This is a genomic window from Nocardia sp. NPDC127606 (genome assembly GCF_042671725.1).
Taxonomy (GTDB): domain Bacteria; phylum Actinomycetota; class Actinomycetes; order Mycobacteriales; family Mycobacteriaceae; genus Nocardia.
Genome location: NZ_JBHXWQ010000001.1, coordinates 324021 through 380683, shown reverse-complemented (window position 1 = coordinate 380683; position 56663 = coordinate 324021). Strand labels below are relative to the sequence as shown.

The 56663-nt window shown below is 67.2% G+C and carries 49 protein-coding genes (2 of these 49 cut by a window edge); 22 read left to right on the top strand and 27 right to left on the bottom strand.

The features are described from left to right. Nucleotides 1–1423, top strand: partial view of a type I-U CRISPR-associated protein Csb2 gene (gene csb2, locus ACFVJ5_RS01825; RefSeq protein ID WP_379218031.1) — the 3' portion only. The gene continues 11 nt to the left of window position 1, outside the view; only the last 1423 of its 1434 coding nucleotides appear in the window; its start codon lies off the left edge, out of view; its stop codon occupies nt 1421–1423. A 2521-nt stretch (nt 1424–3944) separates the two neighbouring features. On the opposite strand, the gene ACFVJ5_RS01820 is transcribed toward csb2, so the two are convergent. Continuing rightward, nucleotides 3945–5369 carry an NlpC/P60 family protein gene (locus ACFVJ5_RS01820; protein ID WP_379218030.1) on the bottom strand — a complete coding sequence of 475 codons (1425 nt, stop codon included), beginning with the start codon at nt 5367–5369 and terminating at the stop codon, nt 3945–3947. A gap of 265 nt (nt 5370–5634) precedes the next feature. Then, on the bottom strand, nt 5635–6186 hold the full coding sequence (locus tag ACFVJ5_RS01815) for a DUF6676 family protein (RefSeq protein ID WP_379218029.1): 552 nt from the start codon (nt 6184–6186) through the stop codon (nt 5635–5637). A 283-nt stretch (nt 6187–6469) separates the two neighbouring features. On the opposite strand from ACFVJ5_RS01815, the gene acnA reads away from it, so the two are divergent. Together acnA and ACFVJ5_RS01805 are read left to right on the top strand one after the other, a co-directional pair. Then, nucleotides 6470–9283 carry an aconitate hydratase AcnA gene (acnA, locus tag ACFVJ5_RS01810; RefSeq protein WP_379218028.1) on the top strand — a complete coding sequence of 938 codons (2814 nt, stop codon included), beginning with the start codon at nt 6470–6472 and terminating at the stop codon, nt 9281–9283. Between the two features lie 132 nt (nt 9284–9415). After that, nucleotides 9416–9985, top strand: coding sequence for a helix-turn-helix domain-containing protein (locus ACFVJ5_RS01805; protein ID WP_358072240.1), 570 nt, complete (start codon nt 9416–9418; stop codon nt 9983–9985). Nucleotides 9986–10067: 82 nt separating this feature from the next. Here ACFVJ5_RS01805 and ACFVJ5_RS01800 read toward each other — a convergent pair whose 3' ends face one another. After that, a complete protein-coding gene (locus ACFVJ5_RS01800; protein ID WP_379218027.1) occupies nt 10068–10568 on the bottom strand; it encodes a MarR family winged helix-turn-helix transcriptional regulator in 501 nt (166 codons plus the stop codon). A gap of 65 nt (nt 10569–10633) precedes the next feature. Between ACFVJ5_RS01800 and ACFVJ5_RS01795 the strand changes: the two genes are divergently transcribed. Further along, nucleotides 10634–11128 carry a cupin domain-containing protein gene (locus ACFVJ5_RS01795; protein WP_379218026.1) on the top strand — a complete coding sequence of 165 codons (495 nt, stop codon included), beginning with the start codon at nt 10634–10636 and terminating at the stop codon, nt 11126–11128. A gap of 74 nt (nt 11129–11202) precedes the next feature. On the opposite strand, the gene ACFVJ5_RS01790 is transcribed toward ACFVJ5_RS01795, so the two are convergent. From ACFVJ5_RS01790 to dpgA, 6 genes are read right to left on the bottom strand one after another with little or no spacing between them, the layout of a single operon-like run. Further along, nucleotides 11203–15039, bottom strand: a complete 3837-nt coding sequence (locus ACFVJ5_RS01790) for a type I polyketide synthase (protein ID WP_379218025.1) — start codon at nt 15037–15039, stop codon at nt 11203–11205. A gap of 47 nt (nt 15040–15086) precedes the next feature. Beyond that, nucleotides 15087–16133, bottom strand: coding sequence for a ketoacyl-ACP synthase III family protein (locus ACFVJ5_RS01785; RefSeq protein ID WP_379218024.1), 1047 nt, complete (start codon nt 16131–16133; stop codon nt 15087–15089). A 32-nt stretch (nt 16134–16165) separates the two neighbouring features. Then, complete coding sequence (gene dpgD / locus ACFVJ5_RS01780; RefSeq protein WP_379218023.1) at nt 16166–16978, bottom strand: enoyl-CoA-hydratase DpgD; 813 nt, start codon at nt 16976–16978, stop codon at nt 16166–16168. Further along, the gene (gene dpgC / locus ACFVJ5_RS01775) at nt 16975–18291 is read right to left on the bottom strand and encodes a (3,5-dihydroxyphenyl)acetyl-CoA 1,2-dioxygenase DpgC (protein ID WP_379218022.1); all 1317 of its coding nucleotides are present in this window, start codon (nt 18289–18291) and stop codon (nt 16975–16977) included. Before dpgC ends, dpgD begins: the two co-directional genes overlap by 4 nt. After that, nucleotides 18288–18959: an enoyl-CoA-hydratase DpgB gene (gene dpgB, locus ACFVJ5_RS01770; protein ID WP_379219745.1), complete on the bottom strand. Its 672-nt coding sequence runs from the start codon at nt 18957–18959 to the stop codon at nt 18288–18290. The genes dpgC and dpgB overlap by 4 nt, the downstream gene beginning before the upstream one ends. 48 nt (nt 18960–19007) lie before the next feature. Beyond that, on the bottom strand, nt 19008–20153 hold the full coding sequence (dpgA, locus tag ACFVJ5_RS01765) for a 3,5-dihydroxyphenylacetyl-CoA synthase DpgA (RefSeq protein WP_379218021.1): 1146 nt from the start codon (nt 20151–20153) through the stop codon (nt 19008–19010). 420 nt (nt 20154–20573) lie between these two features. Between dpgA and ACFVJ5_RS01760 the strand changes: the two genes are divergently transcribed. Genes ACFVJ5_RS01760 through ACFVJ5_RS01750 form a run of 3 tightly spaced genes read left to right on the top strand, consistent with a single transcriptional unit; the run spans nt 20574 to nt 23436 of the window. Continuing rightward, complete coding sequence (locus tag ACFVJ5_RS01760) at nt 20574–21665, top strand: hypothetical protein (RefSeq protein WP_379218020.1); 1092 nt, start codon at nt 20574–20576, stop codon at nt 21663–21665. Then, nucleotides 21662–22834 carry a sensor histidine kinase gene (locus ACFVJ5_RS01755; RefSeq protein ID WP_379218019.1) on the top strand — a complete coding sequence of 391 codons (1173 nt, stop codon included), beginning with the start codon at nt 21662–21664 and terminating at the stop codon, nt 22832–22834. Before ACFVJ5_RS01760 ends, ACFVJ5_RS01755 begins: the two co-directional genes overlap by 4 nt. Then, nucleotides 22831–23436, top strand: coding sequence for a response regulator (locus ACFVJ5_RS01750; protein WP_378656392.1), 606 nt, complete (start codon nt 22831–22833; stop codon nt 23434–23436). Before ACFVJ5_RS01755 ends, ACFVJ5_RS01750 begins: the two co-directional genes overlap by 4 nt. 81 nt (nt 23437–23517) lie before the next feature. Here ACFVJ5_RS01750 and ACFVJ5_RS01745 read toward each other — a convergent pair whose 3' ends face one another. Both ACFVJ5_RS01745 and ACFVJ5_RS01740 read right to left on the bottom strand, forming a co-directional pair. Continuing rightward, nucleotides 23518–24336: an alpha/beta hydrolase gene (locus ACFVJ5_RS01745; RefSeq protein WP_378656098.1), complete on the bottom strand. Its 819-nt coding sequence runs from the start codon at nt 24334–24336 to the stop codon at nt 23518–23520. A 145-nt stretch (nt 24337–24481) separates the two neighbouring features. After that, entirely contained in the window at nt 24482–26368 is a 1887-nt protein-coding gene (locus ACFVJ5_RS01740) for a thiamine pyrophosphate-binding protein (protein WP_379218018.1), read from the bottom strand. 465 nt (nt 26369–26833) lie between these two features. On the opposite strand from ACFVJ5_RS01740, the gene ACFVJ5_RS01735 reads away from it, so the two are divergent. The 3 genes from ACFVJ5_RS01735 to ACFVJ5_RS01725 all read left to right on the top strand — a co-directional run bounded on the left by ACFVJ5_RS01735 (nt 26834) and on the right by ACFVJ5_RS01725 (nt 28936). Then, on the top strand, nt 26834–27253 hold the full coding sequence (locus ACFVJ5_RS01735; protein WP_379218017.1) for an acyl-CoA thioesterase: 420 nt from the start codon (nt 26834–26836) through the stop codon (nt 27251–27253). A gap of 289 nt (nt 27254–27542) precedes the next feature. After that, nucleotides 27543–27962 carry a hypothetical protein gene (locus tag ACFVJ5_RS01730; RefSeq protein WP_378995314.1) on the top strand — a complete coding sequence of 140 codons (420 nt, stop codon included), beginning with the start codon at nt 27543–27545 and terminating at the stop codon, nt 27960–27962. Between the two features lie 14 nt (nt 27963–27976). Further along, nucleotides 27977–28936 carry an MvdC/MvdD family ATP grasp protein gene (locus ACFVJ5_RS01725; RefSeq protein WP_379218016.1) on the top strand — a complete coding sequence of 320 codons (960 nt, stop codon included), beginning with the start codon at nt 27977–27979 and terminating at the stop codon, nt 28934–28936. A 23-nt stretch (nt 28937–28959) separates the two neighbouring features. On the opposite strand, the gene ACFVJ5_RS01720 is transcribed toward ACFVJ5_RS01725, so the two are convergent. Both ACFVJ5_RS01720 and ACFVJ5_RS01715 read right to left on the bottom strand, forming a co-directional pair. Continuing rightward, nucleotides 28960–29232 carry a helix-turn-helix domain-containing protein gene (locus tag ACFVJ5_RS01720; protein WP_266290315.1) on the bottom strand — a complete coding sequence of 91 codons (273 nt, stop codon included), beginning with the start codon at nt 29230–29232 and terminating at the stop codon, nt 28960–28962. A 126-nt stretch (nt 29233–29358) separates the two neighbouring features. Then, the gene (locus ACFVJ5_RS01715) at nt 29359–30990 is read right to left on the bottom strand and encodes an ABC-F family ATP-binding cassette domain-containing protein (protein WP_266290317.1); all 1632 of its coding nucleotides are present in this window, start codon (nt 30988–30990) and stop codon (nt 29359–29361) included. A 123-nt stretch (nt 30991–31113) separates the two neighbouring features. Between ACFVJ5_RS01715 and ACFVJ5_RS01710 the strand changes: the two genes are divergently transcribed. Beyond that, entirely contained in the window at nt 31114–31878 is a 765-nt protein-coding gene (locus tag ACFVJ5_RS01710) for an SDR family oxidoreductase (RefSeq protein WP_379218015.1), read from the top strand. Between the two features lie 110 nt (nt 31879–31988). On the opposite strand, the gene ACFVJ5_RS01705 is transcribed toward ACFVJ5_RS01710, so the two are convergent. Then, the gene (locus ACFVJ5_RS01705; protein ID WP_379218014.1) at nt 31989–34331 is read right to left on the bottom strand and encodes an MMPL family transporter; all 2343 of its coding nucleotides are present in this window, start codon (nt 34329–34331) and stop codon (nt 31989–31991) included. Nucleotides 34332–34538: 207 nt separating this feature from the next. Next, a complete protein-coding gene (locus ACFVJ5_RS01700; protein WP_379218013.1) occupies nt 34539–35606 on the bottom strand; it encodes a lycopene cyclase family protein in 1068 nt (355 codons plus the stop codon). A 109-nt stretch (nt 35607–35715) separates the two neighbouring features. On the opposite strand from ACFVJ5_RS01700, the gene ACFVJ5_RS01695 reads away from it, so the two are divergent. Genes ACFVJ5_RS01695 through ACFVJ5_RS01685 form a run of 3 tightly spaced genes read left to right on the top strand, consistent with a single transcriptional unit; the run spans nt 35716 to nt 38344 of the window. After that, nucleotides 35716–36618 (top strand): Ku protein, encoded by a 903-nt coding sequence (locus ACFVJ5_RS01695; RefSeq protein ID WP_379218012.1) that lies wholly within the window; start codon nt 35716–35718, stop codon nt 36616–36618. Between the two features lie 15 nt (nt 36619–36633). Then, nucleotides 36634–37170 (top strand): GNAT family N-acetyltransferase, encoded by a 537-nt coding sequence (locus ACFVJ5_RS01690; RefSeq protein ID WP_379218011.1) that lies wholly within the window; start codon nt 36634–36636, stop codon nt 37168–37170. 55 nt (nt 37171–37225) lie between these two features. Continuing rightward, nucleotides 37226–38344, top strand: coding sequence for an FAD-dependent oxidoreductase (locus tag ACFVJ5_RS01685; RefSeq protein ID WP_379218010.1), 1119 nt, complete (start codon nt 37226–37228; stop codon nt 38342–38344). Between the two features lie 146 nt (nt 38345–38490). Here the strand turns inward: ACFVJ5_RS01685 and ACFVJ5_RS01680 are convergent, their stop codons facing one another. Beyond that, entirely contained in the window at nt 38491–39357 is an 867-nt protein-coding gene (locus tag ACFVJ5_RS01680; protein WP_379218009.1) for a MetQ/NlpA family ABC transporter substrate-binding protein, read from the bottom strand. 131 nt (nt 39358–39488) lie between these two features. Between ACFVJ5_RS01680 and ACFVJ5_RS01675 the strand changes: the two genes are divergently transcribed. From ACFVJ5_RS01675 to ACFVJ5_RS01655, 5 genes are all read left to right on the top strand, one after another. Next, on the top strand, nt 39489–40361 hold the full coding sequence (locus tag ACFVJ5_RS01675; protein ID WP_379218008.1) for a MetQ/NlpA family ABC transporter substrate-binding protein: 873 nt from the start codon (nt 39489–39491) through the stop codon (nt 40359–40361). Continuing rightward, nucleotides 40358–41371 (top strand): methionine ABC transporter ATP-binding protein, encoded by a 1014-nt coding sequence (locus ACFVJ5_RS01670; protein WP_378656072.1) that lies wholly within the window; start codon nt 40358–40360, stop codon nt 41369–41371. The genes ACFVJ5_RS01675 and ACFVJ5_RS01670 overlap by 4 nt, the downstream gene beginning before the upstream one ends. Next, nucleotides 41371–42033 (top strand): methionine ABC transporter permease, encoded by a 663-nt coding sequence (locus ACFVJ5_RS01665; protein WP_378627122.1) that lies wholly within the window; start codon nt 41371–41373, stop codon nt 42031–42033. The genes ACFVJ5_RS01670 and ACFVJ5_RS01665 overlap by 1 nt, the downstream gene beginning before the upstream one ends. Nucleotides 42034–42286: 253 nt before the next feature. Next, a complete protein-coding gene (locus tag ACFVJ5_RS01660; protein WP_379218007.1) occupies nt 42287–42613 on the top strand; it encodes a transposase in 327 nt (108 codons plus the stop codon). Further along, nucleotides 42610–43464 (top strand): IS3 family transposase, encoded by an 855-nt coding sequence (locus ACFVJ5_RS01655; RefSeq protein ID WP_379218006.1) that lies wholly within the window; start codon nt 42610–42612, stop codon nt 43462–43464. Before ACFVJ5_RS01660 ends, ACFVJ5_RS01655 begins: the two co-directional genes overlap by 4 nt. Nucleotides 43465–43536: 72 nt before the next feature. Here ACFVJ5_RS01655 and ACFVJ5_RS01650 read toward each other — a convergent pair whose 3' ends face one another. Then, nucleotides 43537–44037, bottom strand: a complete 501-nt coding sequence (locus tag ACFVJ5_RS01650; RefSeq protein ID WP_379218005.1) for a DUF4189 domain-containing protein — start codon at nt 44035–44037, stop codon at nt 43537–43539. Nucleotides 44038–44571: 534 nt separating this feature from the next. Beyond that, complete coding sequence (locus ACFVJ5_RS01645; protein ID WP_379218004.1) at nt 44572–45855, bottom strand: PucR family transcriptional regulator; 1284 nt, start codon at nt 45853–45855, stop codon at nt 44572–44574. A 159-nt stretch (nt 45856–46014) separates the two neighbouring features. Between ACFVJ5_RS01645 and ACFVJ5_RS01640 the strand changes: the two genes are divergently transcribed. After that, entirely contained in the window at nt 46015–46638 is a 624-nt protein-coding gene (locus ACFVJ5_RS01640) for a TetR/AcrR family transcriptional regulator (protein ID WP_379218003.1), read from the top strand. Nucleotides 46639–46699: 61 nt separating this feature from the next. On the opposite strand, the gene ACFVJ5_RS01635 is transcribed toward ACFVJ5_RS01640, so the two are convergent. From ACFVJ5_RS01635 to ACFVJ5_RS01595, 9 genes are all read right to left on the bottom strand, one after another. Continuing rightward, the gene (locus tag ACFVJ5_RS01635; RefSeq protein ID WP_379218002.1) at nt 46700–47128 is read right to left on the bottom strand and encodes a DUF4189 domain-containing protein; all 429 of its coding nucleotides are present in this window, start codon (nt 47126–47128) and stop codon (nt 46700–46702) included. Between the two features lie 214 nt (nt 47129–47342). Beyond that, complete coding sequence (locus ACFVJ5_RS01630; protein ID WP_379219744.1) at nt 47343–47828, bottom strand: DUF4189 domain-containing protein; 486 nt, start codon at nt 47826–47828, stop codon at nt 47343–47345. A gap of 119 nt (nt 47829–47947) precedes the next feature. Further along, the gene (locus ACFVJ5_RS01625) at nt 47948–48355 is read right to left on the bottom strand and encodes a metal-sulfur cluster assembly factor (protein ID WP_378627114.1); all 408 of its coding nucleotides are present in this window, start codon (nt 48353–48355) and stop codon (nt 47948–47950) included. Beyond that, the gene (sufU, locus tag ACFVJ5_RS01620; RefSeq protein WP_379218000.1) at nt 48352–48834 is read right to left on the bottom strand and encodes a Fe-S cluster assembly sulfur transfer protein SufU; all 483 of its coding nucleotides are present in this window, start codon (nt 48832–48834) and stop codon (nt 48352–48354) included. The genes ACFVJ5_RS01625 and sufU overlap by 4 nt, the downstream gene beginning before the upstream one ends. Nucleotides 48835–48837: 3 nt before the next feature. After that, entirely contained in the window at nt 48838–50091 is a 1254-nt protein-coding gene (locus ACFVJ5_RS01615; protein WP_379217998.1) for a cysteine desulfurase, read from the bottom strand. A 1-nt stretch (nt 50092) separates the two neighbouring features. After that, nucleotides 50093–50860: a Fe-S cluster assembly ATPase SufC gene (gene sufC / locus ACFVJ5_RS01610; protein WP_378627111.1), complete on the bottom strand. Its 768-nt coding sequence runs from the start codon at nt 50858–50860 to the stop codon at nt 50093–50095. A 32-nt stretch (nt 50861–50892) separates the two neighbouring features. Next, nucleotides 50893–52071 (bottom strand): Fe-S cluster assembly protein SufD, encoded by a 1179-nt coding sequence (gene sufD / locus ACFVJ5_RS01605; protein WP_379217996.1) that lies wholly within the window; start codon nt 52069–52071, stop codon nt 50893–50895. Continuing rightward, complete coding sequence (sufB, locus tag ACFVJ5_RS01600; RefSeq protein WP_062983114.1) at nt 52071–53507, bottom strand: Fe-S cluster assembly protein SufB; 1437 nt, start codon at nt 53505–53507, stop codon at nt 52071–52073. The genes sufD and sufB overlap by 1 nt, the downstream gene beginning before the upstream one ends. After that, nucleotides 53504–54298, bottom strand: coding sequence for a metalloregulator ArsR/SmtB family transcription factor (locus ACFVJ5_RS01595; RefSeq protein WP_266290357.1), 795 nt, complete (start codon nt 54296–54298; stop codon nt 53504–53506). Before ACFVJ5_RS01595 ends, sufB begins: the two co-directional genes overlap by 4 nt. A 329-nt stretch (nt 54299–54627) precedes the next feature. Here ACFVJ5_RS01595 and ACFVJ5_RS01590 point away from each other — a divergent pair, with 329 nt between their 5' ends. Further along, entirely contained in the window at nt 54628–55575 is a 948-nt protein-coding gene (locus ACFVJ5_RS01590; protein ID WP_379219743.1) for a rhomboid family intramembrane serine protease, read from the top strand. A gap of 79 nt (nt 55576–55654) precedes the next feature. Then, nucleotides 55655–56663: the 5' portion of a polyprenol phosphomannose-dependent alpha 1,6 mannosyltransferase MptB gene (gene mptB, locus ACFVJ5_RS01585; protein ID WP_379217993.1), read on the top strand. The gene runs 710 nt beyond the window's last position; 1009 of the gene's 1719 nt are visible here — the first part of the coding sequence; it begins with the start codon at nt 55655–55657; the stop codon falls past the right edge of the window.

Sequence of the window (56663 nt, the reverse complement as noted above, 5' to 3'; positions counted from 1 at the left end):
TCTCGCGCTCTCGTTCCCGTTCGGACGGTTCCATGCGACGCCGTGGACGAGTCAGGTCAACCAAGCAATGGTGGAGATTCCGCCGTCCCCATGGCGGTTGCTGCGAACGCTGTATTCGGTGTGGCAGACGCGGTGCCCTGACCTGCCGTCGGCCGATATTCACGGCTTGCTCTCGGCCTTAGCTGAACTGCCCGAGCGCGTGTACTTTCCAGAGCACACGATGTCTCATACCCGCCACTACTATCCCGACACCACCACAGGTACCGACCGCATGTTCGATGCTTTCGCTGTGTTCCAGCGTGATGGAGAAATCGCGTTCCAGTGGAAAGATGAACTTCCAGCCGCCCAAAAAGCCGCGCTCGAAAAGCTCGCCCTAGAGATCCCCTACTTCGGGCGCGCCGACAGCGTTTGCACCGCCCGCGTCGCCTCAACCTTTGAGGGAGCGGGACATCAGGAGTGGGAGCCCCTGGGAATTGACAAGTCCCTCACCAGTTTTCGCTCCGTGACCTCCGTACTGGCCCCTGACCAGCCCCTACAGATTCAGGAACTGCTGCGAACGCCAGCTGAGGTGCGGAGTACTGGCCTTGCGATTCCGCTCGGTTCTCGCCTGGCTCCATTCGGTACGTTGACCGACAGTCACGTGTCAAGGCCGACCGCCCGGCCTCCGCAGGCGGACAAGCTCATTACTGCAGTTCGGTTCGACATCCTGCAGCCCGCGCTTCCGCCGGAAACCGACACAGTCAAACTGACCGATCTGCTACGACGGGCCGCGATCCGCCAGTGCACCAACCTCACTGCAGGGCAACCACCCCAAGATTCGATGATCGCGGGTAAAGACGCGACTGGTGGCCAACTCGAGAACAGAGGGCACGCGCACTATCTGCCGATCATTGAGGATCGGCGAATTGTAGGCCTCATAGCTTGGGCGGCTGGCGGATTTCAACCGCATGAAGTGCAGGCATTAAAAGGGCTACGACAACTCTCCAGCGGCAACCCTGCTACGTCTGGGCGGAGCCTCAAGGTGGTGCTCCGGGCAGCGGCGGTCGGGTCACTAAAGGATGCCTATCCACAGTACGAGCGCTGCACAAAGACCTGGGAATCGGTAACTCCTTACACCCCTTCGCATTACCGAAACAGGGGAACTGAGGAGGAGTACCTACACCGGGAAATTCGTCGTGAGTTGAATGTTGCCGGGATCACCCAGCCAGTCGATATTCAGCTCATCAGCCGACCGTGGACCGACTGGGTCCGGCACCGCCCGTCAGTGCAGCGGAACAACCGCAGCGGCCAAGGCCGAGCCGACAAGCCGTCGACCTTCGTTCGCCTCAGGTTCCCTGAAAATATCTCACCGCCCTCAGGTGGCCCGATAACACTGGGACACCTGAGCCACTTCGGCCTAGGCCTCTTCAAACCAGCCGACTGAGTCCCTCCCAGCATCTGCTCTTTGACAACTCCACAATGGCCAGGACTCGACTGCGGTGGTGGCCGGACCTTCCACCCTCACACCTGACTTCCGGCCTTCGCGCCGGACTCCATTGCGGCGTCCACAGGATCTCGGTGTCGATGAACGGGATCGGTCTGGTTGACTTCCGGCCTTCGCGCCGAACCCCATTGCGGCACCGATTGCTCGGGCATGATCGACGGCCGCGCGCTCTGACTTCCGGCCTCCGCGCCGGACACCATTGCGGCGAGCACCAGGGCCTAGATCATCGGTCCGGTCGGGCCCCGATTTCCGACCTCCGCGCCGGACTCCATTGGCGCAAGAAGAACGGGTTCGGCACTGCGGGCACGCTGAAACCGGCTTTCAGTCTGCGGGCCGGACTCCATTTCAGCACGACATCCCCAGATTGTGGGGCATCGATTACGGTCAGCTCTGTCCCCGCCCCAAGGCCGGACCCCATTGCACCGAGAACTAGGTCCTGTACTTCCGGCCTTCGCGCCGACCCATTGCGGCCAGTCCCTGGCTGACTTCGAGTCGCTCGGCTTTACGCTGACTTCCGGCCTCCGCGCGGACTCCATTGCTGCGGGCGGCCCCGATCGGACCACCCAACGACAACGCCGATGACTTCCGGCCTCCGCGCCGGACCCCGTTGCGGCACCCATCGCGACTGCCGAGCAGGCGATCCCGACCTACACCTGACTTCCGGCCTCCGCGCCGGACTCCATTGCGGCTTCCAGCGCGATTTCGTCATCAAGCAGCGAGCGTCGGGCTGACTTGTGGCCTCCGCGCCGGAATCCATTGCGGTACGTCGACCGCGCGGCCGCTGGGATGATCGAGACTGGACTTCCGGTCTCCGCCGGGCGGGACTCCATTGCAGGACGACATTCCCGGATTCTGGAGCTTCGATCACATTCAGCTACCTTCCGGCTCCAAGGCCGGACTCCCTTGCGGCGTGCCCGGTGACGCCTCCCCGCACGGCAGCAAACGGCCTGACTTCCGGCCTCCGCGCCGGACCCCATTGCGGCCACTCGGGGCAGTCCGCAGGGGCCTGCTCCCTGGCTTCCGACCTCCGTACCGGACACCATTGCGGCAGCGCGTACTCAGCGTCGTCGGCTCGGCCGGCCTTCACCTAACTCCCTGCCTCCGCGCCGGGCACCATTGCGGTGGGCCGATCACGGTCGAACATGACGCTGTAGAGGCCGCTGACATCCGGCCGCCGCACCGAACTTCATTGCCGCACGATGTCGCCGCGCTCTGGGCTTCGATCACAGTCAACTGCATTCCGCCCCTTAGGCAGGACTCCATTGCGGCCAGCTCGACCCGACGGTCATCCTGACCAACGACGGCTACTGACTTCCGTCGTCCGCGCCGGACTCCATTGCGGCTGCTGCCCCGTGCAAGAGGCTGACGGGCCCAGGCACCGCTGACGTCCGCCTCCAACCCGGAGTCCATTGCGGCAAGGAACACGTCGTTGCCAATCCGACCAAGGCCTTCAGCTGGCTTCCGACTTCCGCCCAAACTCCATTGCGGCATCAACCACGCTGACAAGTCCGGCGACAACGCCGCACCTGGCTTCCGGCCTCCGCGCCGGAACCCATTGCGGCTGGGCCTCACCCGAGTGCCCGAAGTGGTCGGCCGCGCGCAGCTGACGTCCGGCCTTTGCGCCGGACTCCATTGCGGCCGCGTGGTTCCGATCTCGCGCGCTAGGTGCGATTCCTCCTGACTTCCGGCATCCGCGCCGGACTCCATTGCAGCAGGCCGGTCCCGGCGGCGATTGCCGTCACCGAACTGCACCCTGACTTCCGGCCTCCTCGCCGGACTCCATTGCGGCCTCAACTGAATGCTGGTCTCTTCGCCCTTGAGCCCTGACTTCCGGCCTTCGCACCGGACCCCGTTGCGGCCCGGGCGATGGCAGCTATTGCGTTTCGCCGTGGATCTGACTTCTGGCCTCCGCGCCGGACCCATTACGGCAACGAGGAAGGCGCCGCGAACGCGGTCGCCGAAGCCTGACTTCCGGCTGCCGCACCGGACTTGATTGCGGCTCTGCGCGATCCGACCAGGTCGTTGCTCCGACATCGGCCGATGTCCGACCCTCGAGCCGGAGCATGCTGCGGTCTCCAGGTGCCGCCCTTTCGACCACTGCTGCATACCTGCCATCCTTCCTGTCATTGGGCTGGACTCCATTGCGGCACGTCGTTCGCCATGTTCGACAGCAGTCGGTTGAGCTTCTGACTTCCGACCTCCGCGCCGGACCCAATTGCGGCGGTGCTGGCCACCGCTTGGGCAGCACGATGACCGCGCCTGACTTCCGGCCTCCGCGCCGGACTCCATTGCGGCATGCCTTGCCGCCTTCGGGGAGCAGGTACACAGCGGCTGCCTTCCGGCCTCCTGGCCGGACTCCATTGCATCTAGACCCTGAAATCTCGCATCGCGAGCGATTCCCACTGGCCGCGATTCGCGGCATCCCGGCTGAAGCAAGCACGCCCAAGCAGAAGCAGATCCTTCAACTAGTGACAATGCGGACCGCGTACGGCATGATGCCGTCTTCGCGGACCGGGGAAATCCGAACGACGTCGCCGGACTGCGGGGCCTCGATCATCTTGCCGTTGCCCAAATACATCGCCACGTGTGCGCTGCCGCCGGGGCCCCAGAACAACATGTCGCCGCGTTCGCGGTCGTCGACGTCGACTCGGGTGCCCGCGTTGTATTGGTAGCCGCTGTAGTGAGGCAGAGAGACACCAATGCCCGCGAACGAATACAGCATCAAACCCGAGCAATCGAAGCCGACCTTGTTGTAGTCGCCGTGGGCGTCGCCGGTGCCGCCGTCGCGGATGCCGAGGGTTGGGCCGTCCTCGTCGCCGCCGCCCCAGGCGTAGGTGACGCCGAGTTGCGACATCGCGCGGTCGACCACGGTTTCGATCGCGGCCGAACCGGTGACCTGGGGCTGGGAGGGGCGCGGTTTGGTTCGGCGGGGGGAGGCGGGGGTGGATTCGAGGTCGGTGTGTGGGCGCTGGCCTTCGTTGAGCTGGGCGGCGCGGTCGCGGGCGGCCTTGTCGGCGGCGGCGCGGGAGGCGGCGGCGTTGGCGGCGGCCAGCAGGGCCATGACCTCGGCTTCGCGCTGGTCGTCCCAGGCCAGGAAGATCTCGCGCTGGCTCTGCAGCCCGGCGACGGTCGAGCGGGCGACGTCGAGGGCGGACTGGGCCGCGCTGCGGTCGCGACGCAGGTTGTCGCGAGCCACGGCCTGGGTGTCGAATTCGGATTTCGCGATGTTCACCGCGGCTTGGGCGGCGTCGCGCTTCTGCTCAGCCCCGGCGGCGGCGTTGTCGGCGTCGGTCTTGGCCTGCCGCGCGGCGGAGTTCTGGTTGGCCTGGGCGACCTGGGCGCGGCGCAAACCGTCCAGGACCTGTCGCTGGTTCTTCGACACCATGCCGAGCACCTGCGCGCGATCCATCGCGGCGTCGGGGGTGGAGGAGGCGAGGTAGGTGACGACCGAGCTGTTGGCGGGGCGCACGTACGCCTGGGTGGCGACCTGATCGAAATCCTGGCGTGCCACACCGACTTTCACCCCCGCGTCGGCCAGCTGGGTCTGGCTGTCGGTGACCGCGGCCGCGGCCGCGTCGGCGGCGTCGCGCGCGGTCTGCAGGTCGACGAGTGCCTGGTTGACCGCTTCCCGTTTGCCCGCGAGCTGGTCGTCGAGTTCGCGTAACTGCTGATCGGCCGCGGCGACGCGATTGATCAGTACGCCGATCTCACTGACCCGCGCGTCGACCTGGGCGCCCGCCCCGGCGATCTCACCGTCGGACGGATTGGGTGGAGGGGGTGGCACAGCAGCGACCGGTCCCGCGGCGAGCAGCACTGCCACCACCGCCAGCAAACCGATCGCTATTCGTAATAGACCTGGTTCGTCCTGCCTGCCCGCACTGCGCACGGCACCTCCGAGTATCTCGACTCGACATACGCCACCGGCGCATCAGTCGAAACACCGACCACAAGAGTCGACCAATGCCCCCTGTACCACTGCATTCACGATCGCGTTCATCGCAACCGTACGACACATAGTTCTCAAAGGAAACATCCGTCACAGCGGGGCGCGGCATCAATTCATCGATTGCTCGGAATTTGCCTGACGAAGGACAGCTTTCTACCGAAGAAAACAGACCGTTGGTCTGGAAATGTGACTGTAGTGAAACCAGTTAGTTGGCGGATCCCGCATCGACGTGCGGTGACGTGGGGGCGGCCGGCGCGTCCACATCGGGACCGCGGCGGACCTTCACCAGGTACAGCCCGGCGATCACGAGCGCCGTGAGGGTCAGCAACACCATGGTGATGACGCCCCAGGAAACCCCCTCCGGCTGCTCGAGCCGGTCGACGAAGGCCTGCACGGCCTCTTCGGGATGGTTGCCCTTGTACTTGGCCGCATCCTCGGCCCACTCGAGCCGAACCCGGCTGATGGTGTCGCTGTAGGTACCCAGCCAGTCGTCGCTGAACACGGCGACAGTGCCGTGGGTGTTCTCGCCGACCTCGGTCGCCAGGTCACGTAGGCTCGAGTCGTGGCCGGGATTACCGGGAACGACGACGACGCTGAGCGGGATCCCCTCGGATCGCGCCTGCGCGACGATCGCCGCCAGTTTCTCCTGATCCTGACCTTTGGGGGCCGCGACGTGATTGTCGGCGAGGTCGGACGCGACGCTGCTCAGCACGGTGTTCGGCGGCAGTTCGGCCGCCATCGGCGCAAAAGTGGTCATCTTCCATCCGGTCTGTCGAGCCACGATCGCCGGTGTCGCGACGGGCGTCCAACACTGCCAAGGTGAGCGTCACTGCGTCTTCCCCGACTTCGCTCGTCAGGCACAGTACGCGACTCGGCGTCGGGCTACGCCTGCACGGCACCACCGACGGCCCCCGCGTATTTCATAGGACAAGCGTACTGTTAGGATCGTACGGCGAGGAAACAGGCATCTCACGGTGCCGGATACCCCCTCCGAAGACGCGAGTCGCCGGCACAGCCCCGCCGGCGGCACACCCTCACACATGAGTGGAGCTGACGTGACGAAGATTGATACCTTCGGCGCCAAGGGCACGCTCGAGGTCGGAAGCAACTCCTACGAGATCTTCCGTCTCTCGGCTGTTCCCGGCACCGAGAAGCTGCCCTACGCCCTGAAGGTGCTGGCAGAAAACCTGCTGCGCACCGAGGACGGCGCGAACATCACCGCCGATCACATCCGCGAGATCGCGAACTGGGACCCCTCGGCACAGCCGAGCGTCGAGATCCAGTTCACCCCCGCGCGCGTGATCATGCAGGACTTCACCGGCGTGCCCTGCATCGTCGACCTGGCCACCATGCGTGAGGCCGTCACCGTCCTCGGTGGCGATCCGAGCAAGGTCAACCCGCTCTCGCCCGCCGACATGGTCATCGACCACTCGGTGATCCTGGACGTCTTCGGCCGCGCCGACGCGCTGGAGCGCAACGTCGACCTCGAATACGAGCGCAACGGCGAGCGTTACCAGTTCCTGCGCTGGGGCCAGGGCGCCTTCGACGACTTCAAGGTCGTCCCCCCGGGCATGGGCATCGTCCACCAGGTCAACATCGAGTACCTGGCCCCCACGGTCATGGTCCGCAACGGCCAGGCCTACCCCGACACCTGTGTCGGCACCGACTCGCACACCACCATGGTCAACGGCCTCGGCGTGCTGGGCTGGGGCGTCGGCGGCATCGAGGCCGAGGCCGCGATGCTCGGCCAGCCCGTCTCCATGCTGATCCCGCGCGTGGTCGGCTTCAAGCTGACCGGTGAGATCAAGCCGGGCGTCACCGCCACCGACGTGGTGCTCACCGTCACCGAGCAGCTGCGTAAGCACGGCGTCGTCGGCAAGTTCGTCGAGTTCTACGGCAAGGGCGTCTCCGAAGTCCCCCTCGCGAACCGCGCCACCCTGGGCAACATGAGCCCCGAGTTCGGTTCCACCGCCGCGATCTTCCCGATCGACGAAGAGACCATCAACTACCTGCGCCTGACCGGCCGCAGCGACGAGCAGCTCGCGCTCGTCGAGGCGTACGCCAAGGAACAGGGCATGTGGCACGACGCCGACCGCGAGCCGGTGTACTCGGAGTACCTCGAGCTCGATCTGGGCAGCGTCGTGCCCTCGATCGCGGGCCCGAAGCGTCCCCAGGACCGCATCCTGCTCAGCGACTCCAAGAACGCGTTCCGCTCCGACATCGTCAACTACGTCGGCGAAGGTGAGCTCACCGCGCTGGACGAGGGCGTCGACGAGTCGTTCCCGGCCTCGGACTCGACCGCGGTGTCCGCTGCCGCCGCCGACGACACCTACACCCCCGCGCACTCCGCGGCCAACGGTGCCAAGGGCCGTCCGTCCAAGCCGATCGAGGTCGTCGGCGAGGACGGCAACAAGTTCGTCCTCGATCACGGCGCGGTTGTCGTCGCGGGTATCACCTCCTGCACCAACACCTCCAACCCGTCGGTCATGCTGGGCGCCGCCCTGCTCGCCCGCAACGCGGTGGAAAAGGGTCTCGCGACCAAGCCGTGGGTGAAGACCAACATGGCGCCGGGCTCGCAGGTCGTCACCGACTACTACGAGAAGGCCGGTCTGTGGCCCTACCTGGAGAAGCTCGGCTTCTTCGTCGGTGGCTACGGCTGCACCACCTGCATCGGTAACACCGGTCCGCTGCCCGAGGCGATCTCGGCCGCGATCAACGACAACGACCTCTCGGTCACCGCGGTGCTCTCGGGTAACCGCAACTTCGAGGGTCGCATCTCCCCCGACGTGAAGATGAACTACCTGGCCTCCCCGCCGCTGGTCATCGCGTACGCGCTCGCGGGCACGATGGACTTCGACTTCGAGACCGACGCGCTCGGCCAGGACACCGACGGCAACGATGTCTTCCTGAAGGACATCTGGCCCTCGGCCCAGGAGATCGACGACACCATCAAGACGTCGATCAGCCAGGACATGTTCCGCAACTCCTACGCCACCATCTTCGATGGTGACAAGCGTTGGCAGGGTCTGGCGACCCCGGAGGGCGACACCTTCGCGTGGGACGAGAAGTCGACCTACGTGCGCAAGGCGCCGTACTTCGACGGCATGTCGATGGATCCCTCCCCCGTCACCGACATCTCCGGCGCTCGCGTGCTGGCGCTGCTGGGCGACTCGGTCACCACCGACCACATCTCCCCGGCCGGCCCGATCAAGCCCGGCACCCCCGCCGCGCAGTATCTCGACGCCAACGGTGTGGCCCGCAAGGACTACAACTCGCTGGGCTCGCGTCGCGGTAACCACGAGGTCATGATCCGTGGCACCTTCGCCAACATCCGGCTGCGCAACCAGCTGCTCGACGACGTCTCGGGTGGTTACACCCGCGACTTCACCCAGGACGGTGGCCCGCAGGCGTTCATCTACGACGCCTCGCAGAACTACCAGGCCGCGGGTATCCCGCTGGTCGTGCTCGGTGGCAAGGAATACGGTTCGGGCTCCTCGCGTGACTGGGCCGCCAAGGGCACCAGCCTGCTGGGCGTGAAGGCCGTCATCACCGAGTCGTTCGAGCGCATCCACCGCTCCAACCTGATCGGCATGGGCGTTGTGCCGCTGCAGTTCCCGGCCGGGCAGTCCGCTGCCTCGCTGGGCCTGACCGGCACCGAGACCTTCGACATCGCGGGGATCACCGCCCTCAACGAGGGTGTCACCCCCAAGACCGTGAAGGTCACCGCCACCGCGGAAGACGGCAAGGTCACCGAGTTCGACGCGGTCGTCCGCATCGACACCCCCGGTGAGGCCGACTACTACCGCAACGGCGGCATCCTGCAGTACGTGCTGCGCAACATGATCCGCGGCTGATTGTTCGACCCGGTGGCGCGACACCGTAAGGTGTTGCGCCACAAGGGCATTCGCTTGCCCCCTGAATAATGCGACAGCCCCCGTCTCGGTTCGCCGGGGCGGGGGTCCGTGTATCCGCTAGCTGGAGGAATCATGCCCAAGGTCAGCGACGACCACCTCGCCGCCCGCCGCAGCCAGATCCTCGACGGTGCACGACGCTGCTTCGCCGAATACGGCTATGACGGCGCCACCGTGCGCCGCCTGGAAGAGGCCATCGGCCTGTCCCGCGGCGCGATCTTCCACCATTTCCGTGACAAGGACGCTCTCTTCTTCGCCCTGGCCAAGGACGACGCCGAACGCATGGCCGAAGTCGCCGCCAACCAGGGCATCGTCCAGGTGATGCGCGATATGCTCGCCCGCCCGGAGGAATTCAACTGGCTGGGCACCCGCCTCGAGATCGCGCGCCGAGTCCGCACCGACCCCGAGTTCCGCGCGGGCTGGACCCAGCGCTCGGCCGAACTGACCGCCGCGACACTCGCCCGCCTGGAGCGTCGCAAGGCCGCGGGCGCCCTGCGCGACGACGTCCCCACCGACGTCCTGCTCGGCTATCTCGACCTGGTTCTCGATGGTCTCATCGCCCGCATCGCCTCGGGCCACACCAACGAAAACCTTTCCGCCGTACTGGATCTCGTCGAAGCCTCGGTGCGGCGCAAGGAATCCTGAGTCAGGCCGGCCACCGAACCTTCGCCGATTGCGCGCGGCGGGATCATCACGGGGCGCCCTTTCCCCGGCTGGGATCGGCAGGTCAGGTCGCCCAGCCATCGAGCAAGGTTCGCGAGATCCGGTCCAGGGCGGCCCGATCCGCGGGCGTCAACACCGACAGCATCGCCGTCTCGTTCTCGGTGTGTGCCACGACCACCGTGTCGACCAGTGCCCGTCCCTCCTCGGTGAGCGCCACCCGCACGGCGCGACGATCCTCGCGGTCGGCGATGCGGCGGACCAGGCCCGCCGCTTCGAGCCGGTCGATGCGGCCGGTCATCCCCGCGCGCGACAGCATCAGGGTGTCGGCGAGCACCGACGGGTTGAGTTCGAAGGGTGAACCCGAACGGCGTAGTGCGGCAAGCACATCGAACTCGCCGCGCTGCAAACCGTGTGCGGTGAACACGCTTTCGATCCGTGCCGTGGCGATGTTCATCAGCCTGCCGAGCCTGCCGAAGACCGCCATCGCCTCGAGTTCCAGATCGGGTCGCTCCCGCTGCCACTGCGCCGTGATCGCATCGACCACATCCGGTTCGCGTTCATCCATGGACATGATTCTATTCGCTGCGATATAGTTCGGCAACGAATTATCAACCGACGAACGGAATGGTCATGACGAACACCCGCGACATCGCCCTCTGCCTGCCCGAGGATGCCGAGACCCTGGGCACCGAGAACGTGCGGATGCGCCTGCTCACCGACGCGAACGCCAGCGACGGCGCGGTGAGCACCCTCGAGGTCACCATGGCGCAGGGCGCCGACGGCGCCGCACCGCACTTCCACACCCGCTCCGACGAGCTGTTCTACGTCGCCGACGGCGAGCTCCAGGTCATGGCGGGCGATCGCATCCTCACCGTCGGCGCGGGCGGCTCGCTGGTCGTCCCGCGGCAGATGCCGCACGCCTTCGGCGCCACCCCGGACAGCGGCGCGCGCATCCTCATCGCCCTGATGCCCGGCGTCCAGCGCTTCGAGTACTTCCGTCTGCTCGATCGGCTCATCCACGGCGACGCCACCCATGCGGAATTCGTCGCCGCCCAGGAGGAATTCGACAACCACTTCGTCGACGCGCCCGCGTGGTGGGACGAGCGCAACGCCCACCGGGCCTGAGGCGTGGTGCCGACGAGCCCCTTGCCGCCGTACCGGACCTGATCGAGGCCTCGGTACGACGGCAGGACGCTGTTCTACGCCGTCAGCATCTCCGTCAGATGATCGGCGATCGCGACAACGGTCGGCTGCTGCCAGAACACCGTGGCCTGCAGCTTGTGGCCGAACCGCTTCTCGAGCTTCTTGCGAATGGTCACCGTCATCACCGAATCGAGTCCCTGTTCCAGCAGCGGACGCCGCGGATTCAGGTCCGCCGGATCGGGCAAGCGCATCTCGGCGGCGATCGTGCCCGACACCTCCGCCGCGATCAGCTCCCGCACCTGGTCGACGGTCAGGTTCTCCAGCGACAGCACCGGACCGGACAGGGCCGAACCGGCCGCTGAATCGTCCTCGGCCGGACGGTCGATGACCGGATACTCCATCCCGGTGACCCGGGCGATCACCGTGCCGTCCGTCGACGCGACCAGCCCGTCCACGACATCGGTGCGCTTCGGATCCAAGGCCACCTCGATGATCACCTCGTCGGCCGGCTCACCGGCACAGCGCACGTCATCGATCTGGACCACCATCCGCAGGACCGGTTCGCCGCCGAACGCGGCGGGCGCGATCGACATCACCGCATCGAGTACCGGCGCCCAGGTGGCGCTGCCGCCTGCCGCGACGCGCACTCGCGCGCGCACCACGTCGGCGCCGAAGAGCAATTCCTCGACACGCCAATCGAACCCGGTTTCGGGCACCCCGACCGCGGCAAGGCGCTGGTGGACCACACCCGGTTCGACCGGGAACATCCGGCGCGCCGCCGGGTTGTCCAGGGCCGTGGGCAGCGGCACCCCGGCTTCGACCGGCACCGACGATGCCTCGGCGTGGATCAGCCAGGCGGCTTCCCGCTCGGGGTCCTCGCCCGGTGTCCGCGACGCGATCCGCAGCAGCCCACGATCCGGATCGTGCACGACCTGCACCTCACGCTCACCGTCGGTCAGCAGGGGATGCCGCATCGCCACCCCGGCGAGCTCGATCGCGGCGTCACCGAGCGCACCGGCCTGCCGGAAGGTCTCGACCAGCACGGCGGCGGGCACGATCTCGGCGCCGTTGAGCGCATGGCTGCCCGGATAGGGGCGGTTCTCGTCCACCAGCACCGTGTTCCAGATCCGCAGATCGCTGCCCGCGACGGTGCTCGAGGTGCCGAGCAGCGTGTGCGAGGCCGCGGCGTGCCCCTGGCCGGGTACTCGACCCGCCACCGAGGGCGCGTGCCACAGCTGACGTCCCTGCCACGCGTATCCGGGCAGATCCGCCTGCGCCGCGGGCGGCTGCAAACGGTCCAGGTCGACGAGCAGTCCCCGGCAGTGCACGGTGCCGAGGGCGGCCAGGAAGGCCTGCTGCTCGGGCACGTCGCGACGCAAGGTCGTGCCGACGAACGCGTCGTCGATTCCGCTCTCGCCGAGCGTTTCCCGAATCGAGTGGGCGACGACCGGGTGCGGCGAGATCTCGAGGAAGTCGCGGAATCCGTCGGCCAGCGCGGCCTCGATCGCGCCCGCCAATCGCACGGGGTTACGCAGGTTCGCCACCCAGTACTCGGCGTCGGTCGCCGGTTCGGAACGAGCGTCGAGTAGCGCGGTCGAATACATCCGCACCGAATGCGGGCGATAATCCAGGTCGGCGCCCGCCGCCGCGAGCTCGGCGAGCAGCGGGTCCATGTGCGGACTGTGGAACGCCACATCGGAGGCGACGCGGCGCACCCCGATCCCGTCGTCGGGCCACTGTGCCAGCACCTCCTCGATCGCGCTCGGGTCACCGGACAGCACACTCGACACTGTCGATGACGCGATCGCGGCGACCAGATCTGTTCTGCCGCCGAGCTTTTCGTCGGCATCCTGGAGCGGCATCGTCACCATCGCCATCGCTCCGTTGCCCGCGACCCGGCGCAGCAGGATCGAGCGCCGGCAGATCAGCCGGGCGCCGTCGGCGAGCGGCAGCGCCCCGCTGGCTACGGCGGCGGCGATCTCACCGACGGAGTGGCCGATGATGGCGTCCGGGGTCACCCCGTAGGCCCGCCACATCGCGGCCAGACCCGTCTGCATCACGAAGATCATGGTCTGGATCCGGTCGACGCCGTCGATCTCGTCATCGATCAGTACCTGTCGCGGCGAGAAGCCGATCTCGGCCAGGAAGATCGGCTCCACCTCGTCGACCACGGCCGCGAACTCGGGCACGGCGAGCAGCTCGCGTCCCATTCCGCGCCACTGTGAACCGTGTCCGGAGAAGACCCACACCAGGCCCTTACCGAATTCGGCGGCCACGGTTCCCGTCACGACGCCGGGGTCAGGGCGTGCGGCGGCCAGTTCCCGCAGTCGTGCGATCAACTCGTGCTCGTCGCGGGCCACCACGGCCGCGTTGTGGTTCAGTCGCGACCGGTGATGGGACAGGGTGCGGCCGACCGCGTCGAGCGACACCGCGCCCGCCCGGTCGGTGACCCACTCCGCGAGCCGATCCGCGTACGCGCGCAGGGCGGTATCGGAGGCCGCCGAGAGCGGAAACAGCCGGAGCCCGTCGAGCTCGGTCCGCGCCGGCGCGACCGGTGGCACGGGCACGGCGGGCGCTTCCTCCAGCACCAGGTGCGCGACGGTGCCGCCGTAGCCGAAGCCCGACACGCCCGCTCGCCGCGGACTGCTGCCCTCGGACCACGCGGTGTGCTCGGTGGCGAGCCGAATCCCCGAAGTTTCCCACGGGATCTCCGGATTGAGCTCGGTCGACAGCGGCGTGCGCGGGATCTCGGCGTGCCGCAACGCCAGCACCGTCTTGATCACACTGGCCACGCCCGCGGCCCCCTCGAGGTGGCCGATGTTCGATTTCACCGACCCGATCAGGCAGGGGTCGCCGACCGGACGCACCGATCCGTAGACCGAGGCGAGCGCCTCGGCCTCCATCGGGTCGCCCAATCTGGTGCCGGTGCCGTGCGCCTCGACGAAATCGACAGTGGCCGGGTCGATTCCGGCGTGCCGGCAGGCCCGCGCCATGACGTGGGCCTGCGCTTCACCCGACGGCGCCATGATCCCGTTGGTCCGGCCGTCCTGATTCACCGAACTGCCGCGGATGAGGGCGAGCACCTCCTCGCCCGCGCGCTGCGCCGTGTCCAAGCGGCGCAGCACCACGACGCCGCAGCCCTCGCCACGGCCGTAGCCGTCGGCCGAGGCGTCGAAGGCCTTGCTGCGGCCGTCGGGGGCGAGCGCGCCCGCCGCGTCGAGGGTGATCGTCTGGCCGGGGGTGACGATCAGGTTCACCCCGCCCACGATCGCCAGGTCGCACTCACCGTTGCGCAGGCTCTGGGAGGCCAGGTGCAGCGCCACCAGCGAGGCCGAGCACGCTGTGTCCACCGCGATGCTCGGTCCACGCAGATCGAACGAGTGCGACAACCGGTTGGCGACCGCACAGGTCGCCGCGCCGATGCCGGTCCACGCCTCGATGCTGGCCAGGTCCTCCAGCATCAGCGCGCCGTAGTCGCCCGTGCAGACGCCGACGAACACACCGGTCTCGCTGCCCGCGAGTTCTCGTGGCGCGATCCCGGCCTGCTCCAGCGCATCCCAGGTGACCTCGAGCAGCAACCGCTGCTGCGGGTCCATCAGCGAGGCCTCGCGCGGGGAGATGCCGAAGAATTCCGCGTCGAAGCGCTCGATCTCGTCGAGGAAGCTGCCCCGGGTCACGGTGTTCTCGATGGCGGTCGCGAATTGTGGTGTGCGGTGCCGATATCGGGACCAGCGCTGCGGCGGTATCTCGCCGTAGGTGTCGCGCCCGGCGGAGAGCAGTTGCCAGAAGTCGGCGGGTGAACCGACGCCGCCGGGGAAGCGACAGCCGATGCCGATCACCGCCACCGGATCGACCGGGGTGTGGGAGGCGTTGTCGGAGACAGGGTGGGACATAGCGTTCTCGTTCCTGGATGCGACGGACGTGAGATCGGGATGGACGCTCACGCGGTCCACCCCGGATCACGCAGAACCTTGATGACCGCGGCCGACAGCAGCACGCCGGGCGCCGAGCCGAACAGCAGCATGTATTGACCGGGCCCGAGTTGACCCGTGGTGATCAGATGCTCGAACGACAGGATCTGATCGCTGGCCGAGCAGTGGCCGATATCGCGCCCGAATTCCCAGGTCGACATCTCCATGGGCAAGCCGAGCGGCACCATGCACCGCTGCTCGGTGGCCTCGCGCGAACAGTTCAGGAAGGCGACGCGGGCGATGTCGCCGAGCTCGATGCCCGCGTCGGCGAGCGCCTGGCCGACCACTACCGGGATCTGCTCACGCACCCGCGCCAGTGCCGCGCCCAACGGCGAGTCGGGGGCAGCGGCCACCTTGGCGGTGATCTCCTGCAGCCGGGCGAAGAAGTCGGGCGACTTGCCGAGCGAGACACCGGGCGGGAACATCGGTTCACTGGCCCGGTGGATCTCCTCGGCTTCGGGAATCGAGGTGTGGCACACCGACATCAGCTGGGCGAAGCCGTCGGTCTTGCTGAGCACCACCGCGGACGCGGCGTCACCGGCGACGAACAGCGCCGACATCTGCCACCGGTCCATCAGCGGGGTACCGAAATTGTCGGCCGCGACCAACAGCGCGGTGCGCCGGTCGGGATCGGCACGCAGGTATTCGAATGCCATCGACAGGCCGGAGAACATGCCGTTGCAGCCCTGCCGGATCTCCAATGCCGGGATCGGCCCGACGAGATGACGTTGCAGGTAGGGGTGCGGCAGCCAGCCCTCCGGGCCTTGCAGCCAGGTGCTGGCGTACAGCAGGAGATCGAATTCGTCGGCGGCCAGACCGGACCGTTTCACCGCGACTTCCGCGGCGCGCAACGCCATCTCCGGGGCGGGGATCGGACCGGCCACCGCCGCGCCGCCGAGCTCGTGGATCTCCGCGGTCTCGGCGGAGTACAAGCCCTGTGCGACAGCCTGTTCGGTGGTGACGGTCGAGGGGAGGAACGAGCCGAGTGCGGCTATGTAGGTATCGGGTGTTCGCATGAAGATCCTCAAACAATCGAGTCGGTCTGGTCCTACCGTCCGGTCCAGTGCGGTAGACGTTTCTCGGCGAAGGCCAGTGGGCCCTCGGTAGCGTCGGCCGAGTCGGCGCGGACGCGCTCCCACGGGTAGTCGGCCTCGAAGGCGGCGGGCAGCGGCAGGTTCGCCGAGAGCGCGGCGGATTCCTTGATCGCACGAATCGACAGGGGAGCGCAGGCGAGCACGTCGGCGGCCCAGCGGTCGACGCAGGTGTCCAGTTCCGACTCGTCGACCACCTCGTTGACCACGCCGAGCTCGTAGGCCCGGGTGGCCGACATGGGGCGGCCGGTCAGCAGATGTCCCATCGCGATGCGGTAGGGCACCTGCCGGGGCAGCCGGAAGACCCCGCCCGCGCCCGGGATCAAGCCGAGTTTCGCCTCGGGGAGCCCGAATCGGGCGTCGGTCGACGCGATCACGATGTCGCAGGCGAGCGCGAGCTCGAAGCCACCGCCGAGCGCGTACCCGGACACCTTCGCGATGATCGGTTTCGCGAAGGAGAACCGTTCGGTCAGCCGCGGATACCCCGGCTTTCCCGCGCTGCCGAACGACGATCGGGTGCAGGCGCCGTCGCCGATCCGCTCGGCCAGTTCCGTCAGGTCCTGCCCGACCGAGAAGGCCCGCCGCCCCGCCCCGCTCAGCACGACGGCCCAGATGTCGTCGTCGGCTTCGATGTCGTCCCAGATCTCGGCGAGCTCGGCGTGCATGGCGCGATTCATCGCGTTGAGCACCCGCGGCCGGTTCAGTTCCACGGTCGCGAGATGGCCTTGCTTGCGATACTCGACGGTGCTCGATGTCGCCACGGTGCTCATCGCGGCGCCTTGCGGTCGAACCGCTCGGTCTTGGCCATGACGTCCGGGGAGTACAGGCGCAACGCCTGGTGCAGCGCGAATTCCGCCAGATAGCGGCGGAACACATCCTGTGGTTCCTCGGCGACGACCAGCATGTGCTTGTTGGCGACCACGGCGGGCGAGGCGAGTCTGGCTGCGGCCCTGTCGATTTCGAGGTCCATATCGGCCGGTTCGGCGACGGTGTCGATCAGCGACCGCGCGTCCGGTTCGGTCGCCCAGATCTTGCGGCCCCACAGGATCACCTCACGCGAGAGCCGGAAGTTCGCCGATCGTCCCAGGCGCAGATTCGCGACGCCGGGAATGATGCCCTCCTGCGCGGCGGGCAGGCTGACGTAGCTGTCGGTCGCCGCGATGACCCGATCGAAGACCATGAGCAGCTGCGCCCCGCCCCCGATCGCGAACGAATCGACGGCCGCGACCCAGGGTTTGGTGACCGGGACGGCGGGCCAGCTCGCCGCGTCCTCGGTGTGTCCGCGCAGGATCTTCGCGATGTAGCCGGTCTCGCGGCCGAGCAGGAAGTCGAGGAAGGAGATCTTGCCCTGGTGCAGGTGGGCGAGATTGATGCCCGCGCTGAAGACTCGGCGGCCGCGATAGCGCGGATGGTCCATGACACCGCCGCGGACCACGCCCACCCGCGTCTCGGGATCGAGCAGTACCAGGTCGACCGCGGTTTCCATGTCGGCGACATGCTGGTTGTCCTCGGCGTTGAGGCAGTCGGTGTTGGTGATCGTGATCGTGGAGGTGCTGCCGCTGCGCTCGAGGCGCGCAGCGGACAGTGTGATCGCGCCGGTGGCGCGGAAGTCGGCGAGCAGATCGAGGGCGGTATCGGTGGGCGCGCGCATCGCGTCGAGAAGGTGATTGCCGAGGACCGGGTCCGCGAACACGGCCTGGAAGAAGATGCCCTGATCGATCTCCCAGCCCTCTTTCGCCGGCTGCGCCACCGCGGCATCGGCGTGCACCTGCTCGGTGGTCGGGAGCAGGCCGGGATACAGCACCGTCACGGCCGCGGCGAGCGCGCTCAGCCGAAGACTTCGCCGCAGGTCATCGGTGGCCGTCCCGTAGACCACCGCGAGGTGACGGCGCAGGAACTGCCGACGCAGGCGGCGCAGCATGTGGTGCGCGGCGACAGCCGCGGCGACCGCGGTCTCGTCCCGGTCGGGCACAGGGCCGAGCGACTCCAGCAGCGCAGCGTGTTCGTCGGCGGCAGAACGTAGTTCGGCCATGTCGTAGTCGAGCTGACCCACGATCGTGCGCGGGGTGATGACGATGGTCACGATGCCGTCCGTTCACGTCGCAACGCGCGGTCCGATGCGGCCAGATGCGCGCCGAGCGCGTCTTCGAACCGGGTGCTCGGCGCGTCGAGCAGCAACCTGCGCCGGATCGCGATCTCGATTCCCGAGACCGCGCCGAAGAGCGCGGCGCCCGCGGCGATCGAGTCTGCTTCGGCGCCGGGTTCGATCACGGCGTCCACCAGGCCGCAGTCTCTGGTCCGCTCGGCCGACAGCGCCGTGCCGAGGACCGCCAATTCCCTGGCCCGACCACCACCGGCCTGACCGGCCAGGCGGTAGACCGCCATCGCGGGCCACACCCCGCCGTCGCTCGCCGCGAGCTCGAAGACCGTGCCCGCCGCCATGATCCGATAGTCGGCGACGAGCAGGAGCTCCGCGGCGGGGCCGTACGCGTCGCCGTCCACGAGGGCGATGACCGGCGCGGGGACCTGCTCGAGGCGGCGCAGCGCGCCCTCCCATTTGTTCACGTCCCCGACGCTGACCGGGCCGGGCCAGGCGAATCGCGAACCCGGTGCCGCACCGCCGATACGCAGTACCACCGCGCACTCTCCCCCGGCCGCCGACGTGTCCTCGGCCCGCACCGCTGCCGCGAGCACACTCGCGGTCAGTTCCGGTGCGAGCGCACCATCGGCCGCCACTTCGGTGGTGATCATCTCAGTCACGAATTGCCTTTCCACAGAATGGTTTTCGGCCTTGGCCGCTCAAAACCGCACCAGCGCGGTCTCGATCTGCGATCCCGGACCCATCGTCATCAGGACGCAGTAGTCGCCGCGCGCCACGCGGCCCTCGGCCAGCAGCCGCTCGTAGGAGAACAGAAACGATCCGCTGGACAGATTCCCGAAATCGCGCATGACGCTCACGGTGTGGCGCAGGTCGTGTGTGGTCAGACCCAGGTTGATCTTCACCGCGTCGATCACCTTCTTGCCGCCGGAGTGCACGATCCACTGGGCGATGTCCTTGCGCCGGAGCCCGGCGTCGCCGAGTAGTTCGTCGACGACCCGCTCGACGTGGGCGCCGACCTCGTAGGGAACCTCTTTGTCGAGGTAGAAGCTGAACTTGCCGGCATCGTCGTCCCAGTCGTAGCGCATCGCGTCCACCGCCCGCGTGATCATGTAGCTGGCGCGCCCGATCAGTTGTGGTGCGAAGGATTCCGTGTCCGTGTCGGTGCCGTCGTGCGCTTCGCCGGTGCTGATCGCGAGGGCGGCGGCGCCGTCGCCGAACAGGCTGTTGACCACGGCGGTTCGCATCGTTCCGTCGAAAACGTAAGCCGCCGAACACGCTTCGGAACAGGCGAGGACCGCCAGCCTGCCCGGGTTGGCGGCCGACCAGGAGGCCACCGCGGTCAGTCCGTTGAGCCCTGCGTTGCACCCCATCCCGACGACGTCGAGGCGCCCGGTGCTCGGCGCGAGACCGAGCTCGTTGAGCAGCAGGGCGCTGAAACCCGGCGTGAGAAACCCGGTTGTCGTCACCGCTACCAGGTAATCCACGTCCTGTGGTTGTCTGCCGATCTCGGCCAGGCACCGCCGGATCGCCGCCGCGCCGGTTTCCACGCCGTACCGACGATGCTTGCGCAGCAGATCGCCTTGCGACTCGGACCGGAACTGTCCGGCGTCGTCGACCGGCGGCAGGGTGAGATAGCGGTGCTCGATCCCGCCGTTGAGGAAGACACCGCGGATCTTCGGGTCATCGATGTCCAGCAGATCGACCAGCTCGTGCTGGCTGTACCGCGTGGGGGGATTCGCCGACGCCACCCCGAGCAGGCGCGGTTTCGTCGATGTCGTGGCGGATTCGGTGTCGCGATCGGCGCCGTGCACGCGTCGCGCGAACAGATGCTCGATGGTTGTCATGATCGAGGTCCAATCTTGTGCGATAGACACCGCAAAGCCGCGAATGACGGCCTACCGCAGTTGCAGTCGAGCGAGAAGAACAGTGCTTGAAGCACGCATCGACAGTGATGTGCGCGTGGTGTGGCGGCGATCGCCCGAACCTGCCCCCGCAAGGTTCCAGTCGGGGCATCCATGCCCCCACGACCCGATGTATATCCCAAACCTACTGTCGCCCAACGGATTTCACCATGACCCAATTTCTTGGGGGATGAACTCGTTATCAGGTGACCGCCGCCCCGATGCATGGCCGATTCCCACCATCCCGCACGGTCTCGAACCGCGGCTAGAGATAGATGTGGACATTCGTCGATGACGAATGTCATCGGTGAACGTCTACATTGGGTTCTGGCGGGCGGTCCCGGCTCGCGGAACAGTCATGGGGTGGTAGCGGTCATACTGGAACGTGCGCCCTCGTCGAACGCGACCCGGCCCGATCGGACCGGTGCCGCCCTCGGCGTGCTGCGTGGTCTGTCGGCGCGGATTCCCCGCGACGCCGTGGACATCGCCGCGGCGGGCACCGTCGTGGCCGCGCTCGCGCTCGGCACCCTGACGCTGATCGCGACCGTCACCACGGGCGCCGAGCATCGACCCCACCTCGCCGTGACCGCCGCACTGCTCGCCGTGTGCCTGTCGGTCTATATCCGCCACATCGCCTTCGCTATCCGCGACGCCGTCCCGCCGGCAGCGCACATCACGTCGGCGCTACTGGCCGCCCTGGTGGTCGGGGCGGCGCCGATCCTCGGTGTCGCGTGGCTGAACACCGTGCACATCGTCGCGGTGGTCGTCGTGCTCACGCTGCGACCCGCGCTCGCCCTGCCGATCGCCGCAGTGCTGATCGCCGCCGTCGCGCCGTCGGCGGCACTGCTCGGCGCGACCGAGCAGGAGGCGATCTGGTTGTTGGTCACGACCGCGATGCGGGTGGTCGCGGTCTACACGCTGGTCTGGATGGTCGTCGCGCTGCGTCGATTACGCAGTGCCGGTACGGCGCTCGCCGAACAGGCCGTCGCCCGCGAACGATTGCGGATCGACCGCACGGTCACCCGAACCGTCCATACCGCACTGGTGGCGATCACCGAGTCCGCCGATCGCGCGGAGAATTTCGCCGCGCGGAGCGACCCGGTGTCGGCACGCGTCGAACTCGGCGAGCTCGTCGCCACCTCGCGCAGCGGCCTCGCCCAGGCCCGGCAACTGATCCGCAGTTTCCAGCAGACGGACTTTCGCCGTGAGATCGCCTCCACTACCACGCTTCTCGCCGCAGCGGGCGTCGTCGCCCGCATCGACCTGCCCGCCGAAGGACCACCGGCACAGGCCGAGGAACCACTGCGCGCCGACCTGCGCCACCTCCTGGCGCGGCTCCTGCGCGACGGACCGACCGAACCGGTGCGGATCACTGTCCGTCAGGTGAGGGGTCGCTGGCAGCTCGAGTGCGCCGTCGAGGCGCGAACCGCCACCACGGCAGGGGAACTCGGATGAGCGCGGTGTCGCGCCCGCTCCTCGGACCCTGGCTGGCGACCGCGCAGACCGCGCGATACCTCCTCGTCGGCACCACCTGCGCCACCGCGGCACTGGCACCCTCGCGGGCGACCTTCGCCGGAACCGAGCAGGCAGGCCCCGCCTCGCTGTGGTGGATTCTGGCGGCCGCCGTGGTCGTCGTCCACCTGTACCACGCCTTCGGCACGGTCGGCGCGTACCGCGAGCCCGGTAGCGTCGGCGCCCCTCGCCCGCGGGGCTGGCCCGTGACCTTCGCGCTGCTGAGTGGACTCGTGTACCTACCGATGATCTGGTCACCGGCGGCGTGGGGCATCAGCCAGGTGTTCTTCGTCGCCTCGGCCGCACTGCTCTTCCGCGGCCTGCTGCGCGTACTGCTCTGCGCGGCCCCGATCGCCGTCACCGCGGTCGGCACGCTGTTCGCCGCCGCCGGCATCGCGTCGCGACATCCGGTGGCGGATGCCATCGAAGTGGTGGTCGTGTTCACCGCCATCGCCGGGTGCCTCGTCGGCGTGGCCCTGCTGGTCCGCGCCGTGGCCCAGCTCGAACGCACCCGCACCGATCTCGCCGAGCAGGCGGCAGGTCGAGAACGCCTTCGGGTCTCGCGCGACCTGCACGACCTCCTCGGGCAGAGCCTGTCGGCCGTCTCACTCAAAGGCGATCTGGCCGCGGCGTTGCTGCCCAGCGACCCGAGCGCGGCCCGATCGGAAATCCATGGCATCGCCGCACTCGCCCGCGAGACGTTGCAGGCGATGCGCCGGGTCACCCTCGGCGAGCACACCATCTCCCTGCGCGCGGAAGCCGCCGGAGCCACCGCCCTGCTGTCGGCCGCCGGGATCGACACCCACCACCACATCGACCTTCCGGCCTTGGCGCCCGAGGTCGACGACGCGTTCGCATGGGCCACCCGCGAAGGCATCACCAACGTGCTGCGCCACAGCGCCGCCCGCACGTGCTGGATCGAAGCCGGTCGGCGGGACGGCACACTGTTCTTGGAGATCGTCAACGACGGGGCGCACCGCAAGCCGGGCTCCGGGAACGGCCTGTCCGGACTGGCGGAGCGGACGGCGGCGTTGTCGGGTACCGTGTCGGCGCGGCACAGCAAGGACGGACTGTTTCACTTGCGCGTCGAAATCCCAGGGGGGACACTATGATTCGCGTGCTCGTCGCCGAGGACATGCACATGATCCGGGGCGCGCTGGTGGCACTGCTCTCCCGCGAGGAAGACATGGACGTGGTGTCCGAACTGGACCGCGGCGACCACGTCATCGACGAGATCCTGCGCACGCGCCCGGATGTCGCGTTGCTCGACATCGACATGCCGGGCCTGGACGGACTCAGCGCCGCCAAACTCATTCACGAACAGGTGCCCGAAACCCAGGTGCTGATCCTGACCGGACTGAGTCAGCCGGGCTACCTGCTGCGCGCCCTGCACGCGCAGGTGCGCGGTTTCGTCGTCAAGGACGCACCGGCGCAGACGCTGGCCGACAGTATCCGCAAGGTCGTCGCCGGTGAGCGGGTGATCGACACCGACCTGGTCGCCGCGGCCCTCGAGACCGGTACCAGTCCACTCACCACCCGTGAAGCCGATGTGATCCGGGCGGCCGAGACCGGGATCAGCACCGACGAGATCGCCACAACGCTGTTCCTGTCACCCGCGACGGTGCGCAACTACTTGTCCAACGCGATCACCAAGATCGGTGGGCGCAACCGCATCGACGCGATCCGCATCGCCCGCAACGCCGGCTGGCTGTGAGCTCGACCGGTCGCGACACACCTGGCCGGGACGCCGGAAACCCGACGGCACAGTGCCGTCGGGTTTCGGCGATTCGATGGTTCAGCGCGCGGCCGCGGTGATGGTCGCGACCACTTCGTCGGGGTGTGACACCGGCGACGCGTGCGACGACTTCACTTCACTGACCTGAGCTTTCGCGCGATCGGCCTGGAATCGCTGCGCCGCGGGCGGCAGGATCTGATCCTCGGTCGAGATCAGGTACCAGGACGGCGTCGACGCCCAGGACGGATCCCCGCTCGGCTCGGCCTGCGCGGCCGCGGAGGTAGGCCGCTGACGCGCGGCGAGCTGCGCCGCGACATCGGCGCTGACGTCCTGAGCGAAGACCTCACCGAACTGTTCGGGTTTCAGCGTGACCTCGGCCCCGGTATCGGTGGGCTTGATCTGCAACGCCGGACCGATCTTGCTGCCCGGGTACTTCGCGGGATCCGAGAGCGCTTGCACCGGTTCACCTTTCGCCGGAGCGAAACCCGCGATGAACACCGCGGACTTGACGTCCGGACGGTGCATATTGCTGATCACGGCACCGCCGTAGGAATGCCCGACCAGCACGACCGGCCCGGTGACGTTCGCGATCGCCGAAGTCACCGCGGCCGCATCCGAACTCGGTCCACGCAGCGGATTCTCCGGCTGGACCACCTGGTAGCCCTGCGCCCGCAGTTTGCCCGCGACCGTGTCCCAGCTGGAACTGTCCGAGAACGAGCCGTGCACCAGCACGATGGTCGGCTTCGCCACGGCGGCGGCGGTCGTGGTGGGCGCCGGCGCGTCGGCCGATTCGGTATCGCTGCCGCACGCGGCGGTCGCGAACACCGCGGTCGCGGCCAGCACTGTCATGACATTTCGGAGCCGGACAAGCTTGTGCATAGCGTTCCATTCTCGTAGGCGTCGGTCTCTCGACTGAGAATCGCAGCCCGCTCCGAGGGCAGGTAGATACCGATGTGGACGGCGACCGATGGCAAATGTCACGGTCGCCGTCCACCCGGCAGCACGATCAGCTAACCCCGGGGGATCACGGAGGGCCGATGTCGCGCAGCTTCTCTACGTATTCCGCGTCAGCACTCGACCTTTCCGCCAGCAGGACATCCACCGCGGGCGGCAGCGCCGGAGGCAGGGCGGGAGCGGTGCGAATATCGAGGACATAGGGCTTGCCGTCCGCGACCGCCCGGAATCCGCGTTCGATCGCGCGCTGTAGTTTGCGCCCGTCGTCGACCACCTTTCCGTCGATACCGAACGTCTTGGCGATGTCCACGAAATCCTGTTCGGGTTCGCCCAGGCTCAGGTAGGTCGCCGGGTTGGTCGGCCGCCAGCCGTAGACCCGTTCGATCAGCCCGAGCCCGATCACCAGCGACGAATACTGCGCGTCATTGACGACGATATACAGCACCGGCAGATCGAATTTGCTGCTGGTCCACCAGGAATTGGTGTGGAACAGCGCCGAACCGTCACCGATGACATTGACGATGTAGCGCTCCTCCCGCACGGCGAGAGAGAATCCGATCGACGCGGGCAACGAGAATCCCAGCGAACCACCCGAGGTGCAGAAGTAGGCGTCCGGCGAATCGTACTGAACCACCTTCTGCAAGCTGCTGGCGATCGAGAACGCTTCGTTGAGCACGGTGATCGGCCGATCGAGGGTCTTCTGAACTTCCGCCAACGCGAACGCCACCTGCTGACCGGGAATCGGCACGGGAACATCGACGACAACGGCCTCGGATTCTTCCGACACCACCGAATCGACGGTCTCGAGTTCGGCTACCGCCGCCGAATCGAGCAGCTGGAATTGTTCGGCGTCGGCCGAGAACGCGGCGTCGCGTTGCGCACCGAGCCGGAGAATATTCGCATTGCGTGCTTGCGCCGACACGAGGTCGAAGTCCGGGCTCGCGGCGATACCGGAAATGATCGGTGGCAGCGTCTTCTTGATGTCACCGAGGACGCCGACCTCGGTGAAGTAGTTCTTGCCGATCTGCCACGAATCATTGTGCAGCGCCACCTGAACCAGGTCCGCGGGCAGGATCGGGCCCTTGTCCCAACGGAAGATCGAGATCTGGGCGTGCGAGTTCACCCCGATCAGGAAGATGGTGTCGTAGCCACGCAACTGCATGTGGATGCCGTCTTGGATGGGCGCCAGTTCACCCTGCCAGTGCGGCAGGTCGTTCGGATAGTTCATCCGGCTCGCCTGGAACTCCGAGTACACGGCCGCGCCGAGCAGGTTCGCGAGACCTTCGATCTCCGGCCACGCGCCGGCCTCTCCGACGCCGTCACCGACCAGCAGCACCGGGTTGTTCGCGTTGGCGAGGGTCTCGACGGCCGCCGCGATCCCGGCCTCGTCGCCGGTCACCGCGTGCGCGATCCGGGTGGAGCGAGCCGGTTCCTGCAAGGTCGGCTGCTCGATCAGGAAATCCCACGGCACCGAGAGGAACACGGGCCGGAACGGCGGCGTGAACAGTTCTTTGAACGCACGCTGCATGACGAGCGGAATCTCGTCCGCGCTGCGGATCTCGTGCGCCCATTTCGTGTACTGGCCCGCGGTTCGGACCAGATCCGATCCCAGCAGCGGCTCCTGGATCAGCAGATCGCTGTGCTGCTGGCCGCACAGGACGAGTACCGGAATATTCGAGGTGTACGCGTCGAAAAGGTTTCCCACGATATTGGCGGCGCCAGGGGTGATGTGGACCAGTGCGACGCCGGGCCTGCCCGACGCTCGGGCATAACCCATCGCGGCGCCCATCGCGATGTTCTCGTGCAGGGTCGGGATGTACTCGACACCGTTCTCCGGAATGGTGGTGGCGTCGATCAGCGGGATTTCCTGGGTGCCGGGAACACCGAAGATGTACTCGATGCCGGCATCGCGAATGTAGTCGAAGATGACATCGCGCCCTAGTTTGGGTGAACTCATTGCAGTCCTGTCATACGGTCGAGATCGGGAGATGTTTCTCGGCGCCGGTCGTAGCCTGGCGATGCCCACCGCGCCCTGTTCGGGGCAGCAAAAAAGCCCTGACCTGAAGGCCGGGCTGATGGGGGTCATCGAGAGTGCGCTGCGAGGGGGCAGAGAAGCGGGGGTCACCGGCGTAAGCGCCGTAGAAAGCCCAATCTGGCCGGAACTTCGTTGTCTCACAACCATTTTGAGCACGCGAATGCCCGCTGGCTCAATCATGACCCAGCGCGCGGGCGCCGTCAATGGCAAGCGCGAATCCGACCGAACAACCTGGTAGAGCCCGCGCGCGTCGGGAAATTTCCGGCCGGCGCGGCGGCGATCGCGATGGGCGTAAGGCCACGGCAGCCATACCAGACCGCTCGGAATGTGTCCGAGATTGCACGCGCACCGGGAACAGGCACGCGCAAGCGACCGGTTATACGCCGTATGACGTTCTCCGTACCGGTCCTCGTCCGCGGCTACGAGCTCGACACCCAGGGCCATCTCAATCACGCCGTCTATCACCAGTACGGCGAGCACGCTCGATGGGAGCTGCTGCGCGCGGCGGGCATCCCGCAGGACAAGTTCATCGCCAGCGGCGTCGGCGCGGTGGTGCTCGAGTCGACCATCAAGTACAAGCGCGAGCTGCGCGGTGGCGACGAGGTCACCGTGACCTGTGTGTTCGACTGGAAGGAAGGCGAGAAGGTCTTCCGCTTCCACCACCGGATCATCAAGCTCGACGGGACCGTCGCCGCGGAGATCACCGTCGTGGCGGGCGCGATGGATCTGACGGCCCGCCGGCTCGTCGCGAACCCGGCCGAACACTTCCGCGAGCTCGCCGAGAATCCCGAACTGCTCGGCCTCTAGAGACCACACACGGCGCGGCAGGCACCATCGGGCACAGACCCGGGGGACGCCTGCCGCGCCGTTGCCATCTGCGTTTGCTGTCGGATTGCCCGTGAGAACGCAGTTGCAACATCCGAGTTGTCCGAAATTCTTTCCCGACAAGGCGATCACGCGCCGCTCGGCGGTTTGCCCGGCACTCCGCAAATCTCGCGAACCCGCTCGGCGGACCACCTGTTCACGTTATGATCCGAAGCACCTTTTGGGGTTCTGGCAAATCGCGAGCAGACGAGAAAGATCGGAGTGAGTGCCCATGACCGACGCCATCCACCTCCCCGCTACCGCGTCGTCCCGAGATCGGGGACCCGCCTTGCGCGGATTGCTGGTGGCCGAGTCCGAGCGCGACATCTCGGTGCGCGTCGACGGCGGAACCTGGACTTTCGACCGCAACGACGTCGTACGACTCACCGAAGACCGCGTGGGCGCGGGTGAACGTCAGGTACGGGTCGATATCCGTCCCGGCGCCACCGCCGATTTCACCCGACGGATGCGCGTCGATCTGGTCGACCGGCCGATCACCCTCGCACCGGAACCGTCGGAGGCGCTCGGCGACGAGCAGCTGGCCCGCGCCACCCGCAGCTGGGCGACGAAATTGCGCATCGCCGAACGAGGTGGTGTCACCGGGGCGACGTTCACCTTCCGCGACGGCATCAACTGCGACAGCCTCGACTGAACGGCGCGCAAGTCATGGAAGGCGCTACCGACGCCGTGCTCATCGTCTCCGAAACCGACGACCTGCACGCCGATGCGCTGGCGTCGACCCTGCGCGAACATCACGGGCTCGACCCGATCCGGCTCGACTTGCGCGACTTCCCTACGGAGACAGGGAGTTTCCGGCTCGACAAAGCGGGCACCAACCGCGCGATGTCACATATCCACGGTCTCGACGACGTACGCGCGGTGTGGTGGCGCAGGCCGCACCCGTGCCGGGTCCCCACCGGCGTGCGCGCGGCCGACGACGAGTTCCGCCAGGCCGAGTGCGACGGATTCCTGCAGGGCATGCTGTGGTCGATCCCGGCGTACTGGGTCAACGATCCGGCCGCCGAGCGCACCGCGACCCGCAAGATCGTCCAGCTCGAAACCGCGCAGCGGGCGGGATTCACGATCCCGGAAACACTGATCACCAACGACCCGGACGAGGCGCGCAGTTTCGTCGAATCCCGGTGCGGCCCAGTGGTGTACAAACGCACGGGCACGGGCCGCGGCGAGTTCTCCGAGACCAGGATCATCACCAGGCCCGAGCTGAACAGGCTCGAGTCGATCCGCTCGACGCCGACCACGTTCCAGGACTACGTGGAGGCCAGCTGCGATCTGCGGGTCGTCTGGGTCGACGGCGTCGAGTGGAGTGTGCGCATCGACTCCCAGGCGGGGGTCGGACGCATCGACTCCCGGCTCGACACCTCGGTCGGGTTCGCACCGGATCGGCTACCGGCGTCGGTCAGCAAGTCCCTCGCGACCCTGATGGGCGCACTCGGACTCAGCTTCGGCGTGGTCGATCTGCGCCTCGGCCGCGACGGCGAGTACTACTTCCTCGAGGTGAACCCGCAGGGACAGTTCGCGTACCTCGAGATCAAGACCGGGCTGCCACTGTTCGCCAGCCTGGCCAATCTGCTGGTCCGTGGCGACGGAGCCGTCGCAGGCTGGTAGCGGCACCGTCGCGCGGCGCACGGTCAGTCGGCCGGATTCTTGCGCCGATTGGCGCCGCCGCGCCCACGCAGTTCTACATGTGACTCGACCAGCACATTGTGGATGAAGCCGTACGAGCGGCCGGTGGATCTGGCCAGGGTGCGAATGGACGCTCCCGCCTCGTACTGCTTCTTCAGCTGGGACTGCAACCGGTCGCGGGACTTGCCCGTTACCCGGGTGCCCTTACCCAGGGCTGCCTTGCCGATCGTCGATTTACCCTTGGCCGACCTAGCGGCCTGTCTGGCACTGTCGCTCATGGCTTCCTCCGAGTCGCCGAGCACTTCTTCCAGGCTAGACACTCCGCACTCGGTGATCAACGAAAACAGTGATCAAACTCACGCGCACCCGGCGAGTTCCGCCACGACACAGCGTTTCACCACGGCTCAGGCGAGGTCGATCAACTCCGCGTACTCCGCGGACCAGTGGTCCTCGGTGCCGTCGGGCAGCAGAATGACCCGCTCCGGGTTGAGTGCCTCGGCCGCGCCCGGGTCGTGCGTCACCAGCACCACGGCGCCCGCGTAGGTGCGCAGCGCCTCGAGGACCTGCTCGCGCGAGACCGGGTCGAGGTTGTTGGTGGGCTCGTCGAGCAGCAGCACATTCGCCGCCGAGGACACCAGCCCGGCCAGGGCCAGACGCGTCTTCTCACCGCCGGACAGCGTGCCCGCGGGCTGGTCGAGCTGCGGACCGGTGAACATGAACGCACCGAGCAGGCTGCGCAGCTCCTGCTCCCCCGCGTCCGGGGAGGCGTGGCGGATGTTCTCCCACACCGAAGCCTGATCGTCGAGGGTGTCGTGCTCCTGGGCGAAGTAGCCGACCTTGAGCCCACGGCCCTGCTCGACGCCGCCCGCGGTCGGCGTCTCGACGCCGGCGAGCAGTTTCAGCATGGTCGTCTTACCGGCGCCGTTGAGCCCGAGCACCACCACGCGGCTGCCCTTGTCGACGGCGAAGTTCACGCCGGTGAAGATTTCCAGGGAACCGTAGAGCTTGGTCAGGTCCTTCACCATCAGCGGCGTCTTGCTGCACGCCGCGGGCTCGGGGAACCGGATGCGGGCGACCTTGTCGCTCACGCGCACGTCGTCGAGCTCGTTGATCAAACGTTCGGCGCGACGCACCATCTGGTGTGCCGCAGCGGCTTTGGTGGCCTTCGCGCCGAGCTTGGCGGCCTGCTGACGCAGCGCGCCCGCCTTCTTCTCGGCGTTGGCGCGCTCACGGACTCGGCGCTGCTCGTCGGTGGCACGGGCGTCGAGGTACTTCTTCCAGCCCATGTTGTAGACGTCGGGCTCACCGCGCACGGCGTCGAGGAACCACACCTTGTTGACCACATCGCCGAGCAGTTCCACGTCGTGGCTGATCACGATCAGGCCGCCGTCGTGGTTCTGCAGGAACCCGCGCAGCCAGGTGATGGAGTCGGCGTCGAGGTGGTTGGTCGGTTCGTCGAGCAGCAGGATGCGGTCGGAGCGCCCGCCCGAGCCGTCGGAGGCGGAGAACAGGATGCGGGCCAGCTCGATGCGGCGGCGCTGACCACCGGAGAGGGTGCGTAGCTGCTGATCGAGGACGCGGTCGGGCAGGCCGAGGCTGTTGCAGATGCGCGCCGCCTCGCTCTCGGCGACGTAGCCGCCGAGCGAGGAGAACTGGTCCTCGAGGCGCCCGTACCGGCGAATCGCCTTGTCGCGAGCGGCATCGTCGGCCACCTCGGCCATCTCGACCTGGGCCTTCTCCATGTCGCGCAGCAGCACGTCGAGCCCGCGCGCCGAGAGCACCCGGTCTTTGGCGATCACATCGAGATCGCCTTCCTTCGGGTCCTGCGGCAGATAGCCGATGTCGGTGGAGCGCGTGATCTTTCCGGCGTACGGCTCACCTTCGCCCGCGAGGATGCGCAGGGTGGTGGTCTTGCCCGCACCGTTGCGACCGACCAGTCCGATCCGGTCGCCGGACTGCACCCGCAGCGCCGGCCCAGGGGCCGAGAGCAGGGTGCGGACTCCGGCCCGGACCTCCAGGTCGGTCGCCGTGATCACAGAGTTCTCCTCAGAGTAAGACAAACGGGAAAGGCATATCGGCAAGAACCACTTATTTTACCGTCGACGCTTCCGGAAGCCGAACCCGGCGCTGCCCGATGTGAGCGTGGTTACTCTCTTGCCATGACTACCGATCTACTTGGCCGGACCGCTCTCGTCACCGGAGCCAGTCGCGGCATCGGGCTCGCGACCGCGGCCGAACTGATGCGCCGGGGCGCGAACGTGCTGATCACCGCCCGTAAACCCGAACCACTGGAGGCCGCGGCCACCGAGCTGCGCGCGCTGGGCCACAAGGGCCAGGTGAGCTTTGTCGCCGGCAACGCCGGCGATGCCGACGCGCGCGCCGAGGCCGTGGCAAGGGCGGTCACCGAGTACGGCTCGCTCGACATCCTGATCAACAACACCGGCATCAACCCCGTCTACGGTCCGCTGATGGACGCCGATCTGGGTGGCGTCAGCAAGATCTTCGATGTGAACGTGGTGGCGTCGCTGGGCTATGTACAGCAGGCCTACCGCGCGTGGATGGCCGAGCACGGTGGTGCGGTGGTGAACGTGGCCAGCGTCGCGGGCATCCGGTCGTCCGGGGTGATCTCGGCCTACGGCGCGTCGAAGGCGGCGCTGATCCGGCTCACCGAGGAGCTGGCCTGGCAGCTGGGCCCGAAGATCCGCGTCAACGCGGTGGCGCCGGGTGTGGTCAAGACCAAGTTCGCCGATGCGCTGTACTCCGACGACGAGGAGCGCGCCGCGAGCGTGTACCCGATGAAGCGACTCGGCGTGCCCGAGGATGTGGCCCGGCTGATCGCATTCCTGGTGTCCGACGAGGCGGCCTGGATCACCGGCGATTGCGTGCGGGTGGACGGCGGGTTCCTGTCCACCGGCGGCATCTGAAACCCGGCATCTGAAACTCGCAGGGACGGGCAGCGGTTCGGCGTTGCCCGCCCTGCGATGTCTTGTCGGTTCGAGGTCTCGCGGCCTCCCGTCGAGGCCGACATGCTCTCCTACGCTCGCGAGTTCTCCCGCGCACCGTCCTCGGCCCGCGCCGGGTCGGCACGCTCGGCCTCAGCTCGGGCCGCCTCCGCCCGCGCCGCCTCCGCCCGGGCGAGCGGATCCACGACGACGATCTCCTCCGGCCTGGCGGCGAGCGGATCACGCACCACCACTTCACGTGTCGACCGGGCCGAGCCGCCCTCGTCCAGGCCCCACCGGTCGTGCAGGCGACGCAGGAATTCCGGTGCGTACCAGTTCGCGTCGCCGAGCACCTTCATCGTGGCGGGCAGCAGGAACCCGCGCACGAGGGTGGCGTCGACGATCACGGCCAGCGGCAGGCCGATGCCGAAGGCCTTCATGAAGGTGATGTCGGAGGCGAGGAAGCCGAGGAACACCAGCGAGATGAGAATCGCCGCGGCGGTGACGATGCGCCCCACCCGTTCCAGGCCGAGCGCGACCGCGGTCTCGTTCTTGCCGGTCCGGTCGTATTCCTCCCGGATCCGCGACAGCAGGAACACCTGGTAGTCCATCGCGAGCCCGAAGGCGGCCGCGAACAGCATCACCGGGACGGTGGCCGACAGGTCTCCGGTGACGGTGAAACCGAGCACCCCGGACAGGTGCCCGTCCTGGAAGATCCACACCAGCGCACCGAAGGTCGCGGTCAAACTCAGCGCGCTGAGGATCACCGCCAGCACCGGCAGCACCACGCTGCCGGTGAGCGCGAACAGCACGAGCAGCATCATGATCACCACGAAACCGAGCGCCCACGGCAGCGCGTTCTCGATCGCGGCGACCGAGTCGGCATTGGCCGCGGCCACACCACCGACCAGCAACTCGCTCGGTGTCTGCACCGCGCGCACCTGCTCGACCAGGTTCGCCAGGGCGTCGCTGTCACCGGTGGTCGGCACGATCGACAGGTAGACGGCCTTCTCGACCCGGAAGCGCGCGTTGGCCGCGGTGGGTTCGAGGAGCAACCCGCCCTGGGCGTAGCTGCCGGTGGCGGTGTCGACGCGGCGAACGTTGTCCAGGTCGGACATGTCACGGGCGATGGTGTCGAGTCCGGCCGCGCTGTAAGCGCTTTCGGGCAGCACCGCGACGAGGGTGTGCTGGTCGCTCTCGCCGAAGTCGCGCGCCACGATCTCGGTGACCTGACGGGAGTTCATCGATTCCGGCAGCGTTCGTTCGTCCGGGAAACCGAGTTTCACGCCGAGGAACGGCGCGCCGAGCAGAAGCAGCAGCGCGGTGACGGCGAGTCCGATCGAGATCGGCTTGCGCATCACGGCCGTGGCCAGCTTGTGCCAGGCGCCCTCACCCGGTTCGGGACGCGGCGCGCGCAGGAACCACCAGCCGAGCTGCCCCTTGTCGATGCGCGTACCGATCAGCAACAGCGCGGCGGGCAGCGCGGTGAGCGACACCAGCGCGGCCAGTGCCGCGACGACGATGCCCGCGTAACCCATCGACCGGATCGCCAGCAGCGGGAAGAACAGCAGGCCGGCCAGCGCCACCGCGACGGTGAGCGCGGAGAACGCGACGGTGCGGCCCGCGGTGCGCAGGGTGGTGGCCACCGCGCCCGCCGGGGTGCGGCCCTCGGCCAGTTCGTCGCGGTAGCGGTTGACGATCAGCAGGCTGTAGTCGATGGCCAGGCCGAGGCCCAGCAGCGTCGCCACGTTGGTCGCGGTGACGGACAGCGGTGTGAACAGGGTGAGCAACCACAGCGCGCCCATGGTGGTGAGCACGGTGCCGATCGCGACGAGCAGCGGCAGGCTCGCCGCGACCAGGCCACCGAAGACGAACAGCAGCGCGATCAGGGTGAGCGGGAACGCGATGGCCTCGCCCTTGGCGATATCGGTCTTGCTCTGCTGCACCGTCTCGTGCATGAGCATGGCGAATCCGCCCGCCCTGACCTGCAACGATCCTTGTCGGCCCGTCAGCTCTTCGGAGATGGCGGTGACGCGTTGGTCGATCTCGCGTTCGCTGCCGAGCACACTGGCGACGATCAGGCCCTGCTTGCCGTCGACACTGCGCAGCGCGGGCTGGTGGGAGGTCCAGTACGACATCACCTCGGTGACGCCGGCCCGTTCCTGCAGATTGGCGACCAATGCCGTTGCCGCCGCGGTGGATTCGGGGTCCTCGACCGATGACTCGGTTTCCACCAGCAGCAGCAGGTTCGGCGGCGCCTGTCCGAACTCGGTGCCCAACACCTCGAGCGCACGGCTGGATTCGCTCCCGGAGTCGGTGTATCCGCCGCCCTCCACCCGCTCGAACAGCGTCGCGCCCAGTGCGCCGAGCACCACTGCGAGCACCGCGAAAACGCCGAGCACCCAGCGACTGCGCCGCCTGGTGAATTCGAACACCGGATTGTCCCCTAACTCGTCACACCATCGCGCGAGGCGCATATCGACGTGCGGGGGCACGGTGTAGTTCCGGCCGTCCCGCCTCGTCGGCCCGATCCTGTTGGCGGGTCGGCGCGTTCGCGTGGCGATCGTAGCAACTTCGTGGCGGCACCGCCGGGCCTCTGGCACACCCTTGTTCGTCCGGTCGACGAGGAGTCTCGGCTTCGGCTACCGGCGAGCCGCGCCGACGACCGAGGTCACGACAGTGCGGCGCAGATTCGGCGGAAGTTCGGCGAACAGCGCGCGCATCGCGGCGAGAGTGCCGCCGAGGTCATCGAGGCCGGACAGATAGGAAAGTTGCAGGGGCGCGGGCAAACCGAAGAACGTCTCGAAGAAGACCGGGACCTCGCGCGGCGGGAGAGCCAGCAGCGCCCGCAATCCCGCGCGACGCAGGGCGGCCACCGCCCGCGCGCTCGGTGTCCACACCGCGCCACCCGCGACAACGGTGTCGGCGGCGGCGAGCGCGGCCGCGACGCTGTATCCGGTCGCGGGGTGGGTCAGCCCACCGGCGGCACCGAACCGACCGCGCCCCGGTGTGCCGCCCTGTACCGGAAACCGCACCCGTTCAACGGGTTCGGCTCCGGTGAGCGCGATCCCCCGCGCGCGTAACCGATGTTCGAGTCGGCGCCGCAGGACCTCCGGCGCGAGCGCGGGTCGCCCGGCGAGGCAGGTCTCCTCGAACAGCACGGTGTCGGCGCTCAGCGGTATCGCGTACAGAAACGACGGTGGGTCGTCGGGATCGGCGCCGTTGTCCGGTCGCCAGTCCATGAACAGTGTCGGCTCGAGTCCCGTACGGTCCACGACCACCCCATAGGCGGTCTGCTCGGCACGACGCGGCGACCGGGCCAACCCCCGCGCATCGACCACCTGCCCGGTCCGGGTCAGCCCACCCGCCGTCCGCACCGAGCGCGTGTTCACCTCCACGGCGCGGTCCGCGATCACGGTCGCGCCGTGGAGCGTCAACGACGACTGCAGCGCCGCGGTATCGAACACCTGATAGGGGCGATCGATCCGATGCTCGCGCACCGCCCACGCCGTCGGCCCGTCGACCGCCGCCGAGACCACGCCGGAATCGAGCCACCCGGGCAATTCATCGGCCCACGCCGCATAGGTCGGCGTCCATACCCGATCCGGGCGCGGATCGATCACAGTGACGTTGCGCCCCGCCGCCAGCGCACGATGGGCAACGGCCCGCCCCGCAGGCCCGAGCCCACACACGATCACCTCAACGCTCACCCGGCCATTGGAACAGACACAACGATTTCAAGCACCGCCGGATCACGGGCGGGCACCTATTCGAGATCGCTTGCTCGCCCCGGCTCGACATTTCGACCATGATGGGTGCATGAGATCGATCTGGAAGGGCTCGATCGCTTTCGGGCTGGTCAATGTCCCGGTCAAGGTCTATACCGCGACCGAGGACCATGACATTCGGTTCCACCAGGTCCACGCCAAGGACGGGGGCCGGATCAAATATGACCGGGTCTGCCAGGTGTGTGGCAAATCCGTGCAGTACTCCGATATCGATAAGGCCTATACCTCGCCGGACGGCGAGCAGGTGGTGCTGACCGACGCCGATTTCTCGAAACTGCCCGCGGCGGAGAAACACGAGATTCCCGTGCTGGAATTCGTGCCCTCCGATCAGATCGACCCGGTGCTGTTCGACAAGAGCTATTACCTCGAACCGGATTCCGCGACGCCGAAGGCCTATCAGTTGCTGGCGGCGACCCTGGAACGCATCGACAAGACCGCGCTGGTCCATTTCACGCTGCGCCAGAAGACCCGACTGGCCGCATTGCGCGTGCGCGACGGTGTCCTGGTCCTGCAGACACTGCTGTGGCCCGACGAGGTACGTGCCGTCGAATTCCCGTCGCTCGACGACGCGCCCGCCCCGCGCCCGCAAGAACTGAAGATGGCCGAAACCCTCGTCGAATCGATGTCGGGCGATTTCGACCCGTCCGAATACACCGACGAATACCAGATCGAATTGCAGAAGCTGCTCGACGAGGCGATCGCCAGCGGCACCGGCAAAGTGGAGCCCGCCGCCGAGACAGCGCCCACCGAACAGGCGGATGCCGAAGTCGTGGATCTGGTCGCCGCGTTGCAACGCAGTCTCGAGACCAGCGGGCGGCGGGAAGCCGCCCCGGAGAAGAAGCCCGCGAAAAAGGCCGCCAAGAAAGCCGCGCCACGCAAAGCCGCCGCGAGCAAATCCACCGCGTCCAAGACCGCGACCCGCAAGGGCGCGTAGGGCACACTGGCGGCTATGGACACCGCCATCGCTGTCGTGCCGATGGGATTGGGACATCTGCGTCAAGTCCTCGACCTCGGCCATCAGGTCTTCGACACCACCATCAAGCCGTATACGTCGTGGTCGCTCACGGCCGTCGCCGAGCACCTCGACAGCCCCGACAACGCCTGCTGGGTGGCCCTGGATTCCGACCGGGTGGTCGGGTTCGTCCTCGGGTCGATGGAATTCGAGCATCGCGACGACTGGGCGTATCTGGAATGGATCGCGGTCGCCCCCGATATGCAGGGCCACGGGATCGCGCGGCGGCTGGTGAACGTGTGCTCGGAGGCGCTGTTCGCCCGCGGCGCCCACCATATCGTCACCGATGTCGAGGACCGCAACAGCGCCTCGGCCGCACTGATGACCAGCAGCGGATTCGTGCCCGCCGCGACCGTCACCTTGCTGGTGCGGCCCAACCCCGCTGCCCCCGACGACGACGCCGCGCTGCCGCCGATCAGCAAACGCGATCTCGTCCGCCGCGGCAGACTGTCGGTCGAGCACCCGCTGCGCTGATTCGCCGCCGGAGCGCCTCGAGAGCATCAACCCTGGTCGGGCCTATTCTCGGCGGGTGGTTCCTACTCCGCGAGACGAGCACGACGACGCCGAGCTGACCGTGGTGGCCGATATGTGGTCGCCCGCGTGCACCGCGATCCGCACCTTTCTGGCTCGCAACGAAATCGCTTGTCGGTGGGTACAACCCACCGACCCGGCGGGCCGCGAACTCCTCGAGGACCACGGATTCACCGTCGCGGACACACCGGTGCTGTTCGGGCCGGACGGGCGCACCCTCAGACCCACCGATGAGGAACAGCTCGCCCAGTGGGCGGGTCTGCACACGAAGCCCACCGCCGACGACTACGACCTGCTCATCGTCGGCGGCGGCCCCGCGGGCATGGCGGCCGCCCTCTACGGCGCGTCGGAGGGACTGCGCACGATCCTGCTGGAACGGTGGGCGATCGGTGGTCAGGCCGGGCTGAGCTCGAGCATCCAGAACTACCTCGGTTTCCCCGACGGCATCTCCGGCTCCGAACTCACCGACCGCGCCCGCAGGCAGGCGTGCAAGTTCGGCGCCGAACTCGTGATCAGCCTGCGAGCCGACCACCTGCGACCGACGGACCACGGTTTCGCGGTGCACTGCACCGACGACATCACCGTCACCGCCCGCTCGGTGATCATCGCGACGGGCGCCACCTTCCGCACCCTCGACATCCCGAGCGTCGACGAGTTCAACGGCCGCGGCGTCTTCTACTTCTCCGCGCTCACCGAGGCACCGCTGTGTTCGGGCTCCGATGTCTACATCGTCGGCGGCGCGAATTCCGCCGGGCAGGCGGCGGTCTACTTCGCCTCCTGCGCGCGCAGGGTGATCATGCTGGTCCGCGCCGATTCGCTGGCGGTGGAGATGTCGACCTACCTGATCGAGCAGATCGAGGCGATCCCGCCGTCGAGGTCCGCACCGGCGTCGAAGTCGTCGACGCCTCGGGCGACACCCATCTCGAACACCTCACCCTGCGCGACCGCAAGACCGGGGCCATCGAGGAAGTGGCCGCGACCTGGCTGTTCGCCTTCATCGGCGCCGACCCGGCCACCGAGTGGCTCGACGGATCCTTCGCCCGCGACGACCGCGGCTACCTCCTCACCGGCCCCGATATCGCCACCGTCGCGGGGTCCGACTCCCCCTGGCCGTTGACTCGCCCACCCCTGCACCTGGAAAACACCGTGCCGGGGGTGTTCGCCGCGGGGGACGTGCGCGCCTTCAACGGTCACCGTGTCGCCGCCGCCGTCGGCGAGGGTTCGATGGCCGTGATGCTGGTGCACAAGTTCCTGCGCGACTGATTATTTGCGGAACTTCGATTCCAGCTCGCGCAGCGTGGCTTGCAGGTCGGCGGCGTCGTTGGTCTTGAAGATTCCCGCGTAGCCCGTCTCTGCCTGTACCGCGGCCACCACCGCCGGATCATGGTAGAGCTGCGCGAGTTTCAGGTAGGTCGGGTTGTCCTTGTCGGCCGCCCGCGCCGCGAAGACGTTGATGTACTGCTTCAGCTCCGGGCGTTCGGGGTCGTCGGTGTAGATGACCTGCTGCTGGGTCAGGCCGGCGGGCCCGGCGAACGTGTCGTCGACGAACGCCGCGTCGACGCTGTCGAGCGACTGCGCGGTGAGCGTCGGATCGATCGTGGTGAGCCGCACCTTCGAGGCGCCGGTGTCGACGTCGTCGATCGTGGAGTCCCAACTCGCACCGCCCTTCAGCACGATCAACCCCGCCGCCGACAGCCCGAGCAACGGGCGGACCTGTTGCGCCGGATTGTTGCTGAGCGTGATCTGCCCACCCCGCGGGATCTCGGCGACCGAGGTGTGCTTCTTGGAGTACAGGGTGAGCGGGAAGATCTCGGTCGCGCCGATCGGCACGATCGTGTCGTTGTTGGCCACGTTGTAGTTGGCCAGGTACCGCACGTGCTGGAATTTGTTGAGGTCGACCTGTTTCTGCGCCAGCGCCGGATTGGGCTGCTTGTAGTCGGTGAAGTTGACGTATTCGACGGTGATGCCCTGCTCGGCCGCCTTGCGTTTGTACACCTCCCAGTGCGGTTGAGCGATGTCGTTCACACCGATACGCACCACGCCGTCCGGGTGGTCTTGCCCACAGCTCACCGCCCCCGTCGCCAGCGCGACCAGGACCGGAATCGCCAGAAGACGGCGCAGGATTCGCATTGTCCGCAAGTTAGACGGGCGTCCCAGTGTTTGCGAGGATTTCGCTCATGGCAAGTCAAACCGTTGTCGGCGGGTAGCGCCGACAGCTTGGATGGCCGAGTTCATCTTCTGCTAGCAATTCGGGAGTACAAGTGAAATTCCGTCGGACACTGGCGATCCCAGTGCTGATTGCAACCGCGGCCCTCACCCTGACCGCGTGCGGTTCCGATGACGACGCGTCGGGTACGGTCGTGCGGATCGGCACCACCGACAAGGACAAGGCTTTCGAGGTCTTCGAACAGAAGGCCAAGGAGCAGGGCATCACGCTGAAGGTCACCAATTTCTCCGATTACAAGCAGCCGAATACGGCGCTGTCGCAGAAACAGATCGACCTCAATCTGTTCCAGCATCTGCAGTTCCTCGGCCAGTACAACGTGGCGAGCTCGGACACGCTCACCCCCATCGGCTCGACATATATTGTGCCGCTGGGCCTTTACTCGAAGAAGCACAAGGCTCTCGCCGATATCCCGGCAGGTGGTGAGATCGCGATCCCCAACGATCCGACCAACCAGGCGCGTGCGCTGTTCGTGCTGCAGGCCGCCGGCTTGCTGAAGATCACCGGCACCTCGGTCCAGCCGACGCCCGCCGACATCGACAAGGCCGCGTCCAAGGTGCGGGTGACTCCCGTCGATGCCGCCCAGACCGCGTTGTCGCTGCCGTCGGTCGACGGCTCGGTGATCAACAACACCTTCCTCGACCGGTCGGGCGTCGACCCGAAATCGGCGCTGTACAAGGATGATCCGAAGAATCCGGCCGCCGAGCCGTACATCAATGTGATCGTCAGCCGCGCCGAGGACAAGACGAATCCGACGTATCTGAAGCTGGTCGAGATCTGGAAGGACCCGGCCGTGGCCACCGCGCACGCCGAGGTCACCAAGGGCACCGCGGTCGCGGTCAACCGCCCCGGCGCCGAGCTCGAGCAGATCCTGGACCGGGTGCAGCAGGGCATCCGTACCACCAAGTGAGTGCCGAACCCGCCGCTGTCGAATTCCGCTCCGTTACGAAGGTTTTCGGCAGCGGCGACGATCGGCACACCGCGCTCGACGGTATCGACCTGCGGATCGAACCGGGTGAGATCTTCGGCGTCATCGGGTACTCTGGAGCGGGCAAATCCACGCTGGTGCGGTTGATCAACGCGCTGGACAAGCCGACTTCGGGCACCGTCACGATTTCGGGCACCCCCATCACCGGGGTGCCGGAGTCGGCGGTGCGCAAGCTGCGTCGCGATATCGGCATGGTGTTCCAGCAGTTCAACCTGTTCCGATCCCGCACCGCCGCAGGCAATATCGAGTACCCGCTGAAAGTGGCGGGCTGGAAACGGGCCGAACGCAAGGCCCGCGTGGCCGAACTGCTCGACTTCGTCGGGCTCACCGACAAGGCGCGCGCCTACCCCGATCAGCTCTCGGGCGGGCAGAAGCAGCGGGTCGGGATCGCCAGGGCGCTGGCGACCTCGCCCTCGCTGTTGCTCGCCGACGAGGCCACCTCCGCGCTGGACCCGGAAACCACGGGCGAGGTGCTGCGATTGCTGAAGAAGATCAACGCCGAACTCGGGGTGACCATCGTGGTGATCACCCACGAGATGGATGTGATCCGCGCGGTCGCCGACCGGGTCGCGGTGCTCGCCGAGGGCCGGATCGTCGAATTGGCCTCGACCTTCGACGTTTTCGCCGCGCCCCAGGCCGCGCCGACACGGTCGTTCGTGGCGACCGTGCTGCACAACCGGCCCGACGCGACGGAGCTGGATCGGTTGCGCGAGCTCCACGGCGGCCGGTTGGTCACCGTCGACATCGACGACCACAGCGGTCTCGGTGCGGCGCTGGCCGCCGCAACCGCCGCCGACGTGCGCTTCGAGATCGTCTACGGCGGGGTGAGCACGTTGCAGGACAAGACATTCGGCAGTGTCACTCTGGCGTTGCACGGGCCTGATGCCGCGCTGGATCGCGTTGTCGCCGACCTGGAACGGAAGGCGGGCTGATGGAGACCAACTGGGAGAAGCTGCGGCCCACGCTGTTCGAGGCGATCGGGACCACCGTCTATCTGGTCGGCGTGACGTTCGTCGTCGCGGGGGTGATCGGGCTGGTGCTCGGGACCGCGCTGTACACGACCCGCAAGGGTGGCCTGCTGGCGAACGGGCCGATCTATTTCGTGCTGAATGTGATCGTCAATGTGGTGCGCCCCATTCCGTTCATCATCTTGCTGGCCGCGCTCGGCCCGGTCACCCTGGAGGTGGTCGGCACCACGATCGGCTCCGAGGCGGCGTTGTTCGTGATGATCGTCGCGGCCTCGTTCGGGATCGCGCGGATCGTGGAACAGAATCTGGTGACGGTCGATCCGGGCGTGATCGAGGCCGCGCGTGCGGTCGGCGCGGGACCGCTGCGGATCATTCTCACGCTGATCGTTCCGGAAGCGTTGGGGCCGTTGATCCTCGGCTACACCTTCGTGGTGATCTCGATCGTCGACATCTCCGCGATGGCGGGCACCGTCGGCGGCGGCGGGCTCGGTGATTTCGCCATTGTCTACGGGTATCAGCAATTCCAGTGGCAGGTCACCATCGTGGCGGTGCTGATCATCATCGCCGGTGTGCAAGGTGTGCAGTTCTTCGGCAATTGGCTGGCCAGGAAAGTACTGCGCCGCTGAATCCAGCAGGGGCACGGGCCCATTTGAACTGCTCCCCGGAAGTCGGACTGAGAAACTCAGTTCCGACTTCCGGGGAGCAGTTCTATGCGTGCACGAAGTTCGTTGTCCGAGCAGCAACGTCTCACGGCGGTAGCGTTGTTCGAGACCGGCGCGGGTGAGCGCGCGGTCGCGACGCAGCTAGGAGCTAGGAGCTAGCGTTCCGGCGGTAAGACGGTTGTATGACCGGTGGCGGGTTCGCGGAAGGGCAACCCTGGTGACCAAACCGACGAAGCAGACCTACTCGTTCGAATTCAAACTAGGTGTGGTGCAGCGCTTCCTAGCAGGTGAGACGAAGGTCGAGCTCGCGCGTGAGCTCGCGCTGTCCTCGCCGAAGCTCGTCGAGACCTGGGCAAGGAAGTACCGCAACGACGGTGAGGACGGGTTACGCCCGAAACCGACAGGCCGCCCGAGAACAGATCCGGCCGAAGCTGCCTCGCAAGAGTCGACTCTCGCGAAGCTTCGCCGGGAGAACGAGCGGTTGCGGGCCGAGAACGCCTACCTGGGAAAAGTGTTGGCCTTGAGAGCGCAGCAACGGCGGTGAAGGTCGGTGCTGTCATCGCTCTCAAGGCCGAATACCGGCTCGACCTGCTACTCGAAGTCGCGGGACTGGCTCGCTCGACATTCTTCTATCACCAAGCTCGCTTGGCCGCGCCCGACCCGCACGCAGACCTCAAGTCCGCGATCCGGGAGGTATTCGAAGGCGTCAAAGGCCGTTACGGACATCGCCGTATCCACCATGACCTGCGCAGATCCGGATGGAGGGTGGCGAAGAAGACCGTGCTCAAGCTGATGCGGGCGCTGGGGCTGGTCTGCCAGGTGCGGCGGCGGAAGAAATTCAACTCCTATCGGGGCGAGGCCGGCAAGGTCGCTCCGAATCTGCTCGACCGCGACTTCACCGCCAGTGCGCCGAATCAGAAGTGGGTCACTGACGTGACCGAGTTCGGTGTCGGTGGACAGAAGCTGTATCTGTCGCCGGTGATGGATCTGTTCGACCGTCAGATCATCGCCTACTCGATCGGCACCTCACCGAGCCTGGCACTGACCAACAGTTCCTTGCGTGCCGCGATCGAGAACTTCAGTGACGGCCAGAGCCCGCTTGTGCACTCGGAACAGGGATTTCAGTACCAGCATGTGTCCTGGCGACGCATGCTTGCCGATGCCGGTGCGACTCAATCGATGTCACGCAAGGGCAACTGCTACGACAACGCCGTGATCGAGAATTTCTTCGGTCACCTCAAAGAAGAACGCTTCCACCACGTCCGATACCTCGACATAGACGCGTTGGCGACCGCGCTGCGCGAGTACATCCGCTGGTACAACACCGAACGTATCTCGACAAAGCTCGAGGGCCTGAGCCCGGTGCAATACCGAGCCCAGGCCCTCGCGGCCTAGACTTCTACTTGGTCAGTCCAACAATCGGGGAGCAGTTCAATTCGGTCCGTGCCCCTGCTGCTTCGCGCTTCTCTACACGTCCGCCGTGCACGCGGACAGGATGACACTCGCCGCACGCGGCGAGGCCGAACCCGGATCCGGGAACGGGGCCGCACTGATGCCGAGCGCGTCCACCGCGGAGCGCTCGGCCGCCTCCAGGGAGTGATCCCACGACCAGCCGAAGCGGTAGTCCGCGCCTTGTGCCACCGCACCGCACGCATTGCGGAATTCGACGACGACCTGGCAGTCGTGCACGCCGCACTCATCGAGCGCGGCCTGGCTCGCCGCGGCCCAGCTGCCGTAGTTCACCGCCGAGGCCACCACGGCGCGGCCCGACGACAACGCCAGCGCCCCGTACAGGTCACCCGCCGCGGTCTCGAATCCACCATCGCGCGACACCGCTGTGTACCCCGGCGCCTCAGCGATCGCCACACCACTCGCCCCCGCGGCCGCGGGCCCGGCGTTCACGACGGTGAACGCCGCCACCGCGGACAGCGCAGCCACACCAAGGGCGTATTTGCCCACAACAGACATCAGAGATTCTCCCCGTCGAAATACCGACTCCGCGCCTCGAAGCCGAACCCATCATGAACGGCCGCCGACTTCCCCGGAAATAGCTTTCCGGCATCGCCACGACACCATTCAGCGAACCTGTCGTAGCGCCGAGACATTTCCGGCCACAACAGTTCTCGCTTGTCGAAACGCCCGATTCCTCCCGAACCGCGCGTCTGCCACAGACTAACAACGCCCACCGACAAGTAGCGATGGACCGCTATCTACCGGCGAACCAACTCGTCGCGCGCCCGCATCAACGCGAACCCGAGCAGATTGAGCCCCTTCCACCGCACGGGATCCAGCGCACCCGAATCATCAGCTGCTCTACAGATTCGACGGTCATCACCCCCCTGGTTTTGGTCTATATAGCCATAGCACGGCACCAGGTTCACAGTCTTTCTCGATGCGCCGTCCGGCGTTCGTTTGGCGGACTGCGGGAGCGACGGTCGAAGGCCCCGGCATCGCGACGATTTCAGGGTCGCGGCGCCGGGGCCGGAGGTGGGGGTGGTGGGTTCAGGCCGAGCGGATGCCGTCCAGGTCGGAGTAGGGGTGAGAGGCGGGGCGGCGAGGGATTCTGGCTTCGGTGGTGGCGTGGGGGGCGGGGCCGGTGTGGAAGCTGCGGGCGATCATCGAGGAACGCAGTTGCCACAGGCCCGAGGACTGGGCCGGGTCGAGGCCGGTGAGTTGGGCTACCCGGCGCAGGCGATAGTCGACGGTGTTGGTGTGGATGTGCAGCAGCCGGGCGGTGCGCTGGCGGTTCATGTTGTTCGCGATGTGCACGCGCAGGGTTTCGTAGAGCTCCGGGTGGTTGTCGAGGGGGGCCAGGAGTTCACCGAGCCGGGCGCGACCGGGACCGGGGCGGGTGAGCTGGTACTCCAGGGCCAGGTCGCCGAAGCGGTAGAGGCCGGGGGCACTGTCGAGACGCTCCACCATGTCCAGGAGTTCGTGGGCGCGCTGGGCCGCGTCGGGGATCTCCTCGGTGGCCGCGGGCACCAGAGCCGCGGTGATGTCGACATGCGCGGCCCTCGACAGCGCTTCGACCAGTGCGTCGAGTTGCTCGCCGACCAGCAGATCGGCCGGGATCAGCAGCGTGCCGCCGTCGACCGACAGCAGCGACAGCACCTGTTCACCGCACCGGTGCGCCAACGCCGTCTGCACCCTGCGCAGCTTGCGCCGGGCCACCACCGCACCGTTCACGCGCGGGTCGCGCTCGTCGGGGTGCGCCCCGATCGAGAGAGCGAGCACCGAATACGCGTCGGAGACGGTGATGCCGACCTCGCGGGCCATGGTGACGGTCGACTGACCGGCCAGCAGCGCGGAGGTGAGGGTGTGCACCGCCGTGTGATGTTCACCGACCGCCTCGCGGTGTTCGCGGATGTAGGAGCGAGTCACGGTGGTACACAACAGGTCCGAGATCTCGACGACCCGGCGGAAGCCGTGGATCAAGCTCGCGCGATCGGCATCGGCCACCTCGTCGTAGACCGCGTCGAAGGACAGCCGGAAGCCCTCGTGGAAAGCGTGCAGGATCGTGTCGATCGGCACGCCTTCGCGCGCCCAGCCCGCCGCCGCCACCGCGAGCCGGTTCAGCTTCACCTCCTCGTCGCGGCCGTCCAGCATGCCGCCGACGATTTCCAGGCACATCCGGGTGACCGAGGTGACGTCGCCGGCGATCACATCGCCGGGTAGCGTCCGGCAGGTCGCGACATTGTCGACGAAGTGGCCGACCAACCGGCTGGTCATCGTCCGGACATCGCGCAGGGGCTGCCACAGGGCCGTCTCGTCCAGTGGGATCGTCATCGTCGACTCCTCCTTCTTCTACACCCCGGCGCCGCCGGTAGTGGTTGTGCTTCCGTCATGTCGGCCGAAGTGATGGCCTACACTGCGGTTTCTCTGTGATCATGACTGTAGGGTGAGCAACCGCTCACCTTCTACTCTTCTTTCTGCCGAGGTCGATAGATGCCCCCGCAAGCCGATAAGCAGCGCAAACGCCCCAAGCAGGACCGGGCGAAAGAGACGAGAACACGCATTCTCACGGTGGCCGCTCACCTTTTCGGCACCCGCGGTATCGGCAACACCTCGACCAACCGGATCGCGACCGAAGCGGGCATGAGCATCGGCACCCTGTACCGGTATTTCAACGACCGCGACGAGATCGTCAAAGAGCTCAACGACAGCCTGTTTCTGCAGGTAGAAGAGCGATACAGCCAGCTGCTGACCGCCAGTTCCGGCCAGTCCCCCCGCGATGCGGTGGTAAGCCTGATCCGCTCCGCCGTCGATATCCTCGTCTCGAACGGGCCGCTCGTGCGCGCCCTGGTCGCCGATCTGCAGTTCTACGGCAGCGGTATCCCCGAATTCGAGCCCCGGCTGCGAATGCTCATCAAGCTCTACATCATTCAGTTCATGGGCCCGATCAAGCACGTCGACATCGACGTGATGGCCTTCGTCGTGCTCAACGCGGGCTTCGCCACCGCGTTGCGGTCGGTCGAACTCGACGACGCCGAGCTCGACGCCATCATCGCCGGGACCGCCGACATGATCAGCGCCTGGATAGACTCGGTCGCCGAGGTCGAAAACGCTTAGTACACAACAGCAAAAGGGCCCGGATCCGTGTGAGGATCCGGGCCCGTTCGCTACGCGATGGTCAGCGCGCGTTCGCCGTGCAGATCGCGTCGACGACTTCGGAGCCGCTCATGCCCGCCGAGCCCGTGTTGGCCAGCAGCGCGGTCGGCGTCAGCTCGGAGAGGTTCTCGTAAGCCTTACGCTCGGCCTCTGCCCGCGTCGCACCGGTCGACCACGCGATGCCGTTGTCGCTCTCGACCAGCACGGCGCAGCCGTTGGCCCACGTCGTCACCACGTTGCAGTCCGCCAGGTGGCAGTCGGCGATCGCGGCGGCCTGGGCGGCCTCGGGGCTTTCCTCGTTGACGCTGGTGCCGTAGATCGCCTGGCCGTCGCTCAACGCGATCGACGCCCACTGGTCGCCTGCCGCACTCGCCGAACCGGCGCCCAGCACCGACCCGGCCGCAAGAACCGACGCCGCGACGGCGAAGACGGCCTTACCCATGAAACTCATTCGAAAGATCTCCTCTGGAACCTGTTCCGAAAGTCCGGAACCTTCAAGATCATCATCGAACCACCGGCGATAGCCAACCGCACGGTGAAACATCACATTGCCGCCGTGAGCGCATGAATCCGGGCCCGCTCGCTCCGCCGTGACCAGCGTCTGGGGCGAAGACGACTCGAGCCCGGACCGCGTCGCGGTCCGGGCTCGAGAATCGCCGTGACGATCAGCGCGCGTTGGCGGTGCAGACCGTTTCGATCACATGACCGCCGGCCAGCTGCGACGAACCAACGTTGACGAGCAGGCTCTGCGGGGTGCCCTCGGTCAGCGCGAGGTAGGCCTCCCGCTCCGCCTCGGCGCGGGTCGCGCCCTTGCCCCAGGCGATGAAGTCATCGTTCTCCACCAGGGCCGCGCAGCCGTTCACCCACACGGCCTCCACCGCGCAACCATCCGCGGCGCACTGTTCCAGCGCGGCAGCCTCAGCCTCAGCGCGCGTGGGATAGTCGACCGAACGACCGTAGTTCGCCCAGTCTCCGTCCGCGGCCATCGCGCCCCACTGGTCGAGGCCGACCGCATTCGCCGAACCGGCGCCCAGCACCGAGCCGGCCGCAAGGCCGAGCGCCGCGACGGCGAGGCCGGCCTTACCCATGAAATTCATTCGAAAGATCTCCTCTTGACACTGTTCCGGCAAGCCCAGAACCTTCAAGATCATCACTGATCGCCCGGTGACAGCCAACGGAAACGGGAAACATCACACCGACACCGGTCGACACATAACCGCAACAGAACGGGCCCGGATCCAACCAGGATCCGGGCCCGAAAAGTTCAGTGCTACACCGTGAAGCCGAGCGCGCGCAGCTGTTCGCGGCCGTCGTCGGTGATCTTGTCCGGGCCCCACGGGGGCATCCAGACCCAGTTGATCTTCAGGTCCTCGACCAGACCGCTGCGCACCAGCGCATTGCGGGACTGGTCCTCGATGACGTCGGTCAGCGGACAGGCCGCCGAGGTGAGCGTCATGTCGAGGGTGCAGATGTTCTCGCCGTCGACCGACAGGCCGTAGACCAGGCCGAGGTCGACGACGTTGATGCCGAGTTCGGGGTCGACGACGTCACGCATCGCCTCCTCGAGGTCCTCGAGGTGCTGAATCTGTTCGGCCGTCAACTCGACCTCGGCAGGTTTGTCGACCTCGGCTGCCGCCGCGACGTCCGGGGTCTGTGCGATATCGGTGCTCTCACTCATGTGGCAGACTCCCCATTTCCCATCGGTGCCTTGGTTTCCTCGGCCGAACTGATCTGCACGACAGCGTCTTTGAACGCCATCCACCCGAGCAGCGCGCACTTGACCCGCGCCGGGTACTTGCTCACGCCGGCGAGGGCGATGCCGTCGCCGATCATGTCCTCGTCGCCTTCGACGGTGCCGCGGCTGGAGATCATCTCGCTGAACGAGTCGACCACCTTCAGCGCCTGCTGCACCGGCAGCCCGATCACCTGATCGGTGAGGATCGAGGTGGCGGCCTGGCTGATCGAGCAGCCCTGGCCGTCGTAGGAGACGTCGGCGACCTCACCGGCGTCGTCGATCCGCACGCGCATCGTCACTTCGTCACCGCACGTCGGGTTCACGTGGTGCACCTGCGCACCGAACGGTTCCCGCAGCCCGCGGTGGTGCGGGTGCTTGTAGTGATCCAGGATCACTTCCTGGTACATCTGTTCCATACGCATGATCTAGGCAACTCCGAAGAAGGTCTTGGCCTTCCGCACGGCCGCGACCAGTGCGTCGACCTCATCGAGGGTGTTGTAGACCGCGAACGAGGCACGCGCGGTGGCGGCGACACCGAACTTGCGGTGCAGCGGCCAGGCGCAATGGTGCCCGACCCGGATGGCCACACCTTGGTCGTCGAGGATCTGGCCCACGTCGTGGGCGTGGATCCCGTCGACCACGAACGACACCGCGCCACCGCGATCGACGTTCTCGACGGGCCCGACGATCCGCACACCGTCGATCCCGGACAGACCCTCGAGTGCGGCACCGGTGAGCGCGTGCTCGTGGGCCGCGATCGCGTCCATACCGAGGTCCTCGAGATAGCGCACCGCGGCGGCCAGCCCGACGACCTGCGAGGTCATCGGCGTGCCCGCCTCGAAGCGCTGCGGCGGCGGCGCGTAGGTGGTCTTCTCCATGGTGACGGTCTCGATCATCGACCCACCGGTGATGAACGGCGGGGTCTGCTCGAGCAGCGCGCGCCGACCGTACAGTCCGCCCACGCCCATCGGGCCGAGCATCTTGTGACCGGAGAACGCGGCGAAGTCGACACCGAGCTCGTGGAAGTCCACCGCCATGTGCGGCACCGACTGGCAGGCGTCGAGCACGACGAGCGCACCGACTGCCTTCGCCCGGCGGATCAGTTCGTCCACCGGAGCGACCGCACCGGTCACGTTCGACTGATGGCTGAACGCGAGAACCTTTGTCGCGGACGACAGTTCGAGCGAATCCAGATCGATGCGACCGTCGTCGGTGATGCCGTACCACTCGAGGGTGGCACCGGTGCGACGCGCGAGCTCCTGCCACGGAACGAGATTCGCGTGATGTTCGAGCTCGGTGATGACGATCTCGTCGCCGGGACCCACCTTGTAGGGGAACCGGTCGTCACCGAACGCGTTGGCCACCAGGTTCAGCGACTCGGTCGCGTTCTTGGTGAACACGATCTCGCCGGGATCCGCACCGACGAAGCGGGCGATATCGGCGCGCGCCTCCTCATAGGAGTCGGTCGCCTCCTCCGCCAGCTGATGCGCACCGCGGTGCACCGCCGAATTCCGGGTGAGCAGGAACTCGCGCTCGGCGTCCAGCACCTGCAGCGGACGCTGCGAAGTGGCACCGGAATCCAGGTACACCAACGGTTTCCCGTCCCGCACCGTGCGGTGCAGGATGGGGAAGTCGGCCCGGATCCGGGCCACGTCGAGGGCTGGCACCGTCGCGGTCATGTCAGGCTCCAGCGGTCGCGGACGTGAAGCGCTCGTAGCCGTTCGCGTCGAGTTCCTCGGCCAGCTCGGAGCCGCCTTCGGCGACGATCTTGCCGTTGACGAACACGTGCACGAAGTCGGGCTTGATGTAGCGCAGGATGCGGGTGTAGTGGGTGATCAGCAGCACGCCGCCGTCCGTACGCTCCTTGTAGCGGTTGACGCCCTCGGAGACGATGCGCAGAGCGTCGACGTCGAGGCCCGAGTCGGTCTCGTCGAGGATCGCGATCTTCGGCTTGAGCAGGCCGAGCTGCAGGACCTCGTGACGCTTCTTCTCGCCACCGGAGAAGCCCTCGTTCACCGAGCGGTCGGCGAAGGCCGAGTCGATGTCGAGTTCCTTCATCGACTCCTTCACCTCCTTGACCCAGGTGCGCAGCTTGGGGGCCTCGCCGCGGATGGAGGTGGCGGCGGTGCGCAGGAAGTTCGACATCGAGACGCCGGGGACCTCGACCGGGTACTGCATGGCCAGGAACAGGCCGGCGCGGGCGCGCTCGTCGACCGACATCGCGAGGACGTCTTCACCGTCGAGGGTGATGGTGCCCTGGGTGACGGTGTACTTCGGGTGGCCCGCGATCACATAGGACAGCGTGGACTTGCCCGAGCCGTTGGGGCCCATGATGGCGTGCGTCTCGCCGGACTTCACAGTCAGGTCGACGCCGTTGAGGATCTGCTTCGACTCACCCTCGGGGGTGGTGATCTCGGCGTGCAGGTCCTTGATTTCCAAGGTGGTCATCGAATTCGAATCCTTCGTTGCAGTAAGTGGTGTCAGATACCGACAGTGGCGAGTTCGGCCTCGATGGCCGCCTCGAGCCGCTCCCGGACCTCGGGGACCGTGACCTTCTGGATGATCTCGAAGAAGAAGCCGCGCACCACCAGGCGGCGGGCGACGTCTTCGGGAATGCCGCGAGCGCGCAGGTAGAACAGCTGCTCGTCGTCGAAACGGCCGGTGGCACTCGCGTGTCCGGCACCGGCGATCTCGCCGGTCTCGATCTCCAGGTTCGGCACCGAGTCGGCGCGCGCGCCGTCGGTGAGCACCAGGTTGCGGTTGGCCTCGTAGGTGTCGGTACCCTCGGCGGCCGCGCGGATCAGCACGTCGCCGATCCAGACTGTACGAGCGTCGCCCTTGGCCGAGGACGGATCACCCTGCAGCGCACCCTTGTAGAGCACATTGGACTTGCAGTTGGGCTCGGCGTGATCGACCAGCAGGCGCTGCTCGAAGTGCTGGCCCGCGTCGGCGAAGTACAGGCCGAACAGCTCCGCTTCGCCACCGGGACCGGCGTAGCGCACGGTGCCCGACAGACGAACCAGGTCACCGCCCAGCGTGGCCGACACATGGCGCAGGTTCGCGTCACGGCCGAGCTTCAGGTGATGCGCGGTGACGTGCACGGCGTCTTCGTTCCATTCCTGGACCGCGACGACGGTGAGCTTGGCGCTGTCACCGAGCACGAATTCGACGTTCTCGGCATAGGTTCCGCTGCCGCGCTGGTCGATGACCACGGTGGCGACGGCGAAGTTGTCCAGGCGCACCTGCAGGTGACCGTAGGCGGTCTTGCCCTCACCGGGACCGGTGATGGTGACGGTGACCGGGTCCGACACTTCGGTTTCCGGGCCGACGGTGATCACGGTCGCCTCGGAGAAACCCGAATAGGCCTGGGCGGCAACACGATCGGCGGGAGTACCGGCCTGACCGAGACGAGAGTCGGTACGGCCCACCGTTTCCACGGTGACTCCGGCGACCTCGCTCACCTCGACCACTGCCTGACCATCGGCGACGGCGGTGCCGTCGTGCAGGCCGCGCAGCCGACGCAGCGGGGTGAACCGCCACGCCTCGTCGCGACCCGACGGGACCTCGAACTGGTCGACGTCGAACGAGGTGAAGACCTCGCCCTTGTTGACCGCGGCGCCCGCGCCAGGATTCTGGATCGGCGTCTCGAGCGTCGACATCAGCCCACGGCCCCTTCCATCTGCAGCTCGATGAGCCGGTTCAGTTCCAATGCGTATTCCATCGGCAATTCCTTGGCGATCGGCTCCACGAAGCCACGCACGATCATCGCCATCGCCTCGTCCTCGGTGAGGCCGCGGCTCATCAGGTAGAACAGCTGCTCCTCGGAGACCTTGGAGACGGTCGCCTCGTGACCCATCGTCACGTCGTCCTCGCGGATGTCGACGTAGGGGTAGGTGTCGGAGCGGCTGATGGTGTCGACCAGCAGGGCGTCACACTTCACGGTCGACTTGGAACCGTGGGCGCCCTTGTTGATCTGGACCAGACCGCGGTACGACGCGCGACCGCCGCCACGCGCCACCGACTTCGACACGATGGTCGAGGAGGTGTGCGGGGCCAGGTGCAGCATCTTGGCGCCGGTGTCCTGGTGCTGGCCGGGGCCCGCGAACGCGACCGAGAGGACCTCGCCGTGCGCGTGCTCGCCGGTCATCCAGACCGCCGGGTACTTCATGGTGACCTTGGAGCCGATGTTGCCGTCGACCCACTCCATGGTGGCGCCCGCTTCGGCCTTGGCCCGCTTGGTGACCAGGTTGAACACGTTGTTCGACCAGTTCTGGATGGTCGTGTAGCGGCAGCGGCCGCCCTTCTTCACGATGATCTCCACGACCGCGGAGTGCAGCGAGTCGGACTTGTAGATCGGCGCTGTACAACCCTCGACGTAGTGGACGTAGGCGTCCTCGTCGACGATGATCAGCGTCCGCTCGAACTGGCCCATGTTCTCGGTGTTGATCCGGAAGTAGGCCTGCAGCGGGATGTCGACGTGCACGCCCGGCGGCACGTAGATGAACGAGCCACCCGACCAGACGGCGGTGTTGAGCGCGGAGAACTTGTTGTCACCGGCGGGGATGACCGAACCGAAGTACTTGTGGAAGATCTCCGGGTGCTCCTTCAACGCCGTATCGGTGTCGAGGAAGATGACGCCCTGCTTCTCCAGGTCCTCGCGGATGGAGTGGTAGACGACCTCGGACTCGTACTGCGCCGCGACACCGGAGACCAGACGCTGCTTCTCCGCTTCCGGGATGCCCAGCTTGTCGTAGGTGTTCTTGATGTCCTCGGGCAGGTCTTCCCAGCTCTCGGCCTGCTTCTCGGACGAGCGCACGAAGTACTTGATGTTGTCGAAGTCGATGCCCTCGAGGTTGGAACCCCAGTTGGGCATGGGCTTGCGGTCGAAGATGCGCAGCGCCTTGAGGCGCAGGTCGAGCATCCACTCCTCTTCGCTCTTCTTGGCCGAGATGTCGCGAACGACAGCCTCCGACAGGCCACGTTGGGCGCTGGCGCCTGCCACATCGGAGTCGGACCAGCCGTAACCGTAGGTGCCCAGCGAGGCGATGGTTTCGTCCTGGGTAAGCGGTTGTACCTGGTCGGTCGAGGTCGTCATTCGGCACTCCTTCCGGAGTCGTTCGTTCGTCCCGCCGCGGGCTGTGCGGCGGTTGGGATCTTCGGCACCGCGACCAGCGGTACGTGGGTGGTGCAGGCGCAATCGCCGTTGGCGATCGTCGCAAGGCGCTGCACGTGGGTACCGAGCAGGTCGCGGAAAGCGTCCAATTCGGCGGCGCACAACTGGGGGAACTCCTCGGCGACATGGGCCACCGGGCAGTGGTGCTGACAGATCTGCACACCGGCGCCGACCTGACGGGTGGTGGCGGCGAAACCGGCCTCGGCGAACGCTTCCGCGATCTCCTCGACCTTGGCCTCGATCACCGGTGCGGTGTGGTCGGCGACGGGTTCGATGCCGTCGACGATCACGCGAACCCGCTTGCGCGCGAATTCGGCGATCGCGGCGTCGCCACCGATCTCGCCGAGCTGGCGAATCGCCGCCCCGGCCAGATCGTCGTAGGCGTGACCGAGGTTGCCCCGGCCCGCCGCGGTGAGCTGGTATTGCTTGGCCGGTCGACCGCGCCCTTTCTGCTGCCACGGCGCGGAGCGGCTCGCCCGAGCCTGGCCCGCGTCGATCAGCGCGTCGAGGTGCCTGCGCACCCCGGCGGGCGCGAGACCGAGTTCGGTGCCGATCGCCGTCGCGGTGATCGGCCCCTGCTCGAGCAGCAACTGGACGATGGCCGCCCTGGTCTGCCCTTCGTGCGCGGTCGCCGCGGGGACAGCCGACGACCGAGCGCCGGTCGTCTTACGACCGTCACTTTCCACGTCTGTCCGCAAACCCACGGTTTTCACAACACCAGTGTGGCGGAATTACTTCCCTAAATCTAATAAGGGTCACCTGACAAAGGGTGCCCTGACCTGCGAGGAAGATCATCGGGGCGCTCCCCCACCCGACAAAACCCCAGGTGCGGACCCTGCGGCCCGATCGCCGACGCTCGGCCGGGTGACCCATCGCACAGATCGGCTACCGCGATCACCCGGCGCCCAGCAACACCGAACCCGGCACCGGACGGTCCGTCCAGCACGTTCGCACAGCGTTGCTCGCCGTCGATATTCGCACCACAACGCGACGATCGACGCCTCCGGGTGCGCGGTGGCGAACACGGCGGGCGCGGGGTGCGATCTGGCACGATGGCAGGGTGTCGAACCCGCTCACACCAACGTGTGTCCGTCATCCCGATCGGCCTACCGGACTCGCGTGTACGCGATGCGGGCGGCCCGCCTGTCCCGATTGTCTGCGACCGGCCGCGGTCGGGCAGCACTGCGTGGACTGTGTCCGGCAGGGGCAGCGGGACGTGCGACCGGTGCGGACCGTCGGCGGCGCGCGTGAAGGCGGCGCGGTTCCGTACATGACCTACGGGTTGATCGCGGTCAATGTGCTGGTCTATGTGCTCACCGCGGCGCAGGCCGGCAGTCCTATGTACAACTACCGCGGGTCGTCGGTGTTCCGGGAGTTCGTGCTGGTGCCGCTGCTGGTGGCCGACGGCGAGTGGTGGCGGCTGCTCGGGTCGGGGTTCCTGCACTACGGCGCGATCCACCTGCTGGTCAACATGTTCGCCCTGTACGTCGTGGGGCGCGACCTCGAGCAGGTGCTGGGCAGGGTCAGGTACGGCTGCGTCTATCTGGTCTCGTTGCTGGGTGGGTCGGCGGCGGTGATGGCGCTGTCGGACTCGGTGACGGCGACGGCCGGCGCCTCCGGGGCGGTGTACGGCCTGTTCGGCGCTGTCACGGTGACGCTGATCCGGTTGCGGCAGAGCCCGACCCCGATGCTGGTGGTCATCGGCGTGAACGTGCTGATCAGTTTCTCGATCCCGGGGATCTCGCTGTGGGGCCACCTCGGCGGCCTGGCCGCGGGCACGTTGAGCGCGCTCGGCATCCTGTTCGTGCCCGGCTGGCTGTCGGCCCGCGATCAGCGGTCCGCGCAGCGCATCGGCTGGGCGGCGCTCGGCGCGGTGGCGCTGATCTGCGTGGCCGTGATCATCGCCGCCGCGCTCTCGTTGCGCTCGGACCCGGCGTTCGTCGGACCACCGGCCGTGGCCGCGCCGACCCCCGTCGAAGCACCCAGGTAGTCCGCCGCGACCGGCGCACCCGCGGTGGGTGAACGACTGACGAACCCTGTCGGGTCCACGCACACTAGGCTCTGACTTCGTGGCGGTACTGGAGGGCGCGGCGCGCAAGACACTGGCGTTCGGGCGGCGAGCTCTCGGGCTCGACGTGTCGGCGCCCGATCACACCGTCGCGGTGCTGCATCGCGACGAGACCGAGGTCCCCGGGCTCGACAAGACCGAACGCGCGCAACTGGACCGGATCCGGCTGATGGGCGCGACCGGCGCGGTGCTGATGGCGATCGCGGCGCTGGGCATCGGCGCCCAACCCGTGCACCAGAATCCGGTCTCGGGCGTGCGGGTGCTCGGCATCTTCGCGCGAGCGCACACCGGATCCCTCGCGATGTGCATGTTCGGCACCGCGCTGGTGATCGGTGCGTGGTTGCTGCTCGGGCGCTTCGCGATCGGCGGGCTCGCGGGTTCGCCACTGCACCGGCTGAGCCGCTCGCAACTGGACCGCACGCTGCTGCTGTGGATCATTCCGCTGTCCGTGGCGCCCCCCATGTTCAGCAACGACGTCTATTCCTATCTGGCACAGAGCGAGATCGCCGCCCGCGGCATCGACCCCTATTCCGAAGGCCCTGTCGCCGGACTCGGAATCGACAATGTGCTCACCAACAATGTGCCGACGATCTGGCGCGATACGCCCGCGCCGTACGGTCCGCTGTTCCTCTGGATCGGTCGCGGTATCGCGGAGCTCACCGGGGACAACATCATCGCCGGGGTGTGGGTGCACCGTTTGCTGGCGCTGGCCGGGGTGGCGCTGATCGTGTGGGCGCTGCCGCGGTTGTCGGTGCGGTGCGGGGTGGCGCCGGTGAGTGCGCTGTGGCTCGGCGCGGCCAATCCGCTGGTGCTGTTCCACCTGGTCGGTGGCGTGCACAACGACGCGCTGATGCTCGGGCTGATGCTGGCCGGGGTGGAGCTCATGCTGCGCGCGATCTACGGCGAAGGAGGCAGACCCGATCGGCTGACGGCCACGAATCTGCCCCCCTTCGACGGGCGCGCCTACGGGCTGCTGATCGGTGGCGCGGTGGTGATCACGCTGTCGTCAT

Excerpts from the sequence above, each read along its gene's own strand:
- ACFVJ5_RS01815 (WP_379218029.1), bottom strand. The coding sequence starts at position 6,186 with ATGACCACTTTTGCGCCGATGGCGGCCGAACTGCCGCCGAACACCGTG.
- acnA (WP_379218028.1), top strand. The coding sequence starts at position 6,470 with ATGAGTGGAGCTGACGTGACGAAGATTGATACCTTCGGCGCCAAGGGC.
- ACFVJ5_RS01805 (WP_358072240.1), top strand. The coding sequence starts at position 9,416 with ATGCCCAAGGTCAGCGACGACCACCTCGCCGCCCGCCGCAGCCAGATC.
- ACFVJ5_RS01800 (WP_379218027.1), bottom strand. The coding sequence starts at position 10,568 with ATGGATGAACGCGAACCGGATGTGGTCGATGCGATCACGGCGCAGTGG.
- ACFVJ5_RS01795 (WP_379218026.1), top strand. The coding sequence starts at position 10,634 with ATGACGAACACCCGCGACATCGCCCTCTGCCTGCCCGAGGATGCCGAG.
- ACFVJ5_RS01790 (WP_379218025.1), bottom strand. The coding sequence starts at position 15,039 with ATGTCCCACCCTGTCTCCGACAACGCCTCCCACACCCCGGTCGATCCG.
- ACFVJ5_RS01785 (WP_379218024.1), bottom strand. The coding sequence starts at position 16,133 with ATGCGAACACCCGATACCTACATAGCCGCACTCGGCTCGTTCCTCCCC.
- dpgD (WP_379218023.1), bottom strand. The coding sequence starts at position 16,978 with ATGAGCACCGTGGCGACATCGAGCACCGTCGAGTATCGCAAGCAAGGC.
- dpgB (WP_379219745.1), bottom strand. The coding sequence starts at position 18,959 with ATGATCACCACCGAAGTGGCGGCCGATGGTGCGCTCGCACCGGAACTG.
- dpgA (WP_379218021.1), bottom strand. The coding sequence starts at position 20,153 with ATGACAACCATCGAGCATCTGTTCGCGCGACGCGTGCACGGCGCCGAT.
- ACFVJ5_RS01755 (WP_379218019.1), top strand. The coding sequence starts at position 21,662 with ATGAGCGCGGTGTCGCGCCCGCTCCTCGGACCCTGGCTGGCGACCGCG.
- ACFVJ5_RS01750 (WP_378656392.1), top strand. The coding sequence starts at position 22,831 with ATGATTCGCGTGCTCGTCGCCGAGGACATGCACATGATCCGGGGCGCG.
- ACFVJ5_RS01745 (WP_378656098.1), bottom strand. The coding sequence starts at position 24,336 with ATGCACAAGCTTGTCCGGCTCCGAAATGTCATGACAGTGCTGGCCGCG.
- ACFVJ5_RS01740 (WP_379218018.1), bottom strand. The coding sequence starts at position 26,368 with ATGAGTTCACCCAAACTAGGGCGCGATGTCATCTTCGACTACATTCGC.
- ACFVJ5_RS01735 (WP_379218017.1), top strand. The coding sequence starts at position 26,834 with ATGACGTTCTCCGTACCGGTCCTCGTCCGCGGCTACGAGCTCGACACC.
- ACFVJ5_RS01730 (WP_378995314.1), top strand. The coding sequence starts at position 27,543 with ATGACCGACGCCATCCACCTCCCCGCTACCGCGTCGTCCCGAGATCGG.
- ACFVJ5_RS01725 (WP_379218016.1), top strand. The coding sequence starts at position 27,977 with ATGGAAGGCGCTACCGACGCCGTGCTCATCGTCTCCGAAACCGACGAC.
- ACFVJ5_RS01720 (WP_266290315.1), bottom strand. The coding sequence starts at position 29,232 with ATGAGCGACAGTGCCAGACAGGCCGCTAGGTCGGCCAAGGGTAAATCG.
- ACFVJ5_RS01710 (WP_379218015.1), top strand. The coding sequence starts at position 31,114 with ATGACTACCGATCTACTTGGCCGGACCGCTCTCGTCACCGGAGCCAGT.
- ACFVJ5_RS01695 (WP_379218012.1), top strand. The coding sequence starts at position 35,716 with ATGAGATCGATCTGGAAGGGCTCGATCGCTTTCGGGCTGGTCAATGTC.
- ACFVJ5_RS01690 (WP_379218011.1), top strand. The coding sequence starts at position 36,634 with ATGGACACCGCCATCGCTGTCGTGCCGATGGGATTGGGACATCTGCGT.
- ACFVJ5_RS01680 (WP_379218009.1), bottom strand. The coding sequence starts at position 39,357 with ATGCGAATCCTGCGCCGTCTTCTGGCGATTCCGGTCCTGGTCGCGCTG.
- ACFVJ5_RS01665 (WP_378627122.1), top strand. The coding sequence starts at position 41,371 with ATGGAGACCAACTGGGAGAAGCTGCGGCCCACGCTGTTCGAGGCGATC.
- ACFVJ5_RS01650 (WP_379218005.1), bottom strand. The coding sequence starts at position 44,037 with ATGTCTGTTGTGGGCAAATACGCCCTTGGTGTGGCTGCGCTGTCCGCG.
- ACFVJ5_RS01645 (WP_379218004.1), bottom strand. The coding sequence starts at position 45,855 with ATGACGATCCCACTGGACGAGACGGCCCTGTGGCAGCCCCTGCGCGAT.
- ACFVJ5_RS01640 (WP_379218003.1), top strand. The coding sequence starts at position 46,015 with ATGCCCCCGCAAGCCGATAAGCAGCGCAAACGCCCCAAGCAGGACCGG.
- ACFVJ5_RS01635 (WP_379218002.1), bottom strand. The coding sequence starts at position 47,128 with ATGAGTTTCATGGGTAAGGCCGTCTTCGCCGTCGCGGCGTCGGTTCTT.
- ACFVJ5_RS01630 (WP_379219744.1), bottom strand. The coding sequence starts at position 47,828 with ATGATCTTGAAGGTTCTGGGCTTGCCGGAACAGTGTCAAGAGGAGATC.
- ACFVJ5_RS01625 (WP_378627114.1), bottom strand. The coding sequence starts at position 48,355 with ATGAGTGAGAGCACCGATATCGCACAGACCCCGGACGTCGCGGCGGCA.
- sufU (WP_379218000.1), bottom strand. The coding sequence starts at position 48,834 with ATGCGTATGGAACAGATGTACCAGGAAGTGATCCTGGATCACTACAAG.
- ACFVJ5_RS01615 (WP_379217998.1), bottom strand. The coding sequence starts at position 50,091 with ATGACCGCGACGGTGCCAGCCCTCGACGTGGCCCGGATCCGGGCCGAC.
- sufC (WP_378627111.1), bottom strand. The coding sequence starts at position 50,860 with ATGACCACCTTGGAAATCAAGGACCTGCACGCCGAGATCACCACCCCC.
- sufD (WP_379217996.1), bottom strand. The coding sequence starts at position 52,071 with ATGTCGACGCTCGAGACGCCGATCCAGAATCCTGGCGCGGGCGCCGCG.
- sufB (WP_062983114.1), bottom strand. The coding sequence starts at position 53,507 with ATGACGACCTCGACCGACCAGGTACAACCGCTTACCCAGGACGAAACC.